We start from the raw sequence: 57,671 nt of genomic DNA, 5'->3' as shown, positions 1-57,671 counted from the left end.
TAACGGTTGAGTACGTGTTATTGGATCATGTGAATGATGATATGGACCACGCACGTGAACTTGCTGAGCTAATGAAAGAGACGCCTTGTAAGATCAACTTGATTCCATTCAACCCTTACCCGGGGTCGCCTTATAAGAAGCCAAGCAACTCTCGTATTGATCGCTTCCAAAAAACGCTGATGGAATACAACTACACAGTAACCGTTCGTAAGACTCGTGGTGATGATATTGATGCCGCGTGTGGTCAGTTAGTCGGTGATGTGATTGATAGAACCAAGCGTACTAAAATGCTTAAAGCAGCCTCTGAAGCGAACTTGATTGCCGGTGGTGTGATTGAAGTAAAAGCGGTATAAAACGCGATTAGAACCTAAACAAGCCAGAAGTCTTACTTCTGGCTTGTTGCTTTTCTGGGGTGCAGTTTTTGATTTTTTGGACTTCTTGCCCACGCTTTCTTACATTTTTCGTCAAATTTTGGACAAAACCATGAGCTGACGGTAAATTTTGTTTAAAGTGTTTTTGCCTTGTAATGGCATTAGCTTATGATTAACTAATCTTAAATTAATTTAAGTGCTCGCTTGCTACTGATCATCAATATGTCTATTTAGGTTGGCTACTTGATAAACTAGCTTCCTGAGAAGGTCATCCATAACAAATGAATGATGTTCGCCTTTAAGGGTTGATGATTTAGATAGCAGGAAAAATTCCACATAACGTGGGTTGTTAGATTGAGCTTAAACGACAATAAGAAAACGCTCTCCTCAACCTGCGATAATACTTTAGAAGTTCACTCTCTATGAACACAGAACAAGATACACAAACGCAAGAAACCGTAGCTCCAGCTTTGGAAGCGGGAACGCTGCTTAAGAACAAACGAGAATCTCTTGGTTTAACGCAAAAGCAGATTTCTGATCGCTTGAAACTTCGCGTTACTCTGATCCAACAAATTGAAGAAAACCAATTCGAGTCAGATCAAGTGGCGACGTTTATGCGTGGCTATATTCGTTCATACGCGAAATACGTCAATCTTGACGAAAAAGTCGTATTGAGTGCGCTGCATCATGCCGGTGATGCTCAGCATCAAGAGCAAGAAATGTTGAGCTTTTCTCGTAAGACCAAAACCGAGAAGCACAACAGCCGTATTATGATCCTGACTTGGAGTATTTTTGCGGTCATTGCGGGTATCTCCTCACTTTGGTGGTGGCAGAACCAACAACAAGACACCCTATCTCAATCTTTAGCGAATACCGAAAGCTCAGAAGAGCTCGCGGTAGAAGAATCACTTGCCCCTGAATTCACCTCTTTAGAAGTGATTGAAGCTGAACAAAATGAAGCGGGTGCTTCTGTTGTTGAAGATACTGAAGGCCTTGCTGCGATAAGCGATGCGGAAGATACTTCAGATGCTGTTACTCCAGCTGACGAAACTCCTGCACAACAAGCAACAGAGACAGAGCCAACTGCTGAAGCTGTTGCGAATGCAGAAACGGTTGAAGCTAGCACGGCTCCTGAAGCTGTGGCTAACGAACTAGTGATGCAGTTCACCGCTGATTGCTGGATCCAAGTAAAAGATGCAACGGGTAAAACCTTGTCGACTGGCATCAAAAAAGCAGGTCAGTCGTTAAATCTATCAGGAACTGCGCCATATAAAGTGATTCTAGGTGCGCCAGAAGGCGTATCAATGACATTTGCAAGTGAACCTGTCGACCTTTCTGGGTATACTTCAGGCAAAGTAGCTAGAATAACCTTACCTTAGAGTTAATATGCAACACGAATCTCCTATTATTCGTCGCAAATCAACCCGTATTTATGTGGGTGATGTGCCGATCGGTGATGGTGCACCAATTGCTGTGCAATCCATGACCAACACAAGAACAACAGATGTAGCCGCGACCGTTGCTCAAATTAGAGCTCTGGAAAAAGTTGGCGCTGATATCGTTCGCGTATCTGTACCGACTATGGATGCAGCTGAAGCCTTTAAGCTAATCAAGCAGCAGGTCTCTGTTCCTTTGGTTGCTGATATTCACTTCGACTACCGTATCGCACTTAAAGTGGCGGAATACGGCGTTGACTGTCTGCGTATTAACCCAGGCAACATCGGTAACGAAAGCCGTATCCGCTCAGTTGTTGATTGTGCACGTGATATGAATATTCCGATTCGTATTGGTGTTAACGGCGGTTCTCTTGAGAAAGAGATCCAAGAGAAATACACAGAACCTACAGCAGAAGCGCTTGTTGAATCAGCAATGCGTCACGTAGATATCCTAGACCGTCTGAACTTTGATCAATTCAAAGTCAGCGTTAAGGCGTCTGATGTATTCCTAGCAGTCGGTTCTTACCGTTTGCTGGCTAAGCAGATTGATCAACCTCTTCACCTTGGCATTACCGAAGCGGGTGGTGCGCGTGCTGGCTCTGTGAAGTCAGCGGTAGGTTTAGGTATGCTTCTTTCTGAAGGTATCGGCGATACGCTGCGTATCTCGCTAGCGGCTGATCCGGTTGAAGAGATCAAAGTTGGCTTTGATATTCTTAAATCTTTGCGCATTCGTTCGCGTGGCATCAACTTCATTGCGTGTCCGAGCTGTTCTCGTCAAGAGTTCGATGTTATTAACACCGTTAATGCCCTTGAAGAGCGCCTAGAAGACGTGATCACTCCAATGGACGTATCTATCATCGGTTGTGTGGTTAACGGCCCTGGTGAAGCTGAAGTGTCTCACTTAGGTTTAGCTGGTAGTGCACGTAAGAGTGCCTTCTACGAAGATGGTAAGCGTCAGAAAGAGCGCTTCGACAACGATGACCTTGTCGACAAACTTGAAGCTAAGATTCGTGCAAAAGCGTCAGTGCTTGATAAAGCAAATCGCATTGATGTAGAAAACTTAGAAGATTAATACAACGCGATGGGGTGTGATTGTCTATTCGCACTAACACCTGGTCGTGAGAAATTACGGAATAAATACTGTGGCTAAAAATATTCAAGCAATTCGAGGCATGAACGACTGCCTTCCAACTCAATCACCACTGTGGCAGAAAGTAGAAAGCGCAGTTAAAAACGTGGTGAGTGCATACGGTTACAACGAAGTACGTATGCCTATCGTTGAAGAAACAAACCTATTTAGCCGTGCAGTTGGTGAAGAGACAGACGTTGTTTCTAAAGAGATGTACACCTTTGACGACCGCAATGGCGATAGCCTAACGCTGCGTCCAGAAGGCACAGCAGGTTGTGTTCGTTCATGTATTCAAAATAGCCTTATCAACCGTGATGAACAGCGCCTATGGTACATGGGCCCTATGTTCCGTCACGAGCGTCCTCAAAAAGGTCGTTACCGTCAATTCCACCAATGTGGTGTTGAAGTGTTTGGTCTAGACGGTCCAGACGTTGACGCAGAACTTATCATGATGACAGCACGTCTATGGCGTGAGCTAGGTATCGATAAGCACGTTCGCCTAGAGCTGAACTCAATCGGTTCTCAAGAAGATCGCGTAAGCTACCGCACTGCGTTAGTGGCTTTCCTTGAGCAACATATTGATGTGCTTGACGAAGACTGCAAACGTCGCATGCACACTAACCCTCTACGTGTACTTGATACTAAGAACCCTGATGTTCAAGCTATCTTAGGTGACGCACCTCGACTATCTGAATATCTAGGTGAAGAATCGAAGCAACATTTTGCTGGTTTGTGTGAACTTCTTGACGCTGTTGGTATCGAATACCAAGTTAATGAGCGTCTAGTACGTGGCCTAGATTACTACAACCGCACCGTATTTGAGTGGATCACAGATAGCCTTGGTGCTCAAGGTACAGTATGTGGCGGCGGTCGTTACGATGGTCTTGTTGAGCAACTAGGCGGCAAAGCAACAAATGCAGTTGGCTTTGCAATGGGTCTAGAGCGTCTGGTTCTGATGATGGAAACGCTAGAGCTAACAGAAGTTCGTCGTAGCGTTGATGTATACGTAGTTGCTGCTGGCGAAGGTACTATGATCGCGGGCATGCAGTTAGCGAATCAGTTACGCGACACCGTTGAAGGCGTGCGTGTAATGAACCACTTCGGTGGTGGTAACTTCAAGAAGCAATTCAAACGTGCTGACAAAGTAGGTGCTGTTGTGGCGCTGGTACTTGGTGAGAACGAAGTTGCTGACAATACAGTTGTGTTAAAAGATCTGGTTGGCGGCGAGCAAGAAACCGTGTCTCAAACGGAAGTTGCAGAGAAAGTTGCTGCGCTAATCTAATTAGCCATTGAGCAAACGCTCATAATGAATACTAACGTCAGCACTATGCTGGCGTTTAAAGAATTAAAGAGGACAGGAAGTGGAACTTTACGATAGCGAAGAGCAACAAGTTGAAGCCATTAAAGATTGGTGGAAAGAGAACGGTAAAGCCGTAATCTTTGGTGCGGTTATTGGTTTAGGTGGTCTATTTGGCTGGCGCTATTACCAAGATTCAGTAGTTGAAGCGCGTGAAGCAGCTTCAGAAAGCTACACCTCTGTAATTTCAGCTCTTGATGTTAAGGGTGTTGATGCTCAATCTGATATTCAAGCTTTCATCGACGCAAACAAAGATGCTGAGTACTCAGTACTTGCTGCTATGCAACTAGCAAAAGTACAAGTACAAGCAGGCGATCTAGCGGCGGCACTTGAACAGCTCGAGTGGGCAAAATCGGCAACTAAGGACGCGGCACTTGCGCCACTACTTACTTACCGTGTTGCACGTATTAAAGCTGAGCAAGGTGAATTTGACGCAGCACTGACTGATCTTGCTGCTATGACAGATGAATCTTGGAAAGGCCGTGTTGCTGAACTGCGTGGTGATATCTCACTTCGTAAAGGCGACACAGACGCAGCATACAGTGCTTACACAGAAGCACAGCAAGCTGTTGACGCTAGCCAAACGCTTCAAATCAAACTTGACGACCTAGCTAAATAAGGCGCTTTGAATGAAGAAGATGTTTCCAAAAGCGGCGTTGTGTGCGATTGCTCTTGGCCTACTAGCTGGCTGTGCGGGTGAAGAAGACACCGTAATCATGGCTCCAGTCCCAACGGTAAACAGCGAGTTCACTCCTAGTCAGGAATGGTCTACGTCGGTTGGTGATGGTGTTGGTCACTACTTTTCAAAACTAACGCCAGAATTGGCTTACGACAAAGTGTTTGTTGCAAGCCGTGAAGGTATGGTTAAAGCGCTTGATCCTGATACAGGTAAAGCGCTGTGGAAAGTCGATCTTGAGAAAGACGTATTGGCTCGTTTATCGGGTGGCTTAACGGCGGCTTACGGTAAAGTTTTTGTTGGTTCTGAAAATGGCGAAGTGATCGCACTGGAAGAATCGACCGGTGAAGAGCTGTGGCGTGTATCAGTCAATGGTGAGGTGCTTGCATCCCCAGCAACTGATAGCAACATGGTCATTGTTCATACCAGTCGCGGTATGTTGATCGCGTTAGATCAAGCAAGCGGTGAACAAAAATGGACCATCAGTACGGAAGTACCAAGCCTAACACTGCGTGGCGATAGCTCGCCTGTTGCAGTTTCTGGTGGTGTATTCTGGGGTACAGCAAATGGTCGTCTAGCTGCGGCTATCGTTGATCGTGGTCAGCTTATTTGGCAACAGCCAGTAGGCACACCAAAAGGTGCAACGGAAATTGATCGTTTGGTTGATGTTGATGCATCTCCAATTGTTCTTGGTGGCACCCTGTATACCGTAGGTATCAATGGTCAGCTGATTGCTATCGACCTTCGTTCTGGTAAGCCAATTTGGAAACGTAACTACTCATCAGCGATTGATTTAGCAAGTGATGGTAGCCGTTTGTTCGTTGTTACCGACAAAGACCATGTGGTTGCGGTTGATGCGCGTAGTGGTACTGAACTGTGGAGCACTCCATTGTTAGAAAACCGCTTACTGACAGCACCTGCTATTATTAATGGTTATGTAGTCGTGGGTGATACTGAAGGTTATCTGCACTGGTTGGATCGTTCATCGGGTGAGTTTGTTGCTCAACAGCTTGTCGATGATAGCGGCTTTGCGGTTGCACCAATTGAACTGCCTGAAGGCTACTTAGTGACGACTCGCAATGGCGATGTAAAGAAACTAACGATTAGCCAATAAAAGCGTGATATAATTCACAGTCGGCTCCTGGTTGGTAACAGCCAGGAGCCGTTTTGTTGTTAAAAATTAATAAACCGTGTGGTTATAGGTAAGAGTTTAAACTTGCGAACAAGTGCTTACCTATAACTACATTTAGAGAAGAAATTGTAGAGGTTGTTATGGTACCTGTTGTTGCTCTAGTAGGGCGTCCGAACGTAGGTAAATCTACGTTATTTAACCGATTGACTCGAACTCGTGATGCATTGGTTGCGGATTTCCCTGGCTTAACGCGTGACCGTAAATACGGTCATGCTCATTTTAGCGAGCATGACTTTATTGTTATTGACACTGGCGGTATCGACGGTACTGAAGAAGGTGTTGAAACTAAAATGGCTGAACAGTCGCTAGCGGCGATTGATGAAGCTGATGTCGTTCTATTTATGGTAGATGGCCGTGCGGGTCTAACACCTTCAGACGTGGCGATTGCTAAGCACCTACGTCAACTAGAAAAGCCTTCAATGCTAGTAGTAAACAAGGTTGATGGTATCGACCCTGATGCTGCAAGTGCTGACTTCTGGCAACTAGGTGTAGAAGACATGTACCAAATCGCTGCGGCGCATGGTCGTGGTGTTACTGCACTTATTGACCTTGCTCTTAACCCATTCGCAGAAGCGCTAAAAGCTGAGAATGGCGAAGTAAGCGACTTAACTGAGTTTGAAGACGAAGAAGAAGAGCAGGTTGAATTTACAGAAGAAGAAGCTGAAGCAGAATTCAAGCGTCTTCAAGATCAACCGATCAAACTAGCGATCATTGGCCGTCCTAACGTAGGTAAATCAACGCTAACGAACCGTATTCTTGGTGAAGAGCGTGTGGTTGTTTACGATATGCCAGGTACGACTCGTGACTCTATCTACATCCCAATGCAGCGTGACGAGCGTGAATACGTTCTAATCGATACTGCGGGTGTTCGTCGTCGTAAAAACATCAACGAAACGGTAGAGAAGTTCTCAGTGGTTAAAACACTGAAAGCGATTGAAGATGCTAACGTTGTATTGCTGCTTATCGATGCTCGCGAAAACATCTCTGATCAAGATCTAAGCTTGCTAGGCTTTGCGTTGAACGCTGGTCGTTCAATTGTTATTGCCGTAAACAAGTGGGATGGCCTAGATAACGACGTTAAAGAACGCGTTAAGAAAGAGCTAGACCGTCGCTTAGGCTTCGTTGATTTCGCACGTATTCACTTTATCTCTGCACTTCACGGTACAGGTGTTGGTCACTTGTTTGAGTCTGTACAAGAAGCTTACAAGTCAGCGACTACTCGTGTTGGTACTTCTGTGCTAACTCGTATCATGAAGATGGCGACTGATGATCACCAACCGCCTATGGTTCGTGGCCGTCGTGTGAAACTGAAATACGCGCACGCTGGTGGCTACAACCCACCGATTATCGTTATCCACGGCAACCAAGTTCGTAACTTGCCAGATTCATACAAACGATTCTTGATGAACTACTACCGTCGTTCACTAGAAATCATGGGTACACCTATTCGCATTCAATTCCAGAACAGCGAGAACCCATTTGAAGCTAAGACTAACAAGCTGACAATTTCTCAAGAACGTAAACGTAAACGTATGATGAGCATGGTTAAAGGTCGTAAGTAAACCTTTCCAATAGATTTGATACCCGAGCCTGTCTCGGGTATTTTTTTAAGCAAAATTCACGTTAAGCCATAACAATACGTTTTTATCATCATGGCTCAACGAATCAGACTAGATTCCAGAAGAAGAACGATATGACTACTAGCGATTTGATTACACCTGTGTCAGCAATCACACCAACCATCACTCAATTTTGTCATCAGGCTTGGCAGCTCAATGCTAAAGCGCAGTACGTTGAAAGCGACGACAGCAAAACTTACCTGATCACCGACGTGACACCCTTCCACCCAGTGAGTCACATTTGGCCAGATCACCCTGCAGACCAAGGCTTTGTGAGTGTTGGTGACGTGCTATATCCAGTTGAAGACTGCCTTGTTGGTGCTATAGAACAATCTACTGGAAAGCTTCATATCGCAGCAGATATCCCTGTTAAGCGTGATACGGAAGGGTGGGCGTTTGTTGTTGTCCACCAGCTACCTACATCTGCTTCTATGATTAAGGTTAACGACGAAGTCGTGTTGTCGGTTGATAAAGAGTACCAAGCCAGTTTGAGCCGTGGTCACAGTGCTGGCCACATCGCTTTCCTAGCTTTGAATAAAGTATTGGCTGAGCGCTACTGGCGTAAAGATGCGGATAGAAAAGATCCGCTTGGCAGTTACGACTTCAATAGCTACGCACAAGTGACGAGCTTTGTGACTCCAGAGCTGTGTTCCGATAAGTATCGCTTAGGCAAAACCCTGAAGAAGCGTGGTTTGAACGTTGCAGATATGCTAGCAAGTCTTGATGACATCGAAGCTGATATCAACCAAATGATTGCGGGCTGGTTTGCAGAGCCGACGCCAGTTGTAATGCGACTGGAAGGCGAAGCATTAACAGACTCTCGCTATTGGGAATGGCAGTTGGATGCCGACACTTTAGTGTCTATTCCGTGTGGTGGTACTCACATTGAGAACACCTCAGAACTTAAGGCATTATCCGTTAAGTTAACCCAGTTAGATGACCAGCATATTGAAATGCTGACGCATGTAATTCGATGATCTAGACTACAGATCGAAATGGCTTGTGCTGTTTGTTTTGTTTTTGCATGTAACTTTTAATATAAATTACTGTTTAAAATTGAAATGCAGCACATGTAACTTATGCTTTCGGTGTGTGGTGATATAAATATTCTTTTTGGGGTAGATCGCTGATCAAAATAGATAAAGCGAAAGATCAACCTATGATCTTCGATTGTGTGTCGTACTAATTTAGTGTGCTATTATTAACCAATAACAAGCTTGCATAGGAACAAGCTGTACCCGATTACACAATTGAAAGCCTTAGTGAATGGAACAACAATTTTTATTAGAAGGTCATCGAGCCGTCAATAGTTTGCTGCGGAAGCTTGCGCTTGGGATGGATCGCAAAGATTTAAATCACAAGATTATTCAGCTTACCGAGCAGCGCATGGCTTCAATTTTACTGCTCAACTCAGAGTCTAAACGTTACACCTTGAGTATGCCCCAAACCTGCCTGATTTTTACAATCAACAGATTGAAGGGATAGGAATTGGTGCGGGGATAGGCTCTTGTGGCGAGGCAGCTGCGCTTAAGAAAGCAGTGATGGTCTCCAACATAAATGCACACCCAAACTGGGCACCTTTTCTGGTCTTAACCAATCAAGCGAATTTACATGCCTGTTGGTCGGTCCCCATTATCTCGTCGCGCGGTAATGTGTTGGTTACCTTCGCTATTTATAGCCAGTACATCTCTGAACCACATGAATTTGAGCTCGAGATCTTAGAGCTACTGGCTTCCCTGTATTCGGTAGCACTAGAGAAGTTTGAGCTGGAGAACCAGCTAAACTTTTTCGCTAATCGAGATTCTTTAACCCATTGCTTGAATCGTCGCGCATTGTTTAATGAAGCGGAGAAAGTGTTGGCCAAGCGATGCTTTTCTGAAAAGGTGATGGCGTGTTTGTTTGTTGATGTCGATAAGTTCAAATCAATAAATGATACCTATGACCATAGTTTCGGTGACGATGTGTTGCTGGCGGTTGCCGAAGTTCTTGATGAGGCAACCACAGCATGTGCCAAGATAGGGCGTTATGGTGGTGATGAGTTTGTGGTGTTCTCATGTTTTGATGATCAAGAAAGCGTTGTTAGCTTCTACCACAGCTTAGAGAAAGCACTGCAACAAGCGCTTTATATCAATGATGTGCAATTCTCGGTGAGTGTCGGGCTTTCTTGTGACAAAGATCCTCAAGGATTAGACCAGTTGATCGCACAAGCTGATAAGAACATGTATCAAATCAAGCAAGCCAAGTCTCAACAGTAGTAGATTGTAAAAATAGTAGTAAATTAGGAAATGCTAATGAGTGAAAATATCTGCCCTAAATGCCAGTCTGAGCTAGCTTGGGATGGCAAGTATCACTGTGAAAGTTGTCAGGCTCACTTTACTAAAGTTGGGTTTTGTCCTGAGTGCAGCAGCCAACTTGAGAAGCTTCAAGCCTGTGGTGCGGCGAGCTATTTTTGCAACGGTGATTGCAACGAGTTGAAATCTAAGTCGAGAGTAAAATTCGAATTTAAACCAGCGGAATAGCCTTAAACTCATGGTTTGAACGACCATCGGTGATGTTATACCAGAGACTCAATACTAAAGTGTTGGGTCTTTTTTGTATCTGAAGAACAGGAATGTGTCATCTTGGTTCATTCCCACCGTCACTGCACCAGTATGAAACATAGTTACATGATTGCTATGCACTCTATTGGTGTGAGTTTCTTTTAAATTCTATTAATACAATTGCTTATAAATAATTTCATTGGTTTATAAGTTTGGCACTCTTCTTGTAACTCTGTAATTGAATAACAAAAATACAATTATGGAGTAATATCATGAACAAGGTGTTCAATTTATCGCTAGCTGCACTGTGTACAACACTTTCATTTTCTTCTGCAACAGTGTTTGCTGCTGATGAGACCATCAAGGTCGGTGTTCTACACTCACTCTCTGGCACCATGGCGATCAGTGAGACAACGCTAAAAGATACCGTGCTAATGCTCATCGAAGAGCAGAACAAAAAGGGCGGTTTGCTTGGCAAGAAGCTAGAGCCTGTCGTGGTTGACCCTGCGTCAAACTGGCCGCTATTTGCAGAAAAAGCACGTGAGCTTATCGAAAAAGAGAAAGTGGATGTGGTGTTCGGTGGTTGGACATCGGTATCACGTAAATCCATGCTGCCTGTTTTTGAAGAACTCAACAGCATCCTTTTCTACCCAGTACAGTATGAAGGCGAAGAGTCTTCTAAAAACGTTTTCTACACCGGTGCCGCGCCAAACCAACAAGCGATCCCTGCAGTGGATTACTTGATGGAAGAGCTTGAAGTTGAGCGTTGGGTACTTGCAGGTACCGATTACGTTTATCCACGTACTACCAATAAGATCCTTGAAGCCTACCTAAAAGATAAAGGTGTCGCAGAAGAAGACATCATGATCAACTACACGCCATTTGGTCACTCTGATTGGCAATCTATCGTTTCTGATATCAAAAAGTTCGGCGAAGCAGGCAAGAAAACCGCTGTGGTTTCTACTGTGAACGGCGATGCGAACGTACCTTTCTATAAAGAGCTAGGCGCTCAAGGCATTTCATCTGAAGACATCCCAGTTATTGCATTCTCTGTTGGTGAAGAAGAACTGTCAGGCATGGACACAGAACCATTGGTTGGTCATCTAGCGGCATGGAACTACTTCATGAGTGTTGATACTGAAGCTAATGAAGAGTTCGTTGAAACGTGGCAGTCGTTCATCAAGAGTGAAAAGCGTGTCACCAATGACCCAATGGAAGCGCACTATGTTGGCTTCAATATGTGGGCTCAAGCGGTCACTAATGCGGGCACAACCGATCCTGAATCTGTGCAAGATGCCTTGATTGGCGTGTCTGTACCTAACCTTTCTGGCGGCTACTCTACCATGCTGCCAAACCACCACATTACTAAACCAGTCCTGATCGGTGAAATCCAAGACGATGGTCAATTCGATATCGTTTGGGAAACCACTGGACTAGTGGCGGGTGATGCTTGGTCGAGTTACTTACCTGAATCGGCAAAACTGTTCTCTAGCTGGTCGAAGCCATTCTCATGTGGTGCGTTTAACGTCGAAACGAAGAAGTGTTCTGGCGGTAACTAGATCGTCAATTCAGGAATATTGAGCCTTCCGGTTTGGGAAGAACGCGTCTGTTTAACGGGCGAAGCGAACGGAAGGCTCATCGTTTCAGGTAACAACCACTATCCACACATCCTCCAAGTAAAAATAACAATATCTAACTTGGTTGGTTAAGGAAGCAGGGATGAAAAACGTATTAAACGTATTTAAAGCGCTGTTGCTCATGGCAGTCAGTGCTCAGTTGGCTTTTGCTGGAATAACGGATGAAGCTAGCTTTACCAAGGCGCTAGTTGGTAAGAAAACATCGGATAAAGAATTAGCTATCGATTGGGTGATTGAGACGCAAACGGAAGATGTGTCGAAAGCTATTTTAGATGGCTGGTTAAACGGAAACCTTTACTACTTCAATGAGAAACAGAGCGAGCAGTACAAACAGCTCTACCTCATTCAAAGTATCAAAACAGCGACGTCAGCTCAGTCAGTATGGGATGATTCAACGCTTAATATCGAGAATGCGAGACAGTTTAAAAAGGTTCGTGTGAATAACAAACTTCGCGGGATATTACGCGGGGAAATAGCCTCGATTGGACTGAACAGCGGCAACCCTGATGTGCGTTATAAGGCGGTTTTGGATTTGTTAGGAACCAAAGACGCTGACATTATCGAACGACTAACTGAACTCAGAGCCAATGAATCAGATGGCAAAGTAGCTGAGCTAATGGATTTGTCGTTAGCGATTGCCACTTCTCTTAATAACAGTGCCACCATTGAAGATCGTGTGGCTTCAATTGAACGAGTTGGCGACTTCAAACACTCGGTCGTTCTGAAAACACTGAACCAACTACTGAACAGTGAGCAAGATCCAAGCATTACCGCTGCAGCAGAACGTGCGATGGATAGCTATCAACAAAGCCAAGCACTCTATTCGGGTGTAGAAACAGTATTCTTCGGTTTGAGTTTAGGCTCGGTATTGGTACTGGCAGGCATTGGCTTAGCGATTACCTTTGGTGTGATGGGCGTTATCAACATGGCTCATGGCGAGCTGATCATGATTGGCGCTTACACCACCTACGTATTGCAGTTGTTGATGCCGAATCATATTGGCCTAGCGCTGATACTTTCCATTCCAGCGGCATTCATTGTTTCTGGCTTAGTGGGCATTGCGATTGAGCGAAGTGTGATTCGTCATCTTTATGGTCGCCCATTGGAAACCTTACTCGCGACCTTTGGTATTAGCTTAATCTTGCAGCAGGCTGTTCGTTCTATTTTCTCTCCTTTGAACCGCTCAGTGAGCACGCCTGAATGGATGTCTGGAGCACTTCAATTAAACCCAATGTTGTCCCTGACCTACAACCGCCTTTACATCATTCTCTTCTGTGGTTTGGTGTTTATGGGCTTATTAATGGTTCTGAAAAAGACACCACTAGGTTTGCAGGTTCGTGCGGTTTCTCAAAACCGTGGCATGGCTCGTGCGATGGGTATTCGTTCAGAGCGAGTTGATGCGATGACCTTCGGTTTAGGCTCTGGCGTTGCGGGTGTTGCAGGCGTGGCACTGTCTCAACTGACCAACGTTGGCCCTAATATGGGACAGGCGTACATCATCGACTCATTCATGGTGGTGGTATTCGGCGGTGTTGGCAACCTATGGGGCACGCTAGTCGCAGGCTTAAGCCTTGGTCTGTTCAATAAAATTTTAGAACCATGGGCTGGTGCGGTTCTCGCCAAGATTCTGGTACTGGTTTTCATCATTCTATTTATTCAAAAACGCCCACGCGGACTCTTCCCGCAACGTGGTCGTGCGGCTGAAGGTTAAGGACAACATCATGCAGTCAAAATCATTTGTACTTTCGGCAATGCGTGGTGACAAAGGTGGCCAACTGACCATCCTTGCCATTCTAGCGGCCGTTATTCTTATCCCACTGGCTAACACCATGTTACCAAGTGGGCACCCGCTCCATGTAGAGACTTTTACTATCTCGCTGATGGGCAAATATCTGAGCTACGCAATGTTGGCGTTGGCGCTCGATCTGGTGTGGGGCTATCTCGGAATCTTGAGCCTTGGCCACGGTGCTTTCTTTGCGCTTGGTGGTTATGCGATGGGCATGTACTTGATGCGTCAGATTGGTGACCGTGGGGTTTATGGTGATCCAGTCTTACCAGATTTCATGGTGTTCCTTGATTGGTCTGCGTTGCCGTGGTTCTGGCAGGGCTTTGACCAGTTCTGGTTTGCTTGCCTGATGGTGGTGCTAGTGCCGGGCGCATTGGCTTACTTGTTCGGTTATTTAGCTTTCCGCTCTCGTGTGTCCGGGGTGTATCTTTCTATCATGACTCAGGCATTAACTTACGCATTGATGCTGGCATTTTTCCGCAACGAAATGGGCTTTGGTGGCAACAACGGACTGACGGATTTCAAAGACATCATCGGTCTGAGTTTGCAGAGTGATGCGGTCAAGATAGGTCTGTTTGTCGCGACTGGTATTGCGCTTATTCTCAGCTACATAGCTTGTCGCATGGTGGTGACCAGTCGACTAGGTCGTGTGGCATTAGCGATTCGTGATACGGAATCACGCACTCGCTTTATGGGCTATGACGTCGATGGCATCAAGCTGTGGGTCTTCGTTCTTTCTGCGGTTATCGCCGGTATTGCCGGGGCTTTATATGTCCCTCAAGTGGGTATTATCAATCCGGGAGAATTTGCTCCTCTTAACTCGATTGAGATTGTGGTTTGGGTAGCCTTAGGCGGTCGTGCCACTCTGTTTGGTGCCATTGTCGGTGCATTGATCATCAACTACGCCAAGAGTTGGTTTACGGTTGAGTTCCCGGAGGTGTGGCTGTTTGCTCTGGGTGGACTATTCGTACTCTCAACCATGTACTTCCCACAAGGTGTGATTGGCTTTGTCAGTGAAAAGTGGCAGCAGCTGCGCAAGGCATCAAATGGGAAAAACCAAGATAAAGATAAGGATGATCAGCACAAGGCCAAGGAGGTGATCGCATGACCACATTTAATAGCGTAAAGGAATCGGTTCAGGCGTTCACTCGTCGAGACGAAGTCTTTGATTACCTCAAACCCGATATTCATCCTGCCATCGATACTCGACATAACGTGCTGTTGTATGTCGAAGGCGTCAACAAAAGCTTCGATGGTTTCCAAGCGATAAACGACCTCAACCTCTACATCAAAGAGGGAGAGCTACGCTGTATCATAGGTCCTAATGGCGCAGGTAAAACCACCATGATGGACATTATCACAGGTAAAACTAAGCCAGACACCGGCGAGGTGTGGTTGGGTTCGAACATCAACTTATTGAAGATGAACGAAGCCGAAATCGCCAATGCAGGCGTTGGGCGTAAATTCCAAAAACCGACCGTGATTGAGTGTTTAACTGTGTGGCAGAACCTTGAATTAGCCATGGCCGGTGACCGCTCAGTGTGGGCGACGTTCACCGCTGTGATGTCTGGTGAACAGAAAGACAAATTGACCTCGGTACTTGAGCTGATTCATTTAAAAGACGAAGCGGCGAATTTGGCAGGTAACCTGTCTCACGGACAAAAGCAGTGGTTAGAGATCGGCATGCTATTGATGCAAAACCCTAAGCTGTTGCTGGTGGATGAACCCGTGGCAGGTATGACTCACCAAGAAATGGATCGCACCTCTGAGTTACTTAACTCACTGGCAGGTAAGCACTCGGTTGTGGTCGTTGAACACGATATGGATTTCGTTCGTTCTATCGCCAGCCATGTCACCGTGCTTCATCAAGGTCATGTGTTGGCTGAAGGCACCATGGATCAAGTGCAGGCTCACCCTGAAGTTAAACAAGTTTATCTCGGAGAATAGGATGCTAGAGGTTAAATCAGTTAATCAATATTACGGTGAGAGCCACACGCTGTGGGATTTGGATATGCAGATCCCAGAAGGTAAATGCACGGTGCTAATGGGGCGAAATGGTGTCGGTAAAACCACCTTACTGCAATGCATTATGGGGTTGGTGAAGGTTGAAAGCGGTGACATCTCCTTATCGGGTGAGTCACTTTTGAAAACCGATGCCGAGGACCGTCCACGCCAAGGGATCGGCTATGTACCGCAAGGTCGCCAGATCTTCCCAATGCTCACTGTTCAAGAAAATCTAGAGGTCGGTTTACCGATTCGTAAAAAGGGTGACCGCAAGATCCCTGAATTCATCTTCGATATTTTCCCAGTGTTAAAAGAGATGCTACATCGTCGCGGTGGTGATTTATCGGGTGGCCAGCAGCAACAGCTAGCGATTGGGCGTGCGCTGGTGGTTAATCCAAAGCTATTGATCTTGGATGAGCCGACGGAGGGTATTCAACCCAATATTGTGCAAGAGATTGGCGACATCATTCGCATGCTCAACGAGAAAATGGGGCTCACGGTTCTGTTGGTTGAACAGAAGCTGCCGTTTGCAAGAAAGGTCGGTGACCGTTTTTGCATTATCGACCGTGGACGCCAAGTGGCAGAAGGTGAAATGACAGGGCTCGATGAGTCCTTGATAAAGGAGTACCTAACCGTATGAATTCTCTCTTTTCTCCGAATGAAGTAAGCAAGGCTTCTTTAGTAGAAGCTTTATCTTTGAATGAGACCATCGAACAAGATATTCGTGATGGTTGGCAAGCGAGTTTAAACCTCACCTTTGTCGATCGAGGTGATAAAACCGTATTAAAGAATCGTCAGCAGTCTGGTCCGCTTGCGGTGCAACGCCCCCTGTATCCTGATGGGGAAACGTGTCACACCTACTTACTCCATCCCCCCGGCGGAGTGGTAGGTGGTGACACTCTCAATATTAACGTGAATCTTGAGCACGGTGCTCACGCGTTGATTACCACACCCGGTGCGACCAAGTTTTATCGCTCAAACAACAAGTACGCCAAGCAGAAGCAGACCCTACGAGTGAAGAAAGATGCACGCTTGGAATGGATGCCGCAAGAGAACATCTTTTTCCCCAATGCACACGTTCGTTTAGATACTGAAATTCGCCTAGAAAAGGGTGCACAGTTTTGGGGTTGGGAGATGCACTGTTTTGGACGCCCTGCACAGAATGAGGGATTCGAGCATGGTCATCTCGTTGGGAAAACAGAAATCTATCTTGATAATCAAAGGCTTCTGACTGAAGGCTTTAATTTTCATGGTGGCGATAAGTTAATGATAAATATGGGGTTACTTGATTATTCAATGATGGGAACCTTTTATATCACCTCAAATGAGAAGCAAGATCTAGAGTTGGTACAGAGCTTGCTCATATCTATTACACAGCAAGCTTCACAGCAATCAGTTACATCAAAAACGTCGAGTGAACCCACATTAATATTGGGTGCTACTCAGATAGAAGGATTGATTGTGGTGCGAGCCTTGGGTAATTGGAGTGAAGATATCCTCCAAGCCTTTGGTCAGATTTGGCAAGCAACTCGCTCTCATTTATGTGGTACGACTCCTGATTTACCAAGGATTTGGGCGACTTAGCGATTAGCCCTTTTTGTACCTAGGGTGACTTCCGACCCTAGGTACATTTTTTCAAGCTTGCTGTGATTGAATCCCACTTACTGCTCATGCGTTTTTGAGCAATAAGAAAACAACACTAACAGCGGGCGGCTAAATGGAATTAACACCAAGAGAAAAAGATAAGCTACTTATCTTCTGCGCAGGAATGCTGGCACAGCAGCGCAAACAAAAAGGCTTAAAGCTCAACTACCCAGAATCTATCGCACTGATCAGCAGTGCCATTCTCGAAGGTGCCCGCGAGGGTAAAACCGTTTCAGAATTAATGGATTTTGGACGCACACTTCTTACTGTCGATGACGTTATGGAGGGGATCCCTTCCATGATCCCTGATGTACAAGTCGAAGCCACTTTTCCTGATGGCACCAAGCTGGTGACCGTTCATGAACCTATCGTGTAGGGAGAAGTAATATGGCTGGTTCCACAAAACAATACTCAGGATTCGTTCCCGGAAAAGTAGAAACCGCACCGGGTGACATCACTCTCAATGAAGGCCGAGACACAACGTCCGTTAAGGTACAAAACATTGGCGATCGTCCTGTTCAAATTGGCTCTCATTACCACTTCTATGAAGCAAACCCTTCGCTGATCTTTGACCGAGAAGCCACTAAAGGTTTTCGACTCAATATTCCTGCGGGCACCGCAACCCGCTTTGAGCCGGGTCAGTCGCGTAGCGTCGAGTTAGTGCGTTACGCCGGTAAGTTAGAGATCTATGGCTTCCAAGGAAAGGTGATGGGCAAGCTCTAAGCGCTCCCACGGAATAATGAAAATAACAAAGGATTGAACATGGCGACGATATCCAGACAGGCTTATGCCGAAATGTTTGGGCCAACAGTCGGTGACCGAGTGCGTCTTGCTGACACTGATTTATGGCTAGAAGTTGAAAAAGATTACACCGTATACGGCGACGAAGTGAAATTCGGCGGCGGCAAAGTTATCCGTGATGGACAAGGGCAAAGCCAACGTCCAAGTGCCGAAACTCCAGATTTGGTGATCACTAACGCGATTGTGTTGGATTACTGGGGCATCGTAAAAGCCGATGTCGCAGTCAAAGATGGTCGAGTTCAGGCATTGGGCAAAGCGGGCAACCCAGATGTTCAACCGGGCGTTGATATTGTGATTGGCCCGGGCACGGAAATTTTAGCAGGCGAAGGTTCAATCTTGACTGCTGGTGGTATTGATTCACACATTCATTTTATTTGCCCACAACAGATTGAAGAAGCACTGGCGTCAGGTGTGACAACCATGATCGGCGGTGGCACTGGACCAAACACAGGTACTAACGCGACCACATGCACACCGGGGCCTTGGAACATGCACCGCATGCTAGAGTCACTCGATCAATTCCCGATGAACTTTGGTTTGTTAGGCAAAGGCAATGCCAGTCAGCCAGAAGCACTACGTGAGCAAGTAGCGGCAGGCGCGGTGGGTTTGAAGTTACACGAAGACTGGGGAACCACTCCCGCTTCAATCGATACCTGTTTGAGTGTGGCTGACGAGATGGACGTACAAGTAGCGATTCATACCGACACTCTGAATGAATCTGGTTTTGTTGAATCGACACTTGGCGCAATCGGCGACCGCGTGATTCATACCTATCACACCGAAGGTGCGGGCGGTGGTCATGCTCCCGATATTATTCGTGCTGCAGGTGAGCCGAACGTTTTGCCTTCCTCAACCAATCCAACACGCCCTTACACCATCAATACCGTCGATGAGCACTTAGACATGTTGATGGTCTGTCATCACTTGTCACCATCGATTGCTGAAGATGTCGCGTTTGCTGAATCTCGTATCCGCCGTGAAACCATTGCCGCAGAAGACATTCTTCATGACTTAGGTGCCTTTTCGATGATCGCTTCGGACTCACAAGCAATGGGACGTGTAGGCGAGGTGATCACTCGAACTTGGCAAACTGCGCACAAGATGAAAGTTCAGCGCGGCAGCCTAAAAGAAGATTCAGACTACAGCGATAACTTCCGATTAAGACGCTATGTCGCTAAGTACACCATCAACCCAGCGATCACTCATGGTATGTCTCATGAAATCGGTTCTATCGAAGCAGGGAAATTAGCAGACTTAGTGTTGTGGAAGCCCGCTTTCTTTGGTGTGAAACCTAGTGTGATTTTGAAAGGCGGCATGATCGCCATGGCGCCGATGGGTGACCCAAATGCTTCAATCCCAACACCTCAGCCAGTCCATTACCGTTCAATGTTTGGTAGCTACGGCAAGGCATGTCAAAACACATCAATGTTGTTTGTTTCTAAGGAAGCCAAGGCGCAGAACATTGATAAGCAATTGGGTTTGCAGAGCTTGATTGGTGTTGTGAGCAACTGCCGAAATATCAGCAAAGCCGACATGAAGCTCAACGATTGGATGCCAAAAATTGAGGTCGACTCTCAGACGTATCAAGTACGCGCCGATGGTGAATTGCTAACTTGTGAGCCTGCTGAAGAACTACCAATGGCACAACGGTATTTTCTATTTTAAGAGCTCGGCTGAAGGCTTTTATTTTAGCGCTGAGCTGAAGGCTCTTGTTCTAGCTCTTAGCTAAGGGCTTTTAGGCTGAAGGCTCCTAATTTAAACGTTATAAATCTCACAAGGAGATTGAGGTAATAGCATGATTGAACTGACTCAACTGAATACTCAAATACAAAATGCACCGGACGGCTACTTAAGCCTGCCGATCGATAGCCGCATTAAGAGCCGTCTTAAGGTGATGCTCGATGACGGGCGCAATGCCGGACTGTTTCTACCACGAGGTCATATCTTGCGTGGTGGCGAACAACTCTCAAGTAAATGCGGTTTAGTCGTAGAAGTGAAAGCGGCACCAGAAACCGTTTCGACTGTTTACTGTGAAGACTTGCTCCTGTTAACGCGAGTGGCGTATCACCTTGGTAACCGTCATGTTCCGCTGCAAGTGGAAGCGGGTTGGGTTCGTTATCAACACGACCATGTTTTAGATGAAATGGTTGAAGGCTTAGGCGCGAAAGTGACCACTGAGAAACAACCGTTTGAACCAGAAGGCGGTGCTTATGGCGGTCGCTCTGGTGGACATCATCACCATCATTAATCGAGTCATTTGAGACCCACCCATTTATAGATACAACCACGATATTAATAATTATAAACGCAAGGAACTCGCGATGAACTTTAAAACAGCTGCAGGCTTATGTACTTTCACACTGGCTTCTCTAACAACATCAACGATGGCTTTCGCTCACCCAGGACATGGGGCGCATTCAGTTCATGAGTCTCACTCATTTATGTCTGGCTTAACTCACCCTGTGACAGGTATGGATCACCTGATCATGTTGATCGCTTTTGGTCTGTTAATTGGCGCACTTTTATTCTCCACCAAGACAAAAGCCGCTCTGATTGGCGGCGGATTGGTGTCTTTGGTGGTAGGGCTTATCGCAGGCCAAGCCCTAGGCTTCTCTGTGATTGTTGAACCTGCAATCATCGCTTCTCTATTCGTTGTCAGCTTATGTTTATGGCACGTGTTCTCACCATCGACTAAGCGAGTGAACAGTGTATTAGCGGCTTCGATTGGCATGTTGTTTTTCCATGGTTATGCGCATGGCGTTGAAGCGGCAAGTAACCTAACTCAGTTTGCAACTGGCATGAGCATCACTGCTTTGGCTTTGATGGTTATCGGTGCTTTTGTTGGCCGCGCGGTTTACTCAAAATGGATGTCGGTTGGTGTGGCTTCAGCAAGCGCACTATTACTGTTAGGCGCGTAAGCTCTCGAACTTATTTGATTCTAGAAGACTGAGGGCACGGTTATGACCACAACAGAAAATGTCGCCATCTATCGCCTGTTTCAATTGATCAGTCCGTCATTGCCGATTGGTGGGTTCACTTACTCGCAGGGTTTAGAGTTAGCGGTTGAAGCGGGTTGGGTGACCGATCGCAACAGCATGGAACAGTGGCTCAACACCATCGTCAACTCCAGTGTCGCGACCTTGGAATTGCCTATATTAGAGCGTCTTTACCACGCTCTAGAAAAGGGGGAACTCGATGAGATTGAGCACTGGTGTAATTACCTGTACTCAAGCCGTGAAACCAGTGAATTGCGAGCGGAAGAGAAACAGCGTGGGCAAGCATTGAATACTTTGTTGAAGCGCTTAGATATCGATATTTCACAGGTGGACTCTGTTGATAGTCACCCAAACCAATTGTTGGGCATGTGTATGGCGGCTCAGCATTGGGGCATTGATTTAGAAAGCCTCAAGCAAGGTTACTTATGGAGCTGGCTTGAAAATATCGTTACCGCAGGCGTGAAACTGGTGCCTTTAGGTCAAACCGACGGGCAGTTGGCATTGATTAATATCACCAACACCTTTCCTGAGGTGATCGAAAAGGCCCACGCGATAGAAGATTGGATGGTAGGCAGTTTTTCGCCATCAATGGCATTAGCAAGCTCACTGCACGAAACACAATACACGAGACTATTTCGTTCGTAGCGGTCAGCGCGAACGAGGTAGCAAGAAAAGAATATAAGGAAGTAGACAATGGAAAGTTATAAGCAACCCCTTCGAATTGGTATTGGCGGCCCGGTAGGGTCTGGTAAAACAGCGTTGTTAGAGGTGCTGTGTAAAGCAATTCGAGACAAGCTGAATATTGCAGTCGTAACCAATGACATCTACACCCAAGAAGATGCAAAGATCCTCACTCGCGCTGAAGCTTTAGAACCTGACCGTATCATCGGTGTTGAAACGGGCGGTTGCCCGCATACTGCGATTCGTGAAGATGCGTCGATGAACCTAGCGGCCGTTGAAGAGCTGGCTAAGCTGCACAAAAACCTCGATGTGGTATTCGTCGAAAGCGGTGGTGATAACTTGAGTGCGACGTTCAGCCCTGAATTAGCCGATCTTACCATCTACGTGATTGATGTAGCGGAGGGGGAGAAGATCCCACGTAAAGGTGGTCCGGGTATTACACGATCCGATCTGTTAGTCATCAACAAGATCGATTTAGCACCGTATGTTGGCGCGTCACTTGAAGTGATGGAGCAAGACACTCAACGCATGCGACCAACTAAGCCATACGTGTTCACCAACCTCAAAGAGAGCCAAGGTTTAGATTTCATCATCAACTTTATTGTGACGGAAGGGATGCTGACCATGAAGGAGCCTTCTACGACGGAGTCGTGAGTAAGGTTTGAATCAGGTTGTTTTCTTTTACAGCCAGTAGATATACAAAAGCCCTGTCGATTATCGATAGGGCTTTCTGGTTTTAAATGATTTTCAACGTTCTAGTCGAACCTAAAGCCCACTCTTAGCGACTCTTGTTGTCACTTGCGATTCAATCACACCGTCTTCAACTTGAGTGGTGATCACTTCACCGACTTCGACATCGTTAATTGATGATACTGTCTTGCTCGATGCGGAATGAGTAATGCTGTAGCCACGCTTTAGGGTTGCCAGTGGACTAACGGTTTCTAGCTTCTCTGCAGCCATGGCTAGCTGATGGCGAGTGGTTAGCAGTGTTTTATCCATCGCATCTAATAGCTTTTGCTCTGAACGTTGCAGATGCAGTTTTTGTTCACCAAGGCGCTTCACTGGTGAGTTCAACTGAAGTTGGTGCTGTTTACGTTCAACACGCTGTGCATGTTGTTTTAGGTATTGAGTCATACCACGACGCAAACGCATGTCTAGGTCATCAAGCTGCTGACTCTGCTTTTGCAGTTGGTAGCTCGGGTGCTGTTTCTCCAAGCGGTATTTTAACGTTTGAGTGGATTGTGCTTGTTTGATTAACACATGACGAATCGCACTCACCAAGCGAGCACGTTTAGAGGCATAAGCTTGCTCTTTATGACTGTTGTCACGGCTAACCAATTCTGCAGCAGCTGACGGCGTTGGAGCACGCATATCTGCGACGAAATCGGCGATAGTGACGTCAACTTCGTGGCCAACTGCGCTGATAATCGGGATCTGGCTTGCTGCAATTGTGCGAGCAACGATCTCGTTATTGAAGCACCATAAGTCTTCTAATGAACCGCCGCCACGACCCACGATCAACACATCACACTCATTGCGTTCGTTAGCTCGTCCAATCGCTTGAGCAATCTGAATTGCCGCCTCTTCGCCTTGAACCATGGTCGGGTAAACCACAACAGGCAATGAAGGATCGCGCCTTTTTAGTACATCAAGAATATCAAACAGCGCTGCACCGGTTTTAGATGTGATAACGCCAACACGTTTTGGGTGTTCAGGAAGAGCTTGCTTACTTGATTGAGCAAACAGTCCTTCTGCGGCAAGGTTCATCTTCAGTTTTTCAAACTCTTGCTGAAGCTTGCCGTCACCCTCTGGCTGCATGCTTTCGATGATCAGTTGATAATCACCACGTGGCTCATAAAGAGACAGGCGAGCTTTGACTAGAACTTGATTACCATTCTGGGGCTTAAAGGTGACACGGCGGTTATTGCCACGAAACATGGCGCACTTAACTTGAGCGCGAGAGTCTTTAAGCGTGAGGTACCAGTGACCAGATACAGGTGCAGAGAAGTTTGAGATTTCACCAACGAGCCAGACTATTCCCATTTCGTTTTCTAATAGGAGACGAACCTCTGAGTTGAGGCGAGAAACAGTAAAGATGTTTGGATTAGTCATAGAAGCACTATCTTTCCTTGAAGGAAGGTCTTTCTTGGAATCTCACAGGGCGTGAGTATGGAAGATAGCGGCAATATAATACATAGCAAGGGGGTAAATGCAAATTAAAAGTACAAAAATGTGTAGCCAAGCGATTTCGCCGTGCGTATAATCCGTCTGCAATATCAAATCCAAATCACTTTATTATGCGAAACGATAAAGTTGGGTTTACTCCTTTTAACACCTTTGTTGTGAGATATTGCAAATGCTACGAATCGCAAAAGAAGCTTTAACTTTTGATGACGTTTTACTCGTCCCAGCACACTCAACCGTTCTTCCGAACACAGCTGATCTTCGCACTCAGTTAACGAAAAACATTTCTTTAAACATCCCAATGATCTCTGCATCGATGGATACTGTTACGGAAGCACGCCTAGCAATTGCCCTTGCGCAAGAAGGTGGTATTGGCTTTATTCATAAGAATATGTCAATCGAGCAGCAAGCTGAAATGGTTCGCCAGGTTAAAATTTACGAAGCTGGTGTGGTTTCTCACCCAGTAACTGTAAGCCCTGACGCGACAATCGCTGATGTTGTAGCCCTTACTCAAAAACACGGCTTCGCCGGTTTCCCTGTTGTTACTGAAACAAACGAATTGGTTGGTATCATTACTGGCCGTGACGTTCGCTTTGTTACTGACCTTTCTAAGAAAGTTGATGTAGTAATGACGCCTAAAGCTCGCCTTGCTTCTGTTAAAGAAGGTGCAACTCGTGAAGAAGTTCAAGAGAAAATGCACGAAGCGCGTGTTGAAAAAGTTCTTGTTGTAAATGATGACTTCCAACTGACTGGAATGATCACTGCAAAAGATTTCCACAAAGCAGAACGTAAACCAAACGCATGTAAAGATGAGCGCGGCAGCCTACGTGTAGGTGCAGCTGTTGGTGCTGGTGCTGGTAACGAAGAGCGTGTTGCTGCTCTAGTTGAAGCTGGCGTAGACGTTCTACTTATCGACTCTTCACACGGTCACTCTGAAGGCGTACTTAACCGTATCCGCGAAACTCGCGCTGCATACCCTGATCTACAAATCATCGGTGGTAACGTAGCAACTGGTGCTGGCGCACGTGCTCTTATCGAAGCGGGTGTTAGTGCAGTTAAAGTTGGTATCGGCCCAGGTTCAATCTGTACGACTCGTATCGTTACTGGTGTTGGTGTTCCTCAAGTAACAGCAATCGCAGACGCAGCGGAAGTTGCAAACGAATACGGTATTCCAGTAATCGCAGATGGCGGTATCCGCTTCTCTGGCGATATCTGTAAAGCTATCGTTGCTGGCGCATCTTGTGTGATGGTTGGTTCAATGTTCGCGGGTACTGAAGAAGCACCGGGTGAAGTTATTCTTTACAACGGTCGTTCTTACAAGTCTTACCGTGGTATGGGTTCTCTTGGCGCTATGTCTCAAGGCTCTTCTGACCGTTACTTCCAATCTGACAACGCTGCAGACAAGCTTGTTCCAGAAGGTATTGAAGGTCGTATCGCATACAAAGGTCGTCTAAAAGAGATCGTTCACCAACAGATGGGCGGTCTACGCTCAAGCATGGGCCTAACGGGTTCTGCAACTGTTGAAGACATGCGTACTAAAGCTGAGTTTGTTCGTATCTCTGGTGCGGGCATGAAAGAATCTCACGTACACGATGTTCAAATCACGAAAGAAGCACCTAACTACCGTTTAGGTTAATAATACGTCCAAACGTTTGAATAATGTGCTGATTTAGTCGGCACATTAATATACCAATCGTAGTAAATAACTGGTCATCCTAGCTTGTTAAAAACCTCGATAACTTCGTTAGAATTTTTGATTGTAGAATAACTACTTATCAGAACTCTTTGTCGAATAGAGCAGCCTCGTTCTCAGGCTTTTTTCCTACGCTATTCCTGAACACTTACTTACTGTGATTGGTATTATATCTACCGCCTGTTTTGTTAAAAGTCCGATTGTCTCAAAACACGTGGTTAAAGATATCTAACGAAAACGTTTGCTTTATTTCTTGAAGAGTTAATCAGAGGTGAGTAAACTCACCTCCGTTTTATCACATAGCCAATAAGACTGCTTACAATGACTAAAAATATTCATGACCAACGTATTCTAATTCTAGACTTCGGTTCTCAATACACACAGCTAGTAGCTCGTCGTATTCGTGAGATCGGTGTTTACTGTGAACTTTGGAGCTGGGACGTAGAAGAAGCGGATATTCGTGAATTCAATCCAGACGGCATCATCCTATCTGGTGGTCCTGAAAGTGTAACGGAGGAGAACTCTCCACGTGCACCTCAGTACGTATTTGATTCAGGTGTTCCTGTATTCGGTATCTGCTACGGCATGCAAACTATGGCTGAGCAACTTGGCGGTAAAGTAGCAACGTCTACTGAGCGCGAGTTCGGCTACGCAGCGGTACAAGTGACTGGCGAATCTGCACTTTTCGCTGACCTTGAGTCTACTCAAGATGTTTGGATGAGCCACGGCGACAAAGTAGTTGAGATTCCAGCTGATTTCACAAAGATCGCTGAAACAGACACTTGCCCATACGCTGCAATGGCAAACGAAGAGAAGAAGTACTTCGGTGTTCAATTCCACCCAGAAGTAACACACACTAAAAACGGCCTGAAAATGCTTGAGAACTTCGTTCTTAACGTATGTGGTTGTGAAGGTCTGTGGACTTCAGCTTCAATCATTGAAGATGCAGTTGCACGTATTAAAGAACAAGTAGGTGACGACGAAGTTATCCTTGGTCTTTCTGGTGGTGTTGATTCATCTGTAGTTGCGATGCTTGCTCACCGCGCTATCGGCGACAAACTAACATGTGTATTTGTTGATAACGGCCTTCTTCGTCTAAACGAAGCTGAGCAAGTTATGGATATGTTTGGTGACCAGTTCGGCCTAAACATCATCAAAGTCGATGCAGAAGATCGTTTCCTTAAAGCTCTGGAAGGCGAAGCTGAACCAGAAGCTAAGCGTAAAATCATCGGTCACGTATTCGTAGATATCTTCGATGAAGAGTCTAAGAAACTATCTAATGCTAAATGGCTTGCTCAGGGTACTATCTACCCAGACGTAATCGAGTCTGCAGCATCTAAGACAGGTAAAGCACACGTAATCAAATCTCACCACAACGTTGGTGGCCTTCCTGATGATATGGAAATGGGTCTTGTTGAACCTCTACGTGAGCTGTTTAAAGATGAAGTACGTAAGATCGGCCTTGAGCTTGGTCTTCCATACAACATGCTTTACCGCCACCCATTCCCGGGTCCTGGTCTAGGTGTTCGTGTTCTTGGCGAAATCAAGAAAGAGTACTGTGATCTACTGCGTCGCGCAGATGCTATTTTCATTGAAGAGCTTCACGCTGCTGACCTTTACCACAAAGTATCTCAAGCATTCACGGTATTCCTACCAGTACGTTCAGTTGGCGTAATGGGCGATGGCCGTAAGTACGATTGGGTTGTATCTCTACGTGCCGTAGAAACTATCGACTTCATGACTGCTCACTGGGCACACCTACCATACGACTTCCTAGGTAAGGTTTCTAACCGTATTATCAACGAAGTTAACGGCATTTCACGTGTTGTTTACGATATTTCTGGTAAGCCACCAGCAACTATCGAGTGGGAATAATCTCTTAGAGATTTAACCAGCTTTGATTAAGATCTTAAGCCTCGAACTCAGTTCGGGGCTTTTTTCTTTTCGATTGATTATATTGATTCATTACATTAAAGGCTTATGAGCAATACCTCGAAATCAAATGAACAATAACTAGAAACCAAATGAGTTGGAAACTAGATATCAGCTCAAGAAACCATGAGACGCTTTGTTGTGCTGAGCCATGTATCAAAAAGATCACTCGCACTTTTTATAAATTCACACAGCTACAGCTAGGCCATTCCACATGTGAAGCATACTCTTTGATGGACTTATTAAGGACAGATAAGAGAATCCATCATGTTAAAAATCAAATATTTGGCGACAGTACTGGGCTGCACATTAGCAGCGCAAAGTCATGCGTCTTTGAACATTCAACCTGATCCGCAAAACCCGAATGGTTACCTTGTTGAAAAGTCGGCTCTACAAGCTGCTGAACAAGCGAAAACATCCGATCCTATGTATGCGATCTGGTCACAGGCCCTTCAAACTCGCCCGAATACAATCGTTGAAGCGATTGAACCCGGTTCCCCCTCGAATCCTGAAAACATAAAGCGTGTAGAGCGCGTGTTCCCTCAATCTGAATGGGACTTCCTCACTCAGATGGCAGCGCCAGAATACACCTACACTCGCTTCTTACGTGCGATCGGTAAATTCCCAGCGTTCTGTGGAGAGTACACCGATGGCCGTGACTCCGACGCCATCTGTAAAAAATCCATCATTACAGCCTTTGCTCATTTCTCACAAGAGACGGGTGGGCACATCGCGATAGGCAACACCTCTGATAATCCATTAGCTCTAGAAGAGTGGCAGCAAGCGCTGGTGCATGTTCGCGAAATGGGTTGGTCTGAAGGCCAAGAAGGTTACACCACAGGTTGTGGTCAGAATGATTGGCAGAATGCCCGTTGGCCATGTGCTGCGGGGCAGGGTTACTTCGGACGTGGTGCTAAACAGCTTTCTTACCATTTTAATTACGGCGCGTTCTCTGAAGTGATGTTCGATGGCGATGCGACGGTGCTTCTCAACAATCCGGGCTTAGTGGCGGATTCTTGGTTGAACTTAGCGTCTGCTATCTGGTTCTTTTTAACACCACAAGCGCCTAAACCGGCAATGCTGCATGTAATTGACCGAACATGGACACCATCTCAACGTGAATTGGATGCGGGTATTGGCTATGGCTTTGGTACCACAATCAACGTGATCAATGGTGGTATTGAATGTGGCGAGCAGAACAAAGACAAAGGCCAACCCGTTAACCGTATTCGTTACTGGGAAGGGTTAGCCGCGCACTATGAAATTCCTGTAGAAGCCGATGAAGCCAATACATGTTGGCAGCAAACGCCTTACGGAAGCTTGAATCTCAACGGAGCAACGGATGTGTTGTACACCAACTGGGATGGTAACTGGAAATACTACGCAGACCGCCCAGAAGGGTATTCATTTGAGTGTGAGCTAGTGGGCTTTCAAACTGCTTATTCCGCACTGGTGGCTGGCGATTACGAGAAGTGTGTGACCAACTTTTATGGTTCTCATGCGAGTTGGCCTGAAGTGAAAGTTGTCGATAAGCTGGATCCGGTAGATCCTGGTACTGATCCGGGTGGTAATGGTTGGAGTGCGACCAAGGTTTACAACGCGGGTGACCAAGTGACTCACAACGGTGCAACCTATGAAGCGAAATGGTGGACACAAGGGGATGACCCTACCAATGGCGGCCCTTGGAAATTGATTGCTGGAGAGCCAACACCACCGGTAGTGACAGATCCATCGCCTGTTGATCCTGCTCCGGTAGACCCAACACCAGTTGAACCGCCAGTTACCGAGTCACCTGTCGTTGTTGACCCATCTGTGTTTATCACGTGGCAAGCGGGCGTTAGCCAAGTGAGTAATGGCGATAAAGTGACGCATAACGGCAAGTGCTTCGTGGCTAAAAACGGCCCGGGCGTATGGGAAAGCCCAGTTCAATCGAATTGGTTCTGGGATGAAATTAGTTGTAATTGATCGTCTGAATACTGAAAAGCGGTCTAACCGACGAGTTCAGTAGTACGACCATAATGATATAAATAATCAAAAGCCGAAAGTGTCTACTTTCGGCTTTTTTTCGTTTCGAACTTGGCTATCTAAGGAGGGCTATTGGTCTATTTGGCTATGTTGAAGCGCATTTAAAGACTAATTATCCAGTTAGAGGATAAAGTTCTGTACAAACGATGGGTGTGAATTTATATTCAAATTTAAATTATATTTATTCTTTTTTATTTTAGGGTTAAGGTGTACCTATGGAACAGACAGATATCACGTCACTCATCCCCATTGTGATTACTTTGGTGTTGTCGTTGGCGACAAGGAATGTGGTGATTGGCCTTTTTGCTGGCGTGCTGAGTGGTGTTGCGATGCTGACTGGCATGTTTAGCGAACTTAACCCGCTTGATACGTTTGGTACCATGGTGAAAGGTTACCTAGTCCCTCAACTTACCGACAGCTATAACGCTGGTGTGATCATGCTGTTGGTATTCATCGGTGGCTTTGTCGCATTGATGGAAAAGTCCGGTGGTGGCGTCGCGTTTGCAAAGCGAGTGACTCAGTGGGTAAGCAATAAATGCCAAGCTCAATTGTCAGCATGGTTGGGTGGAATCGTTATATTTTTCTCTGACTTAGGTACTCCGTTGATTGTTGGTCCTGTCTTTCGCCCTCTTTTCGATAAACTGAAACTTTCTAGACAGAAGTTGGCATTCATCATCGACTCTACATCATCACCCGTCGCGATCCTTATCCCTTTTATCGGGTGGGGCGTGTATATCATGAGCCTGATTCAAAAAGAGTTTACGGCGTTGAATGTCAATATGTCTGATTGGGATGCGTTCATCGGTGCGATTCCTTTTCAGTTCTACGCATTCCTCGCGATTTTCATCGTTCCGCTCGTGTCCGTTAAAGGTTTAGATTTTGGGCCAATGGCAAAAGCTGAGCGTGATTGCCAGGCGGGAATTAACTCTGGCGTGAATAACGAATCACTAAATCCGTTCTCGCATAAAAATGCAAAGGCATCTTTTGTCTGGGCACCATTGTTAGTGATGCTGGTGGTGTTGTGTGCCATGCTGGTACCACAAGGTTTCCCGTTCCAAAAGGTCGCAGGTTCATCATTTAGAGCGGCGTTATCATCGGCTTATTTCTTTGCGGCGATTACATTAATTTCGTTAATGGCTTACTACGGTGTAAGAAAGTTGTCTGATGGTGTTTCTGTGTACTTAAAAGGCATGGGAAACATGATGCCAGTCGCGATCATCTTGGTATTGGCTTGGGCATTAAGCACCGTTGGTAAAGAGTTGGGTGCGGCAGCTTATATTGCTGAGCAAGCACAGAGCGGCTTTCCATATTGGTTAGTACCTGCGGTCGCGTTTTTATTATCGGCTATCATTTCATTCGCAACGGGATCGTCGTGGGGAACCTTCGCGATAATGATGCCATTGGTTATTCCAACCGCGATTGTGATAGATGCTCCGCTTCTCGTCGCAATTGGCGCTGTGTTGTCTGGTGGCTTGTTTGGTGACCATTGCTCACCGATTTCTGAAACCACGATTCTTTCTTCAACCGGGGCTGGGTGTGATCAGTTTGAACACTTTAAGACGCAGCTTCCTTACGCATTGATGAACGGCTCTATTGCTCTGATTAGTTTTGTAGTCGCAGGCTTTACGGGAAGTGCATTGGTTGTGTTAGGCGCTCTTGTTGCTCAGTTGATTGTCGTGACGTTGTTAGCCAAGCGCGATGCGAGTAAAAACGCTTCTTCAGACGTTCAATCTCAAGTGTCTGAGTCTAAAGCTCAACAAGCATAATTTAAGATAACGGGTGAGTGAGTAGATACGGGATGCGAGTAAACGAGTAACGAAAAGCTCGCTCTCTTGTTCTTCATTTCACTTACTTGCATCTAAGCAAACTTCCGTCATTCCCTACAGTGAGGAACGAACGTGATAGGGAATCTCTTTAGTGCGCCAAACGTGCTTATATCGAAGAGGAGATTCCAGATATCTCGTCCCTCGATTCTAGAGTGACGTAGCACCAGGCTTTGTCTCATTGCCTCAACACTTACCTCACTCGTCATTCCTTACAGTGAGGAACGAACGTGATAGGGAATCTGTTTATTGATAGTTTCGGTGAATTGAATAGGTTCATTATGAAACCTATTTTCCATAAGATCATTTGTACAATCTTAGTTTTCGATAACTGGATTACCTAGTTGTACGGTTTATAGATTAAAATTTTCTGATAGTTTTTATCGCTTTTTTTTAATCAACCACTTTAATAAGGTAAATTCGTAATGTCGACCAAACTAGCTAACCCAGCGCCACTAGGCTTAATGGGTTTCGGTATGACCACCATTCTTCTTAATATCCACAACGCAGGTTTCTTCCCAATCGATTCTATGATTCTTGCAATGGGTATTTTTTACGGTGGTTTGAGCCAAGTTATCGTGGGCACTATGTGTTTCAAACGTGGTGACACGTTCGGTACAACTGCGTTTACTTCTTACGGCCTATTCTGGTTGTCTTTGGTTGGTTTGATTGTAATGCCTTACATGGGCCTTCCAGCAAGCCCTGCTGCATTCATGGGTTGGTACCTATTACTATGGGGTATCTTCACAGGCTTCATGTTCATCGGTTCTCTATGTTACCCAGTTGCGAAGCAAGTAGTATTCGGTTCACTAACTATTTTGTTCTTCTTGCTAGCCGCTCGTGATTTCACTGGCAGCGAACTAATCGGCACTATCGCTGGTTTTGAAGGTATCTTCTGTGGCGCTTCAGCTATCTACTTTGCAATGGCACAAGTAATCAACAACGAATACGGCCGCACAGTACTGCCTATCGGTGAGAAGAAAGCGCCTCAAATGGCAACACAAGAAATCGCTGCTTAATACTCTAACTCGGGAACAGTTAGTTTGTTATAAGCCATTTATTGGTTATGAATAAAACAAAAGGGGTTAGCCGAAATAGCTAACCCCTTTTTTATGCGTTATTAATAGCACTATTTGTTAAAGCGATCTATTTGCTAAGGAAAGCTTAAGCTGAAGGTTGCTCTACAGGTTTAGTGTCTGCAGCTTCTGCTTCTGGAGACTTGCCTGTTTTACGCTTGTACTTCTCTTCCCAGTAAGTTGCACCTTTAATGCCTAGTTTTACAGGGTTGAATGTGTACTCAGTTACGCCTTGTTTCTGCTGTTCTTCGTAGTCAGCTAGAGCTTTAAGCGCAGGCTTAGACATGAAGAAGATGATCAGAATACCAACGATGTTTAACCATGCCATCAAGCCAACACCAACATCACCCATTGCCCATGCAAGGTTCGCTGTTTTAACTGTGCCATAGAAAACGGCAGTGATAAGAACAAGCTTAAGTACGAACATCATGCCAGGGATCTTGATGGTACGACGTAGGTAAGCAATATTCGTTTCTGCGATGTAGTAGTAAGCAAGAATCGTTGTAAATGCGAAGAAGAACAGAGCAAATGCGATGAATGGCTTACCAATGCCTGGTAGTGCACTTTCAATAGCAAGCTGTGTAAATACAGGACCATTCGCACCGATGTTTGCTGCTAGGTTCTGAACAAGGAACACACCCTCAGCGCCGCCGTGAACGTTGTAAGCACCAGTGATGATGATCATGAACGCTGTAGCAGAACATACTAGAAGAGTATCGATGTAGATAGAGAAAGCTTGTACCAAACCTTGCTGAGCTGGGTGATCAACACTTGCAGCCGCAGCCGCGTGAGGACCTGTACCTTGACCCGCTTCGTTTGAGTAAACACCACGCTTAACACCCCAACCAATTGCAGCACCGAAGCCTGCCATAGGTGTGAATGCATCACCAACAATCATTGCGAAAACAGTTGGCACTTGGCTGATGTTTAGCAGAATGATAACGAACGCGATGATGATGTAAGCCAATGCCATGAAAGGAACAACGATCTGTGTGAAGTTCGCAATACGTTTAACACCACCAAAGATGATGAAAGCAAGGATGATAGCAACAACAGTACCGGTGAAAATTTTAGCGAAACTGAATGTACCGACAGCTGTTTCAATCATGTCACCTGAACCAAATGCAGCTTCTACAGCATTACCAATACTGTTTGACTGAACACCTGGAAGCAAAATACCACATGCAAAAATAGTCGCGATTGCGAAGATCCATGCGTACCACTTCTGACCCATTGCTTTTTCAATGTAGTAAGCCGGACCACCACGGAACTGGCCTTCGTCTTCTTCTTTGTAGATTTGCGCTAGCGTAGATTCTGCATAAGCAGTCGCGGCGCCAAAGAAGGCTACAACCCACATCCAGAATACTGCACCTGGGCCACCGAAACCGATAGCGGCAGCAACACCAGCAATGTTACCTGTACCTACACGGCCAGATAGCGAAACGGCTAGAGCTTGGAAAGACGAGATGCCTTTTGATGAGCTTTTACCCGATAGTAGCAAGCGCCACATTTCAAAGAAGTGACGGATTTGAACAAATCGAGTCATGATGGAGTAGAACAAACCTGCACCTAAACATAGGTAGATAAGTACTGGACTCCAGATTATTCCATTCAAAAAATCAACGAATGACTGCATGAGTATTTTCCCTGTTAGTTTTGCTTATGATTGTTTTTCGAACAACACAATACTTCACTTGTAACCCGAGTGTTAAATTATTTAACTGCCTATTAGGATTACTGTGACATAAAGCATGTTACAGGGGGTGTTTGTTAACGCTTAGTGCTAATTCGATAATCGTTTTATTTAACTTGATATGCAACTGGTTGTTTTTTTTGTTGTGTTTTGCAAAGTGAATAAATAGTGATTAATACAGAAAGGAGAATTTTAGGTACGCATAAGAAATGAAATCGCGCAAAACAGCGGTTAAAGCCGCTTAGCATAAACGGCTGATATAGGAATGGTGGAATAAGTAGCTTGGAATATATCACCTGCATCGGGTGAGCTAGCAGGTCTAAGAGACTATGGCTTTTGAAGGTTTGATAATTGAGGCTTTAATATCTACCTAGTAAAAGTGGCTAATTTGATGCCTGTTTCAAACAATCACGAACCCTCGTGTCTGTAATTCTTTAGCGAACTCAGACTGAGTGTTTGGATCTCCGTGAATCAAATGTACCTCTTTGGGTGGCACGGTTATTTCTTCTATAAATCGGTAGAGATCTTCTTTATCAGCATGGGCAGAATAGCCAGACATGCCATGAATTTGAGCGTTAACCTCAACGTCTTTGTTATCAATAAAAACCTGCATTTCGCCTTGTTGCAGCTCTCGTCCGAGCGTCCCGTGCGCTTGATAGCCAGCTAAAATCACATCGGTTCGTTTATCGGGAAGCAAGGCTGATAAGTAGTTCATTATCCTGCCGCCCTGACACATTCCAGAAGCTGCGACCACAATCGCGGGTTCACCTGTCGACTTGAGGCGATTCACGATTTTCTTGTGCATTCTATGTCCATCGACGGTAATGCACTGCTCAAAAGCGAGTGGGTGGCGTTCCAGTTCAAGACGCTGCTTTGCTTCTTGTCCCCACAACTCTTTAAAGCGTCGGTATGAACGTGTCACTTTCTGAGCCATCGGAGAATCGAGAATAATAGGAATATCGCTACTGAGTTGATGCTCAAAGATCAGGTGCTCGATATCAAACAGCAGTTCCTGAGTTCTGCCGATACTGAAGGCCGGAATTAGAATAACGCCACCGTCGAGCAGTGAACGATCAATTATTGCTTTGAGGCGCTCAGCTCGCGTAGCGATATCATCATGAGTACTGGTGCCATAAGTGGATTCGATAAACAGATAGTCGGCTTGTCGTGGTGGCTTAGGATCGGGCAGTAGTGGTGTGTTACTTGGGCCCAAATCGCCAGAGAAGACTACCACCTCTTGGTTGGGTAATTTAATCTCGATATAGGCAGAACCTAAGATGTGCCCCGCAGGTTGAAAGCGAGCATATAGAGTATTTGGCCTATCATGATCCTTTCCGTTGTTTTGCTGTTTAGACGTGATTGGAAACCATTCCCCGTAAGGCTTGGGAGCAATTAACGAATGAATCTTTTTGAGTATCAGCTTCGACTGTTTATTGCTGAGTCCTTGCAGCTTTAAGCCATCCTCAATCATTAAAGGGGCAAGTTCAGCGGTGGCTTGCGTGCAATAAATCGGTTGGTTAAACCCACTGGCGAGTAACCAAGGTAATCGGCCAATATGATCAATGTGAGTATGGGTCAGCAGCAGAGCGTTGAGGTGGGACGTTTCAAATTCAATATCAAGAGGGTGTGCGTCTTCCCCTTGAAGCTTTTTACCTTGAAGATCCAAACCTTGAAAAAGGCCACAATCGATGAGCACCGCTTGGCCTGAATCTCTTAGCTCGTGACAAGATCCTGTGACAGTATGTTTGCCACCATGGTGAATCACTTCCATCGTTTGCTCCCATTGCTCTATAAAGCCGTTAACGCCTGTTTTTATTTTGCGGATAAGCGCCAGCAAGTAAAACAAGAACAATGAGAGTTGCGATCGTTGAGTGTCTTTTTAAGTAACTGAGCGATGACTCAGTGGTTTCGTTGCGAGTTAGTTCGTAGAAGAACGATCTGAATCCAACTCTGTTTTTTGCTGCGCCTCTAAACGAGCCACTTCGGCATCAAGCTCTGCTATTTTCTCTGCCATGAGTGCGTGACAGCGATTGGCCAACTCTCTCGCATCGCTAAGCTTGTATCCGGATACATCGATAGGTTCCAACATCTCGGTGATCACAATGCCATTATTGGCACGATTAAAGTCGATCTTATTGTGCGTGGTGCTAGTACACATCGGGGTGATAGGCACACCAGCTTCAATTGCCATTCGGAAAGCGCCTGTTTTGAATGGCAGTAGTCCACGCCCTTTACTACGGGTTCCTTCCGGGTAAACCCAAACAGACAGATCTCTCTGATGAATCGCTTCCGCCACTTGCTTGATGGTATCGCGTGCTTTGGATTTGTCTTCGCGGTTAATCATGATGTTACCGGTGATCCAATACAGCAGGCCAAAGAAAGGCACGTACAACAAATCGCGTTTGCCCAATGAAACAGTGCGTGGTCTTAGCATTCCTGGATCGGTCACAAAATCCAATATGCTTTGGTGGTTAGAGATGTAGACGCTGTTTTCTGGTGTCGGGGCATTGTCTAGGCCGCGTTGCACCAGTTTTACACCGATGATCTTTTGGAGTTGGTTGAACCAACGACAGAAAACGTACACATGCTTGGGGTTCTTGGGGCTAAACAAGCAGTAAACAAAAGCACATAGAGTGGTGAAAATAATAAACACCGTAGCCAAAATAATACGAAGAACAGCAAGCACAATTCACTCCTTACTCACCGCAGATGGCAGTGATTAAATAGTTTTAGATGCTTGAAGTTTTCACTCTATTTAACCGAATTGCAACAATTAACTGTTATAGGGTTCTGTTTTTAGATCTTTATATAAAACAAGGACTAACAATGGGTGTTTGACACGATTATCGAGCTTACACGTGTTCACCAGTAGCGAGGCATGTTCACCAATACTGTTTATTTGGATCCAACTCTTCTACCCATTCAGGATCTTGACGCGACTCTAAATAGAGTTGTAGGCCGTTATAGGACATGAAAGCTGCAGGGCCGCCGAGGTGCTCGAAATAGTCAAAATACTCATCTTCGAGAGCACAAAGGTGGGCTAAATCTTTAACCTTGTTAGCCAGCGCCCACTGAATGGCAAATACAGGCGCTATTGAGCCTGAAATATTCACCTCTTCGACGTTTGGGTTAAACATTGAATTAGCTTGCTCAAGCAGTATCTCTTCTTGTTCAGACTCCTGTTGCAGCACCTCTTCGACGATCTCCGAGCGCTTGGTATTAGAGACATTCTTGTTCAGCTTGGTGATTCGCAGTGCGTAGCTAAACCTTTCTGATGAAACGATGTCGACAAGCTGCGACAACAGCTCTTTGTCTACGCCTGCTGCCTTGGTGAAATAGTCGATACATGAATTGATTGAGGCATAACGAGTACCGTCAAACTCAAAGCCACTGGTTTCGTCGTTGGCCTCAATGGCGATGTTATCAAGCGACAAAGGCCAACCTTGATAATCGACTCGTTGCTTGGCTATTTGATACATCTTCCAAGCGCTGCGCCCAAACCCACCGAGCGTCGAACCCGAGAAATCAGAATCAATAAGCTCTTGCTCCGTCCAGTTCTCACCGATGCCAAGGTGCTTAGCGTACTTGTCTATCAGAGTGTGTTTTATCTGATCGCGCACAGACCAAATTGAGGTCAGATTCTTTGAATAGTTAATTCTCGCACACTCATTACAAGCCGGCAGTGCGATCGGTGAATGGCCTATCTTGGCAACTGCCTGCGCTGTCTTAGGAAATTCAACAACGTTACTTGAAGGTTCACCACAAAACCAACAGGTGTGGCGCAGGTTGAATGGGGTATCTATGTGTGAGTATGTGTTAACTGTCAATTTTGAACCATTTCTGAGTTATCGAGATAAAGGTAGTGAGTATTTACCTATGGGGAATGTCTTGCTATACCACTATAGCAACCAGCGTTTTATATTCTTTGGATTCGCTAGGGTTAATTGGTACTTTTTTGGAGCTGAAGAGAGCTTCTTAGTATCTACGCAGACATCCAAACGTTTGAGCAAATACTTAATCAATGCTCGTCGACAGTCAATTGTAAATGGCGCATCATGCATCCCGTAGTCGACTTTCACTATTTGCTGTTGTGCGGGTGAAAGATGTGGATTTGGGATGATTTCGATTATCTCTTCTGTTGCCCAATCTTCATCGTCTTCGATGTTAATCTCCGATTGGTTGAGCAGCTCAGGCTCACCTCTAAATCGGCTCAATACAAAGTCTAAGAACATCTTTCTTTCTTCGCAATATGCTCTCACGTGCCAGCGAAATCCATCAAATACGATAGTGTGCGGAACAATATTTCTGCCTCGCCCTTCAGGGTTATCCATTGATACATACTCTATATCAACTCTGCGTCTTTCTCGTGCCGCTTGAAGAAGTCTACGAACGATTATAGGGGCTATCTGCCTGTCTGGGACTGAAAGGACAATAGAGTCTGCGAAACCCAGATCTTTTAAATTAAAGCCGTCTACATGGTCACTGTTGTATTTGTGCAGTAGCGACAAATACTCGTTAGGAGTGCCTTTTGTAAACTTTGGCGCAAAATGATCAGTAAGTCGGTAGCCTTTAATACTACGATCATGAACAAGTGGTGAAGTAGAAAAGTGCTCTTGATAAGCTTTGATGTCTCTAGAGGCTTGCTGTCGCTTAATGTTGAAAGAGTTACATAGGTGATTAGTCGTAACGCGACCCTCCCACAATGCAACAACTTCGATTAATTTGAAGCGCAGTAACTGATCCCACTTTATTGTCATAACAATTATCTAATGCCTGAAAATGATACATGTTGATGTGTACAGAATATACGTACATTTTTTATATGGGTATAGTACACACTCAACGGTTAAAATTGCGGAGTGTTACGTAACGCAATGTAAGCTAAATCATACTTTTCTAATACTAAACACAATATTTGTTTGTAAAGCGAGTAAGATAAACAATTTGCATATGGTGATGTTAACTCATCCACTCATTCCATTTTTTTATGGTTACAAGTACCGTTACTTTTCCGTGTTTGATACTATTTATCTCCACAAAAAAAGTCCGTTTAATCAAATTTTGAAGAGATTCCTTTGAACTTAGAAAAAGCCCTCAGCATACTTTCTAAATCATCGCCCTACGCGGTAAGTACAGAAAGAGAGCAAAATCAAGATCTTCTGGCTGATTATAAAAGCCATGTGTACATCACTACAGATATCGAAGTGGACTTTAAAAAGTCTCTGCTGTCCTCTAAGAAAAGTGACATCATATTTTTGTGTGGCAGTAGTGGTGATGGTAAATCTGAGATTCTGACTCAGTATAGCCAGAAGCATAAAGCGACACATGAATTCCATCTGGATGCGACACACAGCTTTAACCCAAATCAGACGGCAATCAATGCGTTGGATGAGCGATTCTCACAGTTCAAAGGAAATGATAAGCCACTTGTTGTTGGCATTAATATCGGAATGTTAGGCAACTATGCTGAGGAAGGTGCTGAACAACACGACGATATTAAAGCTTCGATAAAAGCGTTCTTGGAAAACAAAACGGACGATATTCCAGCGAACCACATTTTCTTAGATTTCGAGCAGTACCCGAAATTTACGCTTGGCCACGAAGTTAGCACATCCGACTTTGCTGCTAAGTTTCTCGCACGCTTAACGGAACCAACGTTGGACAACCCGTTTTACGCCCTGTATGACAGCGAAGTACAAAAGTTAGGCCACAGTAAACTCACGGCAAACTATGCGTTGTTAGGGTTAGAATCTGTACAAAAGAATATTATTTCTTTGTTGCTAAAGGCTCGTTTAATCAAAGACCAGTTCTTAACGGCTCGAGCGTTACTGGACTTTGTGTACCAGATCTTAGCGAGCGATGGATACTTGTTTGATAATTTGTATTCAGGCTCTGATAACGAGTTACTTGAACATATTCAAAGCTTTGACCCAAGCAATATTCACACTCGCAAAGTGGATGAGTTCGTTCTTCAGTTTGGTTTAGGGATCGAAGATAAAGGTTTCGCACAACTTAAAGATCAAGTGAAAGCGCTCGGTGTATTTGATGTGCTCACTGCTGCTTCATACTTGCGCATGGTTTATCTGTTGAAAGACGAAGAGCAATTTGCGAATAGTTATATCAATGAGCTGAAAGCAGACTTTGATAACTCTTTGGTTGAGCAATACGCAAACATCTGGCTACTTCATAGCGAGTTTTCTGGAAAGCAGAAAAAAGAACTGAATAAGTTTTATAAAGACACTCTCATTGCAGCTGTACATCGCTATTGTAACCGCAATTCGCCATCACTCGATAAAGACCAATTCTTTGTCTCTGAATACAATGGCTTCAAAACAGCAGCTGAACTTGAAGTGAAACCTGATTTTTCATCGATTAAAACACAAGCGGTGGGCAAGATAGGCTCATTTAACGCTCATATTCGAGTTGATGACCATTCACTTCTGCCAATGCCGATAAGTATTAACTTGTTGGATTTGTTGGAAAAAATCAACCAAGGGTACCGACCGAATAAGCATGACAAAAATGCGGTGCTTTTGTTGGATGAAGTAATAGAGCAGATCATCACGGTAGCGAACGAAAAGAATACTCTGTTTATTCTGAAAAACGACAAACGCTACAAGATCGTGAATGAAGATGATGAATATTTCGAAGTGAGTGGCTTATAAAATGACAATGGATAATTACACCCTACCATTTAATCAATCGTTGCCACAAACTGCGGAAGGCGTGCCGAATAAAAACAGCCTAAGCAGCTATTTACCTATTCGAACCAAGGGTAATGACTTTGATTTTGATGCGGTCATCGGTTTAGTTTTGCGTGGGCTTCTGCGTAAAAAAGTAGAAGGTTATAGCTACGAACAGTTTGTGGCCGATTGCCAAAGTGCGTTTGAAGAAAAGCTTGGTGAAGAAGAGTTTTGGCAAGTGCTAAAAGAGATGTATTTTGAAAACAAAGACATCTTTACTGTGAGCCCTGAACTCCTTCTGTTCCGTGCTCAAAAAGGTGAATTTGCAGCAGGTGATTCACGTGTTGCTTCTATGTACACCAATTTACTTCAGAACATGCGTGTAGAAGAGTTTGATGCCAAATTAAACTTTATTGAACGTGAAATGCTTTCTACGCTTCGTGGAAAAATGAAGTCTGACTCGTCATTGCAAGCGAGTGAGAAACCATACCTACCTTATCTTTCGAAAGCATTCCGTGACGATCTGAAATTCTTGGCAAGTCGCCCTAAGTATCTGCTTAGTGAAATAGAGTCGTTCCTGTCTTTTTATGGTTTTGCATACTCTGCGCAGTTGAGTCTAGCGCTAACAGATTGGCGTAGTGGTCAAGAGCCAGTGGCTAAGCCTCTCTATTTCATTATGGATCATGAGCGTGCCAGTAATGAGCGTACTCATATTAAGAATCATGGCTATAAGTTGTTTAATGAGTCAGCCACTCGACTATTCCCTATGCTGACGATGCTTGAGCTACTTCAGCCGGGTGTTGGAGATAAGAACGCGATAAAAGTACCCCTGTGGGAAATATCGAAGGGCATTCAAGAGTCGAAGTCGACGCACCTAAAAGAACAACTAGAAAAGTTTGCCAGAGCGTTTAAGTCACAGCGTAATCTAGACACGGCTCTAGATGAATCAGAACTGGCACTCGACTGGCTCGGTAACATAATGAAGCTCGCATCCGCACAGTTTAGCGTCGGCGAACGTTTCAATATCAACAAGAAGTATGTGTCAGAAGTCGAGAAGTACTTAGCGTCTCACTTTATTCAAAGTCGAGGTCGCAGCGGTCGAGTATTAGTGCTCAACCAAGACTACATCATCTTATTGACCAACCTTGTTGTTGGAGAAAAGGACAAACTCCGTTTCCACGAACTGATCACAGCCTTTGAGCAACGTGGCATTTTCGTTGATAAACAAACAGAACAAGAACTAATTAAATTCTATGAGCGCATTGGTAACGTAGAGCGCATGAGTGATAGTGGAGACGCAGTTTATGTCCGTAAAACAATTTGAGACCTTTCTAGTAGAGCAGTTTTTAGCGGATGCTGAAACACACATCAAGGCAGGTTTCCGTTATCAGTTTAAGTCGCCAGATAATGAAAATAGCATGCGCTTGTATCAGGCGATGACGGCTCATTCTGAAAACAGCATTGATGCGACTAACGATATCAAGTTGCCATTCATTGAACTTTCAGGCTGCAAAATCGTACCTGTGATTCATAGCGAAAACCCAGCGGAATTCGAGGGCTTTACTGAAAACTACATCTCTCATCTACGTGATGAAGTGGCGAGCCAATCTGGTTACTTAAAAGGTTGCGCTCTAGTTGTGATCCATAACAGCTTGCTTGATACCTTGATAAACTCTGCAGAAGACTTGGCTCAAGTGGGACAAGTTTGGAGCGCATCAAAGATCAAAGCGGCAATGAAAGGGTTAATCGATCAGCAAGACAAAGGGCGCGATGTGTCGAACTGTCTGCTTGATGATCAATTCGATGCCATTTTAGAAGATGGCGCAACCATGTTTGGCTTCGAGTCTCTATACAAAGCCGTTGAAGACGGAGACTTACGCTTCAATGAGTTGGGCATGTTTGAAGATCCGCTTGTAGCTGAAATGAGCGGCAATCCTAAGCAAATTAAAAAACGCCTAGAAGACAACCGTGCGCTTTATGAAGAGCTATCTTTTGAAGTTGAGCACTTTGGTGGTCAGCTTCAAGACCGCTTGAAATCATTCGGCGAGAAATTTATTAAAGAGAACTTCTCAGAAACAGATGCATGGAAAGACGTTGAGCTCGAAGCATTCCTACAAGAGAAAAAGCGCAATGCTCAGCAGCAACTTGTTCTTGAAGAGGAGCAAGCTAGCGATGGCATGGCAATCACTGCACGTAACCGTGCAGAAACCAAAGCGGGCATGCGTGACCGCCACTTAATCATCGAGTTAGATGAAGATGTAAATGAGTTTGAACTGAAGCTTCTCTTCCAAGGTGCGAGCAATCTTGATAAAAGCCAATTCAAAATTCAGCCAGCTAAAGCGCTTAATAACGAAGAAGTAATTGAAACACGTAACAGTTTTAAAACGACACGAGCTAGCTTGAAAGGTACGTATAAGCATGAGCCACTGTTTTTTAACTTAGCTCTAAAGCGTGAGAACAAATCTGAGGTTTATAACTTCCGTTGTTTAGTGGTTCGTAAAGGCGAGTTCTATATTGAGCCATTCAAAAACATCTTCTTGGTAGAGCCTGCACCAGCGAAGCAGCGCTTAACCTTGAACATGGAAGAGAACAAACTGCAAATTAGAGCTAATGAAGGCAGCGCATGTTCACTGCTTGATGCTAAGCAGGTTGTTGATGCAGCAGATTACGCCGTAGTGGATTTTGAAGCCTTAGCTAATGAAGCTGACGAAATAGATTTTGCAGTAAAATCTGGCGATAACCAGCTTAAGTTTAATGTGGAAGGTGCAGTAGCCACCGATTCATTGAGCTTACCTTTATTGATTAATAGAGGTCGTTATCACAAGCTTTTCAAAGATGAATATAACGGCGAATTTTATTCTCAAAAAGGCAAAGTGGGTATCGATAATAGTGAGTTCGTTGTACCAGGTGTTCGTTTAAAGCTGCTTCGTTGGGAAGAAGAATTCATCAACCAAAAAGTTGTTTCTATTGCTGATTCAGGTGCGATTAAGCTCGATGACCTGCAAGCGATTGATGAGGCTATTCACTCTTCTTACGTTGAGCTTTTTGATTACCTAGAACAACGCCGCAGTACGCCTTCATTAGCATCTTGGGGCGATGAGTTTACAACACTTGTCCAAAATACAGTTGATGCTTGCTTAGCGTATTTTGAAGCGATCCCAACGGGTAGCATGCTGACCAAAGAGCAAAAATCAGCGCTGAAAATCGGTTTGGTACAATCTGAAGGTGAAGAGTACTACTCACCTTTCCACCCGCTGATTTTGGCGTATTACCTCAACCTAAGAAATTCGGTTCGTAATGACAAGAGCTTTGCTCAGCTTCCTGATGTTACGTTTGAACGCTTGTCGCCAAAAGGTTTACTGCCATACGTTTACCATCCAAAACATGAGTTCTCTTATAACCAACAGGTCAAAGAGAACGCGTTCTGGATCAAGAGTGTACCTCAAGAGAAAAGCTCTCTTACGTTCGTTCGCAAGTTAGTAAAAGAGAAAATCGACGAGTTCCAAACGGCATTCAGCCAATTGTTCACAGGCTCTGAGAAGAGCATTATCGTTAATGCGGTGAACCAAGACAGCGCTGAAGAGTTATTCATGGGGCTGGTGGATTATGTCCGCAGTAACCAAGATCAGGCTGCGTCGATTCATATTAATCTGTATGACGACAAGTTAGCGTTTAATGCGTTTGACCGATTTGCAGAAACAGCCAATTACGATGAATTGAAAGAGTGGTTAGAGCTGAACAAGGGTAAAGTGCGTGAAGTTGCCGATACTATTATCGATATTCTTCGCACGCGCCTAACTTACAGCAAGTTCACGAATGCCCAAGCCGAAAAAGATGGTCAGTCTTATGCGCATCTTTCCTTTTTCCGTAATAACGACAAAGTCGATTGCTCAGACATTGCGATAGAAGACATGGCATCAGGCATTGCATGTGATGGTCTACTAACGGGTGACGCTTCTGAAAGTAAATCTGGCTCGTACTTTACGGGTTTTGGCTTGAAGGGAACGGATTACCAAGACTACCCGCATTTGATGATGGCTAAATACGTCGGTGCTCTGTTAAAACCTGCGCTCAAGCCGAATACTCAATATCACGGTGCAAATGCAGTTGCCTTAGCAGTCAGTGAGGACTTTAAAGGCTTACTGGAGCGTTCGTACGAGAGTTCTATCTGGACGACTATCATTGATCCGAAAGTGACGTTGGACTTCTTCCACAGCAATGAAGATGTAGTATTGATTCACTATTCAGATCAGTACACCAGCTCTTCTAGCTACGATGCAATCACTGTTACTGCACAGCGCGGTTTGTTTGAGAAAGTCATCAAGCAAGGTGATGGTGGCCAAATCAATGAGTTCAACGCGTTCAACGGTGATTGGCTGTTGAAAATGATGACTTGCGCGCCAACCATCAATAAAGAGCGCAAAGGCGTGATTGGTGCCTACAAGTTTGTGACTAGCCTAGTGCATGATTCAGACATTACATGGGTGCCTCTGTCCGTTGCCGAGATGATTCGCGTATCGGGTAATATTGGCCTGAAAATGTCTGACAGTGAATTTTCTCGTAATGTTCAAGGTTACAAGAAAGGCGAAATTTCTGACGATGTGTTGCTGGTTGGCTTCAAAGACCAAGACATGTATTTGTTACCTGTTGAAGTGAAAACGGGCTCGGTGCCGAATTACAACAAAGCCGTTAAACAGTCGAAAGAGCTACTACGTTATTTAAGCCAAGACTTACTAGGAAATGATGACCTAGCAAGCAAGCTTTACCGTGGCCTATTTATGCGCCAAGTATTGATGCAAGTTGACAAGTATCGCCTATACAAGGTGTTTGCTGATGATTACTTCGATACTTTACTGGCAAACAAAGAAGAGTGGTTAAGAGGCGACTATTCACTTGGTCAAATTGCAGACTACCCAGAGGGCTTTGTGGTTAGCCACCTTGAAGGGGCTGGCTGTTTACAACCCGACTACCAAATGATGGAAGGGGTGTTAAAAGTCGACCTGCCGATGGGGCTACTTCCTGGCTTAGTGGAAACTCCGCTGCAAGAAGTGTTGAACGAATTAGATGTAGTGAAACTTTGCCATGTACCAAGTGAGTATGTGCTGAATGGTAAAACTCGATTAGAAAAACTCCCTGAAGCTGGATCACAGCCAACAGTGGTGGTATCTGATGAGATTGAAACTACAGAATTAGTGCAGCCTGAACAGCCTGTTGTTGAAGAGCAAGTATCGCCAGTCGTTGAACCTATGAAGGTTGAGTCTAACAGCAACTTAAACGTGTTGTTTGGTCATAATGCGCTAACACAAGCACCACTGAACTGGGAGCCAACAAATACCGCCAAATTCATGAATACCAATACTGGTATTATCGGCACCATGGGGACGGGTAAAACGCAGTTTACCAAGTCGGTGATCACTCAGCTTTACCGCAATCAAGTAGACAACGTAAACGGTGCGCCAATTGGCATGCTTATTTTCGACTACAAATCCGATTATGTAGACGACAAGTTCCAACAAGCAACTGCAGGTAAGAAGTTCAACCTTCATAAACTGCCATACAACCCACTGAGTTTGTTTGGTGATACGCCAATGCTCCCAGTACACACTGCGCGCGGTTTCTCTGAAACTATGGGGAAAGCGTTTGGCTTAGGTCAAAAGCAGCAACTGCGTTTACGTAAGCTAGTGGGTGAAGCGTATGAGTTAGCAGGTATCCGCAAAGCGGATCCAAGCACTTGGTCAAAAGCAGCGCCGACAATCTCACAGGTGTGGGACTTGTTCATTGAAACAGAGCCAGATGAAGATTCATTATATGCGGCACTTGAAAGCTTATATGAGCTAGAGATCTTTGAAGACGACAACACTAAGTGCATGAGCCTTTATGACTTGGTTGATGGCATCACTGTCGTAGAGCTAGCAGGTTACCCAGCAGAGATTCAGAACCTTGTTGTTGCGCTTACGTTAGATCTCTTTTACTCACAGATGCAGAAGAAGGGTAAGCCAGAAGTGCAGGGCGACTTCCGCCAAATCACTAAGATGATTTTGGTAGATGAAGCGGATAATTTCATGTCTCAGAACTTCCCAAGCTTACGTAAGATCTTGAAGGAAGGACGTGAGTACGGTGTTGGTGTGATTCTTTCTACACAAGATATTACCCATTTCCAAACCGGTGAGAATGATTACTCAAGCTACGTGCTTACATGGGTTATTCACCGTGTAGCGAAGATTCGCCCGCAAGAGCTAAAAGCCATGTTTGGTGTAAACGAAAAAGCAGAACAAGAGAAGCTCATGGAAACCATCAACAAGCTAGAGAAGCACTATAGCTTATACATCGATGGTTCGAAGAAGATACTTCCTATGAGAGATAAAGCATTTTGGGAGTTATTAAATGATTAAAGATAAGGTGCTTAGCCGGAAATCGCCTGAGGTATTGGAAAAACTAAAAGAAGTTGAAATAGCGAAGCGAAATGCAGAAGTTGTGACACTCCGTGAGTGGTACGACTCAACTCCTGTTCACAGTCAAGAAATCATCATATATATGAAAGAATATAAGCAACTAGGAAGGCTAGGAAAAGAACTGCATATTAGAGAAATTCCAAGAGTTACAGAGCGGTTTGGTGATGGTATTCGTACCTTGGTTGAGGCGACATACAAACGCGGTGAACTTGATTATGTAGCTCCACTATGCGCTTTAGCTATAACTAAAAATAAAAAGAGAAATTATGAATAGTTTTAAAGATACAGTGGCATCTAAGTTCTTCTTTATACCATTAAATCAGAGAGGATATAGCTGGGGTAAGAATAATATAAAAGACATGTTGAGTGATTTAAAAATTGCCGACAAGAAGTCTCACTACATGGGGACTATTATATTTACTCGTGATAAGTCAGGTGATATTCATTGTGACGACTATCAACCAGCAAATAAGAGTATTCTAGAGGACGGTCAACAGCGTATTACATCAGTATTTATCTTGTTAAGTGCTTTAAGAAATAGATTGTGTGAACTTGGTGTTGAGGAAAATAAGCAGTACATCCAAGATATTGAGAGTGTTCTTTTTTATAAGAAAGATGGCAAAAAAATTCGCTTACAAAATGAGAACTTAGAGCTAAACTCCTGTTTAGATTATATAATTTCAGGGGAAGGCATAAAGCCAGAGTCGGACTCATTGCCAAAAACCGCTATGCTTGACGCTGCTGAATACGCGCAAACTAGGTTTAATAAACTTGACTTAGATGAATGTTTAATGTGGAAAACTAGATTAACTATGCAAGCTCAGTTTGTAATGGTCGATTTAGAGGATAAAAATCTAGATCGCTACCTTACATTTGATGCAATAAACTCTCGAGGCCTCCCATTAGGAGAGTTTGATAAAATCAAGAACTTTGCCATTTTGATAGATCAAACATGTGGACTTGCGCTATCGCCTGAAAAATGTTGGTTTGAGGCAATAAAAGAACTAAATAAATATGGTGTTAGTTCTAGAGCGTTTGAAGAGTCATATATTACTGAGCTTTTTAACATACATCATGATCTAAAGGTGTCTCAAGGTGTGGTTCATCAGAGTTTTGTTGAAAAATATCGTCCACTTTTAGATGGAGAACCATCAAAAGCACTAATTAATGACTTTATAGGTTTTATTAATACATGGGTCAACTACGCGAAAGGCTTTGGTGTTATATCTACAAAGAATAAAGATAATATCAAATCGATAGTTTCTTATAGTGCTTTTAAGTCATTAACTCGAATTGACAACTTAGACCTCGTCACAATAATGAGACCGTTGCTTGCTACTTGTTTTAGTAATATGGATGAGAATGACTTTGAAGATGTTGCCGAAACTTGTGAAAAATACATATTTCGTGTCCATTGTGTTATAAATAAAAGAAAGGACTTTAATTCAAAAAATATTATTTCTCTAGCTAACTCGGTATTGAAAAATAGCAAGGATAAAAGTTATGTTCTTAGGCATCTATATTTAGACATAATTGAGACAGCCCCTATGGAAGATGTTGTTAAAAAGCTTTCCAATGGAGAGGTTAAGTATAATTATGACCCAAGAGTTAGTGGGTGGCTATATCTATATTATTTCCTTTATGAGTATGAGCTGTATCTGTCACCGCAAGGAGTTTCTCCGTTACCATGGGCAACCAGCAAGACGGAAAAGATAAACACCATAGAACATATATTGCCTCAACAGCATAGGGATGGTGGATTTTGGGAGGCTCATTGGGCGAGTGTGCACTTAGCAGATAACTTTAAACATCGACTCGGAAACCTTGTTCTTACACCTGAAAATGCGAAGTTAGGACGCAAGTCTATCTCAGAAAAAATTAAAGGTGACGGCTATTGCTATACTAGCAACAATGCTACTAATGCAGAGAAACAGATCTTAGAGTATTCTACTTGTGATGGTAAAGAGTGGGTTAAGGACAACATAATTAAGCGAGAGTTCGACTTGCTTAAATTTGCAGCGGAAAGGTGGGCAATTCCTTCAGTAAAAGATAAAACTACCGTGTATCTTACGGAAGAGTTCAAGCAAAGTGGGTTGCCAGAAATTAAAGCTATTATAAATGATGCCTTTGATGAGGACCTAGAGGAAGAGTTGGAAAATTAGCTCTAATTTCCGATAGCATGAAAGGGGCTCCCTAACTCGTAGGGAGTCTTTATTTTATTAAATGGCAAGTGATAAGTCAGATAAGGAACGGTGATTCCTTAGTGAAGCAATCCCATCTTCAACATGTGCTGCCCAAGCTTGTTGATACTCTTTACTATCAAGTGCTGGGTAGTACATTTTCAACATCAACTCCGTCACATCACCAGTTTCACCAAGCCACGTGTACTTGTCTAAGACGAGTGAGCCGTCTAGCTTAGCTTCTTGGCCTTGGTATCGAAAGTCACTTTCAATAGAGCGGAAGAAAGCAATACGTGCCGAAACATTTGGAGTAATTCCAGTATAGCCCTTCAACTTTTTAAGCTGTTCTTCAGTAGAGCGAGTTAAGTTCATACGGTTAGGTAGCATTACACAGCCTCCTTAATCGATTCTTTCCAGAAGTAACCTTCTTTCAATGTTGAAGCCTTGGTTGTGCCGTCGAAACAGATTTCGTAAGTGCGAGCAAGATCGTCTTGGATGAGACTTGTGTAGTTTCTATCGATTTCTGTGTCTGTCGATAAAATCACAACTTGGTGACTTGCTGTTGGGAAGTAATTCTCAACCAACTTATCACGGTGGTGTGAATCTAATCGACCTAGTGGTGTGTCAATGATGATTGGCAACTTACGGCCAGATGTACGACCAAGTGCCTCTAGAATCGAGATTGCGTAGATCTGCTTCTCACCAGCAGACATCGCTTTGCGGTTGATCTTAATACCGTGCTCATCTACTAACTCAACATCGAACGTAGCTGGGTTGATAGAAGCTGTTAGTTGTAAGTCTTCCTTACGGGCGAGCTTTTTGTATGACTGAACGAACTCATTTTCTAATTGGTTTACACGCGCTTTAGTTAACTGTTCACCAAACTTCTCTAACAACAAAATAGAGTTTTGGGCGTTGCTAACGCTTTGATCTTTGTTGGATTGATCTTTGTGCTTGTCGTGTAGTTTTTGGATTTGACGAGCTGTTTCCAGTGCTAGTCGAAGCTCACGCTTAGCTTTTTCAAGTAAATCATGGTACTCGATAATTAGCTTTTCTTTCTTCTTATCTAATGCTCGAACATCCGTAAACAACTCTTGTACCTGCTCTTGTTCGGGAGCTCGCGCGATATTGTTCGAAGCATTGTCGATCTCGTCTTCAACTTTTTGAAGACGTCTTCGTGCCTTATCAAAGCGAGAAAAAGAATCTTGCGAAAGGTTTGATAACTGGTAATCGATGGTGTTCGACTGACGGTCTGAAATATCTAAAAGTAGATCTGTAGAATCAAATTCACCTACATGAGCTTTAAAGCTGTCTGCGATTGCATTTTGCGCCATCTCAGTATCAAAGCTTGGGTATTTTGAGCATAGAGTCTCTAGGAAGGAATCTAGCTCATTACCAAAGTTTTGTTTCTTCTTAACCTGCTGCTCTTGCTTGATTTGAGTTTGCAGTCTTTGCATTGCCTTTGGAGCAAGTGAAAATGGAAGGTTGGTTTCCATCTCCATACGTATCTGTTTCTCAAGTTCCACTTTTTCTTTCAACAAGCTTTCAACTTTTTGTTGCTCATCTTCTCTGGTTTTTGCCCATGCGCCACCATTTTGAGAAAGCTTATTTTCCAGACTAAGGATGTCGCGTGACACTAGTTCGATTTGAGCATCAACTATGTCGGCTTCACCACGTAGCTTTTCAGCTTTACGCTCATGAATAATGCGTTGCTCGTCTAGTGAATTCATCTCTTCTTTTAGGGACTGACTTAAAGCGCCTACTCCCTGTTTTTTTAAGAAGATGTTCAGATCGCTCTTAAGCTTAGCTATGACATCTAACCCTAGTAGTCGGCGAACTGCGGTTTTTAAAACTGTTCCAGATTCGTCTTCAGCTAGCTCTGCGATTTTCTCACCGTCAAAGAAGAATAAGTCAGCGATGCCTGTTGGAATCAGCTCATTAAGAAAACCTTGGCACTGTTCGTAATTGAGCTCTGGAATTTGGATACCATCTTTCTCAAGGCAAAGGTTGTCTTTCTTGCCTCGTTTCCAGCCGCGAATCACTTTATAGGTGTTTTCTTCGCCGTTCTGGCTGTATTTAAACTCAAGCTCGATCGATGCATTATCTTGAACACCACCATGGCCGACACCTTTGTGAATCAGTTCCGATAAAGCGTCAACGTAGTCACCATTTGAAAGTAATTGGCTAAATGATTGACGTCCGAAAAGCGCTAAGCGAACGGCTGTCAGTATTGACGTTTTACCGGCACCATTTAAGCCGCCAAACAAAATAATAGGTCGTTCGGTCCCTTCGATAGGACCACTTTTACTTAAACGAGCTGGGGCAGGGCGCAAGTCAATTTCATGCACACCGCGAAACACGCGAAAGTTGTTTAAAGTTAGTTTTGTAATCAACATTTCAGTATTTAAAACTCTTTTTGAAGCTGTTTATCTAGGTCAGCAAGCTGTTCGTTATAGCGCTCAATTTCTTGTTGGTGAATATCAAACTCGGCTTTGCTTTGCAGTGAAGCATGCTTTTGTTTGATCTCTTCCAAGCTTCCCCAGTCTCGTTTCAATAGCGATGCGATCTTGTTCGAGATACCACTACGACGGCTCAGACCTTCCATAGAGACCTCTAGCTCGATGAGCTTCATGATCATTTCAGGTTCGACATCGAAATTATTGCAAAGCTCATGGATCAGCTGTGCGTCATCTTTACCAAAACTTGCGTTATCGTCATATACCCAATCAAGGTCGTAGTCATAAACGTCTTTAAAAATAGTTGGTAGAGAGTCATCCCAATCCGGTTCGTTTGGATCGTGGATCCACTCTTGGCGAATAGCATGCAGCTCTGGCACTGTGATTAACTCAATCTCTCGGCCTTCGGCTTTATATTTCTTATCTAGCTCTAGCAATTCACGGAGCCATTGACGGCGGTATTTAAGCCAGTAAGGACCTGGGACGTGTTTACGCTCGCTAGCAATATCTTCGCCTTCTTTCGCGTATTGGTAGCTTACGCGACCGGTACGACGTTTATGGTTTCTGAATTCTGCTTTGTTAGCTGGGTCTGTCGTCATTGCTAACTTATTACGGAACTCAAGAAGAGGCGCCATCCACTCTTCGCCATTTTGGATAAGGCTTTCCATCGCACGGTCTTTAGTTACTACGGTACATGTCCAGCAACCGAAACGAGAGTTACCACAAGAGGGGGTAGTTTCGTCAATCACCATTGGGCATTCACCTTGGCCTGAAGAGTCTTTATATAGATTCCAAAGCACTAGGTTTTTACCGCCCCATGGGTTTTCCCATTCTAGGTCATAGTCATCTTTCCAGATGTTTCTAGTACCTAGTGGCGTTTCTTTTGTCTCTAGGTGACATAAACGCAAGATCTTCCAAACATCATCAACAGCCCATGTATCAATAGGGGTGTAAATGAATGCATTGGCTAGCGTTGTATGGCGAGCTAGGCGAGAGCCATCAATTTTGTGTTTAGCGATAACCTGAGCACGCGAGGCACTTTCTTGGCTACGTGAGCCCAATACAACAATCACCTCATCAAATTGAGATACTTTGCTTTTAATGAAGTCACTAACCGGGTCGATCTTCATTCGCTCTGTACACCAGCGAAATGAACGTGTCGGTGCTGGGTAGCCTTTACCAAGAAGACTTGACCAAAACGTTTGGTCTGACTCAGGTACCACTTTGTGACAGCTGATTGGCAAGTCGTCGCGCTTGGCTCCTTTTTGTATCGCAGCTAAGGAGTCTTTAATGTGGTTAACAACAACAGGTGTCTCAACCAGTGTGTCTGATGAAACGACAAATACGGGTTTGTGGCGTTGTTCTTTTTCTAGGCCAAGTAGTGCCATATAGATTAAAGACATGATAGCGGAGGAGTCTTTACCACCACTGTAGCCAATTACCCATGGGCGGTTGTCTGCACAATAGACGCGTTGAACGTCAGCAACATAGTAGCTGAGTTTATTATTTGCGAACTCTTCAGCGTTGATGAATTCTTGGTATTCTTCGGCGAGATCTTCTGCCAATTTTAGCTCGTGTATCATGATAACTGCTTCTCTAGAGCTTTTTCTTCTGGGGTTAGTGGTAACCCAAGTTCAATTTTAAGTGCGTTTGCCGTGAGCTGAATGTTGATGTTTGATTTACTCAACTTGCCGTGGTTCATGCTACGCTTTATCCATTCAGGATTGGTTTTCAACCAATTAACTTTCCCTAGTAACTGGAGCTTTTCTTTCCATTGTTTTGGTTCTTGGCACAACAGGTGTTTACCCAAGACGCCAATCGCATGCAGCCCGACACCATGTGCGTGGATGTATTCTTGGCGAAGCTGTGCAGGGGATACTTGTTTGTCGATCACCATTTGCCAATCTTTAATATGGCGGGTGACCTCTTCCCAAAACTCAGACGCTAACAGCTTCTCTTCTTCAGTGAAACCATCTTTAGGGCCTTTACTTAAAAGTGCTCGTGTTGATTGTTTAATACTGCTTAAAGTAAAGAGTTTGTTCGACTTTGGACTGATGTTGGATTTTTCCATTTCAGTCATTCCGATAAATGGCTTCACTTTAGCTGCTAATTCACGCGCTAATTCAGAGCTTTCGTCTCGATGATCGTAGAGAGTGCCAAGAGATGGACTGGGTTTTACTGCGTATTTGTTTAAGTCAGCAAACATTTGTTGGCTTCTACCTAAACCTTCATCGATGAAAAACAATACTGGAATGTTGTCTTGCCCAAGGTCTGGATTCTCTCTTAGTGCTTCTTCTATCGCTTTACGGCGGTGTTGCCCATCGTTAATTAGAATCTGCGCATCCATTGGGATTTGAAGTGTACCTAAATTAGGCGCACCTTCATGATCGTGGAAAGATATATCAACTCCAACCGATGCTGTTAATGCTGAGAATACGTATTCTTTAGGGTTGTCGAGTAGGTATCTGACCATTTCAGGTATGCGAGTCTTGTTTAATGTTCTTTGAGCTCTAAGCTCTGGTGGAACATCATCTTCGTTATAACTGAAAATCTTCGGGATGATTCGAAGAGGGCATGTCGCAATGTAAAATGGACGTCCTGCTTGAATACCTCTGACAGCTGGAAATGAATAGCAATAGCCTGAATCTTGATTTTGCATAGTGAACTCTAAGTTATGTTATTTGCCTATGACATAAACCATAGTTGGTATGTCATATTTTGACAAACTAAGCTTTTAGTTTGTTATGCTTTAGTCTTATCTATGCGAATTATTACATAGGTATGCCAAAATAGGCTGAATATTTTACAGGTATGTAGGTCAGAATTCTATGGTAACGATAGGTTTTTATCGTACTAAAAAATCGCTATTTTGAACTTATTGTAAACCCTTTGATTTCTTTGTGTTCCTTCCCTAAAAGCACCTCAAATTCTGTTCTTATCATTTGCGTTTCTTCACTTGATTCAAATTCCATGAGCTTCGCCAATCGCTTGTCGAAGCTCTGTTGTTTCTTGTAGTTCTCATGTTCGGTTGGGATGTAAAGGTGCTTATTCAGCAGTGGCGGCCTGCGCTCTTCATTAACGTAGTCAAAGAAATCTATGTCTTGTTCTGCCATCTTTATCTTTATGCGTTCTACTAAGAAGGGAACCGATTTATCGAAATCATCATAGGCAGTCAGGGTTAGCTTACCGGATGTGATATGAATTTTGATAAGATCTATCTCTTCATCTAGCTCACCATACATTTGTAGCCCCGCGCCGACGTAGACTCGCAGCAGCAATGGCAAATCATCAATAAAGTCTCGGTGTAGAATCAATGAATGTCCTTCATTGAGAAGGCTGGCTGGTAACTGGTGATGTGCTTTCTCGCACTGCTGCTGGATTAAGTCGGTGTCTGCAATCGCAAACAGCAACTCGGCTGACAGGTTAATGGCCGTTTTGTAGTCATCAAATAGCGCTTTTATATCGCGCTTTAGTGGCTCTGGCTGCTGCGTGTAGGGCTTTCTTTTCTCAAACAGTCCCATCGCAAAGTACAGCAACAAGTCTTCTTTTCTACTCTTTTCCGCTTGCTCAAACTCTTGGGTATCGAACATTTCTTGCAGCAAGTTGAACACTTTTTTGTGTGAGCCGATGAGCTCTCGGATTTTGTCGGAGTGTTCAAATTCATCGTTGGCAGGAATACGCCCTAACTCTAAGCAGGTGTTCCAAAAGTCATTAAACAAGTCTTGATGTTGGGTAATAAGCAGTTTTGCTTTGTCTTTGGCTTCAATAGGTTCTGGCGAAGTCAGTTGCTGCCATTTATGGTGGCGTTTGTATTTACTCTGCAGGTACTGTTGCTCTTCTAATTTGTCTTTGAAAATATAGAAAATACCAGGCGCGACGGTAATGGCGTCTTCTTGTAGGCTTCTCTCTATGTACGCTTTGATCTCTGATTGCGCATAGTATTTTTGGAAAGTGTTACGAGAGGTAATCACCCCATCCTTATAAGGCTTGAACTGAGCAATGTAGTTTTCGTTGGCCAGCATGACAGAAACCACCAGAAATTTATCTGCTAGCTCCCATGCGCCTAGTAGGGCATCGAGTCTTTCATCTTGATCTTCTATTACGTTAAGAACAAACCCTATGTTTACGATATCAGAATTGGATTTGTCGTTGTCGGGTTGAAAGTTCGGATCCCAACCTAGAGCGTCGAGGCCATGTGCTTCAAGCTCCCTTAAATCGTCTCCGCGGCCGCAGCCGTAATCGAAAATTGAGTGCTCGCCTTTTAAGTAACCATGTTTAACGAGAGTCTTCATTGGTGCAGAGAGTTCATGACGCACTATGGCCGTTCTGTGCCTATCAATTCCAGCCTCTTCTTGCGTTGTCACAGAGGAACATCGGAATAGTCGACCATCGACAAGCTCGTAACCATGGCGTGCTATTAGGTTTTCCCAAGAACGTTTAAAACCAATCAAACGGCTGTTTTCGTACAGGCCTGCATTCTCGCCTTCTTGTGTGAGTGAAACGAAGTGTTCGTAATATTCACTTGTTGGCAAAACCATGGTTTCTTTTCGATGTAAGATCGGCGGGTTTTCAGATTCGCGATAACCTGTAATTTTGTGGCTTAGCTTAGAGAGGTCGACATTGAGGCTTTGTTTTAATGCTGGATAGGAATCAGTATAAAAATCAGGGTAATGAAGAAGAGATAAACGGAACTCTTTTTTAAACAGCTTAACGAGGTTCCAGTCTTCTTCACCTAAGTTAACGGCTTTTGCTACGGCAGGAATGAACTGTGTTAACACTTTAGGCAATGCGCTGAATGCGTCTTTATGAAGATAAATGGCATCGGGAAGTTGTTTTCCAACTTTTATTTGAGAGGTAAGTTCAGCAAATAGCTCTTCGTTCATTCCTATTCCTTAGGTGTTTTTGAAGATTATAAATCATCAAACAATGCCTGTGTGGCGCTGCCTTTTGCACTTTTTGTGTTTACGCGAAGCCCATCACTTCGGCGTTGTCGGATAAGGGCATATTTTGAATTATCTGTCCCAACGCTAATATGCAGCGGTTTATCTTTGCCATAAAAATAGAGGCGGTCGAATTCTAAATGTGTACAGATAAATCGAGCGACCTCATCCATACGTTGCTCATACCCTTCAACATAAATATCACACGCAGCTCCATTTCGCTTACAGATACGGCTATCCCGGGAGTTGAGTTCCATAGAGGCATGTTGGTCAATATCTGGCGCCATATCTCCAGGGCTATTTTTCAATACCCACCTCAAAAGAGGATGGCTTGTATAACCATAGGTCACCGTTACTTCTCCCAGTGAGCGTTCGATAGGTTGTAAAACTTGAACCGTTAAACACTGAAGCTCAGTGGCAGAAAGTTTATTAACCTTGTTGTCTCCTAAGTAATTAGGGTGCCGAGACTTATGCCAATCAATAAGCTTGTGGTGCATATTCTGTCCTTAGGATTCTTGCTTCCTACTATATTTAACGAACGACGACAGCAAAATCAATGCAATTCGGGGGTTATGTATGCTGTTCATTCTCGCTTTACTCTGCATCTTCTTGTTGGGGTATCTTGCCCAAACTACGGGCCTTTGTATGGTTAGAGGAGTGAAAGA

The 57,671-nt window shown here is 44.4% G+C and carries 44 protein-coding genes and 1 pseudogene (1 of these 45 cut by a window edge); 33 read left to right on the top strand and 12 right to left on the bottom strand.

Features of this window, described 5'->3' with window-relative positions:
• The 23 genes and pseudogenes from AB4482_RS07160 to ureG form a co-directional block, all read left to right on the top strand.
• Nucleotides 1-353 carry the 3' portion of a bifunctional tRNA (adenosine(37)-C2)-methyltransferase TrmG/ribosomal RNA large subunit methyltransferase RlmN gene (locus tag AB4482_RS07160; RefSeq protein ID WP_017062516.1) on the top strand. 790 nt of this gene lie to the left of the window's left edge, so 353 of the gene's 1,143 nt are visible here — the last part of the coding sequence; its start codon lies off the left edge, out of view; the stop codon is at nucleotides 351-353.
• A 440-nt stretch (nucleotides 354-793) separates the two neighbouring features.
• Nucleotides 794-1,750: a cytoskeleton protein RodZ gene (rodZ, locus tag AB4482_RS07155; RefSeq protein ID WP_372131465.1), complete on the top strand. Its 957-nt coding sequence runs from the start codon at nucleotides 794-796 to the stop codon at nucleotides 1,748-1,750.
• Between the two features lie 7 nt (nucleotides 1,751-1,757).
• Complete coding sequence (ispG, locus tag AB4482_RS07150; RefSeq protein ID WP_009848294.1) at nucleotides 1,758-2,879, top strand: flavodoxin-dependent (E)-4-hydroxy-3-methylbut-2-enyl-diphosphate synthase; 1,122 nt, start codon at nucleotides 1,758-1,760, stop codon at nucleotides 2,877-2,879.
• 70 nt (nucleotides 2,880-2,949) lie between these two features.
• Nucleotides 2,950-4,218, top strand: a complete 1,269-nt coding sequence (gene hisS / locus AB4482_RS07145; protein ID WP_017062514.1) for a histidine--tRNA ligase — start codon at nucleotides 2,950-2,952, stop codon at nucleotides 4,216-4,218.
• Between the two features lie 79 nt (nucleotides 4,219-4,297).
• Nucleotides 4,298-4,912, top strand: a complete 615-nt coding sequence (locus AB4482_RS07140; protein WP_017062513.1) for a YfgM family protein — start codon at nucleotides 4,298-4,300, stop codon at nucleotides 4,910-4,912.
• Between the two features lie 10 nt (nucleotides 4,913-4,922).
• Nucleotides 4,923-6,083: an outer membrane protein assembly factor BamB gene (bamB, locus tag AB4482_RS07135; protein WP_017062512.1), complete on the top strand. Its 1,161-nt coding sequence runs from the start codon at nucleotides 4,923-4,925 to the stop codon at nucleotides 6,081-6,083.
• 158 nt (nucleotides 6,084-6,241) lie between these two features.
• Nucleotides 6,242-7,723: a ribosome biogenesis GTPase Der gene (der, locus tag AB4482_RS07130; RefSeq protein ID WP_017062511.1), complete on the top strand. Its 1,482-nt coding sequence runs from the start codon at nucleotides 6,242-6,244 to the stop codon at nucleotides 7,721-7,723.
• Nucleotides 7,724-7,854: 131 nt separating this feature from the next.
• On the top strand, nucleotides 7,855-8,757 hold the full coding sequence (locus AB4482_RS07125) for an alanyl-tRNA editing protein (RefSeq protein WP_372131463.1): 903 nt from the start codon (nucleotides 7,855-7,857) through the stop codon (nucleotides 8,755-8,757).
• 289 nt (nucleotides 8,758-9,046) lie between these two features.
• Nucleotides 9,047-10,035: pseudogene (locus AB4482_RS07120) on the top strand (sensor domain-containing diguanylate cyclase).
• A gap of 36 nt (nucleotides 10,036-10,071) precedes the next feature.
• On the top strand, nucleotides 10,072-10,299 hold the full coding sequence (locus AB4482_RS07115; protein ID WP_017062829.1) for a zinc ribbon domain-containing protein: 228 nt from the start codon (nucleotides 10,072-10,074) through the stop codon (nucleotides 10,297-10,299).
• A 293-nt stretch (nucleotides 10,300-10,592) separates the two neighbouring features.
• Nucleotides 10,593-11,879, top strand: a complete 1,287-nt coding sequence (gene urtA / locus AB4482_RS07110; RefSeq protein ID WP_004735113.1) for an urea ABC transporter substrate-binding protein — start codon at nucleotides 10,593-10,595, stop codon at nucleotides 11,877-11,879.
• A gap of 160 nt (nucleotides 11,880-12,039) precedes the next feature.
• Nucleotides 12,040-13,668: an urea ABC transporter permease subunit UrtB gene (gene urtB / locus AB4482_RS07105; protein ID WP_372055855.1), complete on the top strand. Its 1,629-nt coding sequence runs from the start codon at nucleotides 12,040-12,042 to the stop codon at nucleotides 13,666-13,668.
• Between the two features lie 10 nt (nucleotides 13,669-13,678).
• On the top strand, nucleotides 13,679-14,851 hold the full coding sequence (gene urtC, locus AB4482_RS07100; protein ID WP_017062507.1) for an urea ABC transporter permease subunit UrtC: 1,173 nt from the start codon (nucleotides 13,679-13,681) through the stop codon (nucleotides 14,849-14,851).
• On the top strand, nucleotides 14,848-15,690 hold the full coding sequence (gene urtD / locus AB4482_RS07095) for an urea ABC transporter ATP-binding protein UrtD (RefSeq protein ID WP_017062506.1): 843 nt from the start codon (nucleotides 14,848-14,850) through the stop codon (nucleotides 15,688-15,690). The genes urtC and urtD overlap by 4 nt, the downstream gene beginning before the upstream one ends.
• Before the next feature lies 1 nt (nucleotide 15,691).
• Nucleotides 15,692-16,387: an urea ABC transporter ATP-binding subunit UrtE gene (gene urtE / locus AB4482_RS07090; RefSeq protein ID WP_017062505.1), complete on the top strand. Its 696-nt coding sequence runs from the start codon at nucleotides 15,692-15,694 to the stop codon at nucleotides 16,385-16,387.
• A complete protein-coding gene (locus AB4482_RS07085; protein WP_017062504.1) occupies nucleotides 16,384-17,331 on the top strand; it encodes an urease accessory protein UreD in 948 nt (315 codons plus the stop codon). Before urtE ends, AB4482_RS07085 begins: the two co-directional genes overlap by 4 nt.
• 133 nt (nucleotides 17,332-17,464) lie before the next feature.
• Entirely contained in the window at nucleotides 17,465-17,767 is a 303-nt protein-coding gene (ureA, locus tag AB4482_RS07080) for an urease subunit gamma (RefSeq protein WP_004735119.1), read from the top strand.
• 11 nt (nucleotides 17,768-17,778) lie between these two features.
• Nucleotides 17,779-18,114 carry an urease subunit beta gene (locus tag AB4482_RS07075; protein WP_004735120.1) on the top strand — a complete coding sequence of 112 codons (336 nt, stop codon included), beginning with the start codon at nucleotides 17,779-17,781 and terminating at the stop codon, nucleotides 18,112-18,114.
• Between the two features lie 39 nt (nucleotides 18,115-18,153).
• Complete coding sequence (gene ureC / locus AB4482_RS07070; RefSeq protein ID WP_017084416.1) at nucleotides 18,154-19,857, top strand: urease subunit alpha; 1,704 nt, start codon at nucleotides 18,154-18,156, stop codon at nucleotides 19,855-19,857.
• Between the two features lie 130 nt (nucleotides 19,858-19,987).
• Nucleotides 19,988-20,440 carry an urease accessory protein UreE gene (gene ureE, locus AB4482_RS07065; RefSeq protein WP_017062501.1) on the top strand — a complete coding sequence of 151 codons (453 nt, stop codon included), beginning with the start codon at nucleotides 19,988-19,990 and terminating at the stop codon, nucleotides 20,438-20,440.
• A gap of 73 nt (nucleotides 20,441-20,513) precedes the next feature.
• Nucleotides 20,514-21,110: a HupE/UreJ family protein gene (locus tag AB4482_RS07060; protein WP_372180753.1), complete on the top strand. Its 597-nt coding sequence runs from the start codon at nucleotides 20,514-20,516 to the stop codon at nucleotides 21,108-21,110.
• A 42-nt stretch (nucleotides 21,111-21,152) separates the two neighbouring features.
• Entirely contained in the window at nucleotides 21,153-21,833 is a 681-nt protein-coding gene (locus AB4482_RS07055) for an urease accessory protein UreF (RefSeq protein ID WP_017067584.1), read from the top strand.
• Nucleotides 21,834-21,881: 48 nt separating this feature from the next.
• Entirely contained in the window at nucleotides 21,882-22,523 is a 642-nt protein-coding gene (ureG, locus tag AB4482_RS07050; RefSeq protein WP_004735125.1) for an urease accessory protein UreG, read from the top strand.
• 111 nt (nucleotides 22,524-22,634) lie between these two features.
• Here the strand turns inward: ureG and xseA are convergent, their stop codons facing one another.
• Nucleotides 22,635-23,981, bottom strand: coding sequence for an exodeoxyribonuclease VII large subunit (gene xseA / locus AB4482_RS07045; RefSeq protein WP_372131459.1), 1,347 nt, complete (start codon nucleotides 23,979-23,981; stop codon nucleotides 22,635-22,637).
• Between the two features lie 244 nt (nucleotides 23,982-24,225).
• Here xseA and guaB point away from each other — a divergent pair, with 244 nt between their 5' ends.
• The 5 genes from guaB to AB4482_RS07020 all read left to right on the top strand — a co-directional run bounded on the left by guaB (nucleotide 24,226) and on the right by AB4482_RS07020 (nucleotide 32,545).
• Nucleotides 24,226-25,689, top strand: coding sequence for an IMP dehydrogenase (guaB, locus tag AB4482_RS07040; RefSeq protein ID WP_017062496.1), 1,464 nt, complete (start codon nucleotides 24,226-24,228; stop codon nucleotides 25,687-25,689).
• Between the two features lie 378 nt (nucleotides 25,690-26,067).
• Entirely contained in the window at nucleotides 26,068-27,621 is a 1,554-nt protein-coding gene (gene guaA / locus AB4482_RS07035; protein ID WP_017059729.1) for a glutamine-hydrolyzing GMP synthase, read from the top strand.
• 324 nt (nucleotides 27,622-27,945) lie between these two features.
• Nucleotides 27,946-29,643 (top strand): glycoside hydrolase family 19 protein, encoded by a 1,698-nt coding sequence (locus AB4482_RS07030; RefSeq protein WP_372180752.1) that lies wholly within the window; start codon nucleotides 27,946-27,948, stop codon nucleotides 29,641-29,643.
• A gap of 275 nt (nucleotides 29,644-29,918) precedes the next feature.
• Entirely contained in the window at nucleotides 29,919-31,469 is a 1,551-nt protein-coding gene (locus AB4482_RS07025) for a Na+/H+ antiporter NhaC family protein (RefSeq protein WP_372180751.1), read from the top strand.
• A gap of 482 nt (nucleotides 31,470-31,951) precedes the next feature.
• Nucleotides 31,952-32,545: an acetate uptake transporter gene (locus AB4482_RS07020; RefSeq protein WP_010440610.1), complete on the top strand. Its 594-nt coding sequence runs from the start codon at nucleotides 31,952-31,954 to the stop codon at nucleotides 32,543-32,545.
• A 145-nt stretch (nucleotides 32,546-32,690) separates the two neighbouring features.
• Here the strand turns inward: AB4482_RS07020 and AB4482_RS07015 are convergent, their stop codons facing one another.
• From AB4482_RS07015 to AB4482_RS06995, 5 genes are all read right to left on the bottom strand, one after another.
• Nucleotides 32,691-34,238, bottom strand: a complete 1,548-nt coding sequence (locus tag AB4482_RS07015) for a sodium:alanine symporter family protein (RefSeq protein WP_017069529.1) — start codon at nucleotides 34,236-34,238, stop codon at nucleotides 32,691-32,693.
• Between the two features lie 457 nt (nucleotides 34,239-34,695).
• Nucleotides 34,696-36,066: an MBL fold metallo-hydrolase gene (locus AB4482_RS07010; protein WP_372180749.1), complete on the bottom strand. Its 1,371-nt coding sequence runs from the start codon at nucleotides 36,064-36,066 to the stop codon at nucleotides 34,696-34,698.
• 147 nt (nucleotides 36,067-36,213) lie between these two features.
• Nucleotides 36,214-36,981, bottom strand: a complete 768-nt coding sequence (locus tag AB4482_RS07005; protein WP_065584647.1) for a 1-acylglycerol-3-phosphate O-acyltransferase — start codon at nucleotides 36,979-36,981, stop codon at nucleotides 36,214-36,216.
• A 196-nt stretch (nucleotides 36,982-37,177) separates the two neighbouring features.
• On the bottom strand, nucleotides 37,178-38,122 hold the full coding sequence (locus AB4482_RS07000; protein ID WP_372180748.1) for a hypothetical protein: 945 nt from the start codon (nucleotides 38,120-38,122) through the stop codon (nucleotides 37,178-37,180).
• Between the two features lie 72 nt (nucleotides 38,123-38,194).
• The gene (locus AB4482_RS06995; protein WP_102266013.1) at nucleotides 38,195-39,052 is read right to left on the bottom strand and encodes a YafY family protein; all 858 of its coding nucleotides are present in this window, start codon (nucleotides 39,050-39,052) and stop codon (nucleotides 38,195-38,197) included.
• Between the two features lie 318 nt (nucleotides 39,053-39,370).
• Here AB4482_RS06995 and dptF point away from each other — a divergent pair, with 318 nt between their 5' ends.
• The 5 genes from dptF to AB4482_RS06970 are packed head-to-tail and all read left to right on the top strand — an operon-like array spanning nucleotide 39,371 to nucleotide 49,592.
• A complete protein-coding gene (dptF, locus tag AB4482_RS06990) occupies nucleotides 39,371-40,960 on the top strand; it encodes a DNA phosphorothioation-dependent restriction protein DptF (RefSeq protein WP_372154798.1) in 1,590 nt (529 codons plus the stop codon).
• A 1-nt stretch (nucleotide 40,961) separates the two neighbouring features.
• Nucleotides 40,962-42,302 (top strand): DNA phosphorothioation-dependent restriction protein DptG, encoded by a 1,341-nt coding sequence (gene dptG / locus AB4482_RS06985; protein WP_372180747.1) that lies wholly within the window; start codon nucleotides 40,962-40,964, stop codon nucleotides 42,300-42,302.
• Nucleotides 42,283-47,370 carry a DNA phosphorothioation-dependent restriction protein DptH gene (gene dptH / locus AB4482_RS06980; RefSeq protein WP_372180746.1) on the top strand — a complete coding sequence of 1,696 codons (5,088 nt, stop codon included), beginning with the start codon at nucleotides 42,283-42,285 and terminating at the stop codon, nucleotides 47,368-47,370. Before dptG ends, dptH begins: the two co-directional genes overlap by 20 nt.
• Nucleotides 47,363-47,704, top strand: coding sequence for a hypothetical protein (locus AB4482_RS06975; protein ID WP_372180745.1), 342 nt, complete (start codon nucleotides 47,363-47,365; stop codon nucleotides 47,702-47,704). The genes dptH and AB4482_RS06975 overlap by 8 nt, the downstream gene beginning before the upstream one ends.
• Entirely contained in the window at nucleotides 47,697-49,592 is a 1,896-nt protein-coding gene (locus tag AB4482_RS06970; RefSeq protein ID WP_372180743.1) for a DUF262 domain-containing protein, read from the top strand. Before AB4482_RS06975 ends, AB4482_RS06970 begins: the two co-directional genes overlap by 8 nt.
• 57 nt (nucleotides 49,593-49,649) lie before the next feature.
• Here the strand turns inward: AB4482_RS06970 and dndE are convergent, their stop codons facing one another.
• The 6 genes from dndE to AB4482_RS06940 form a co-directional block, all read right to left on the bottom strand.
• Nucleotides 49,650-49,997, bottom strand: coding sequence for a DNA sulfur modification protein DndE (dndE, locus tag AB4482_RS06965; RefSeq protein ID WP_372180742.1), 348 nt, complete (start codon nucleotides 49,995-49,997; stop codon nucleotides 49,650-49,652).
• Nucleotides 49,997-52,006, bottom strand: a complete 2,010-nt coding sequence (gene dndD, locus AB4482_RS06960) for a DNA sulfur modification protein DndD (protein ID WP_372180740.1) — start codon at nucleotides 52,004-52,006, stop codon at nucleotides 49,997-49,999. Before dndD ends, dndE begins: the two co-directional genes overlap by 1 nt.
• 8 nt (nucleotides 52,007-52,014) lie before the next feature.
• Nucleotides 52,015-53,649 carry a DNA phosphorothioation system sulfurtransferase DndC gene (locus AB4482_RS06955; RefSeq protein ID WP_372180738.1) on the bottom strand — a complete coding sequence of 545 codons (1,635 nt, stop codon included), beginning with the start codon at nucleotides 53,647-53,649 and terminating at the stop codon, nucleotides 52,015-52,017.
• Nucleotides 53,646-54,725 (bottom strand): DNA sulfur modification protein DndB, encoded by a 1,080-nt coding sequence (gene dndB, locus AB4482_RS06950; protein WP_017065615.1) that lies wholly within the window; start codon nucleotides 54,723-54,725, stop codon nucleotides 53,646-53,648. Before dndB ends, AB4482_RS06955 begins: the two co-directional genes overlap by 4 nt.
• Before the next feature lie 205 nt (nucleotides 54,726-54,930).
• Entirely contained in the window at nucleotides 54,931-56,949 is a 2,019-nt protein-coding gene (locus tag AB4482_RS06945) for a DNA phosphorothioation-associated putative methyltransferase (RefSeq protein WP_372180736.1), read from the bottom strand.
• 26 nt (nucleotides 56,950-56,975) lie between these two features.
• Nucleotides 56,976-57,503: a hypothetical protein gene (locus tag AB4482_RS06940; RefSeq protein WP_372180735.1), complete on the bottom strand. Its 528-nt coding sequence runs from the start codon at nucleotides 57,501-57,503 to the stop codon at nucleotides 56,976-56,978.
• Nucleotides 57,504-57,671 lie beyond the last annotated feature (168 nt).

It is taken from the genome of Vibrio sp. 10N.222.55.C7 (genome assembly GCF_041473335.1).
Classification (GTDB): Bacteria; Pseudomonadota; Gammaproteobacteria; order Enterobacterales; family Vibrionaceae; genus Vibrio; species Vibrio crassostreae_C.
This window is presented reverse-complemented; position numbering and strand designations above follow the sequence as displayed.

What these genes read in the sequence shown, in the direction of transcription:
- rodZ (WP_372131465.1), top strand. Translation starts at nt 794, where the DNA reads ATGAACACAGAACAAGATACACAAACGCAAGAAACCGTAGCTCCAGCT.
- ispG (WP_009848294.1), top strand. Translation starts at nt 1,758, where the DNA reads ATGCAACACGAATCTCCTATTATTCGTCGCAAATCAACCCGTATTTAT.
- bamB (WP_017062512.1), top strand. Translation starts at nt 4,923, where the DNA reads ATGAAGAAGATGTTTCCAAAAGCGGCGTTGTGTGCGATTGCTCTTGGC.
- der (WP_017062511.1), top strand. Translation starts at nt 6,242, where the DNA reads ATGGTACCTGTTGTTGCTCTAGTAGGGCGTCCGAACGTAGGTAAATCT.
- AB4482_RS07125 (WP_372131463.1), top strand. Translation starts at nt 7,855, where the DNA reads ATGACTACTAGCGATTTGATTACACCTGTGTCAGCAATCACACCAACC.
- AB4482_RS07115 (WP_017062829.1), top strand. Translation starts at nt 10,072, where the DNA reads ATGAGTGAAAATATCTGCCCTAAATGCCAGTCTGAGCTAGCTTGGGAT.
- urtA (WP_004735113.1), top strand. Translation starts at nt 10,593, where the DNA reads ATGAACAAGGTGTTCAATTTATCGCTAGCTGCACTGTGTACAACACTT.
- urtB (WP_372055855.1), top strand. Translation starts at nt 12,040, where the DNA reads ATGAAAAACGTATTAAACGTATTTAAAGCGCTGTTGCTCATGGCAGTC.
- urtC (WP_017062507.1), top strand. Translation starts at nt 13,679, where the DNA reads ATGCAGTCAAAATCATTTGTACTTTCGGCAATGCGTGGTGACAAAGGT.
- urtD (WP_017062506.1), top strand. Translation starts at nt 14,848, where the DNA reads ATGACCACATTTAATAGCGTAAAGGAATCGGTTCAGGCGTTCACTCGT.
- urtE (WP_017062505.1), top strand. Translation starts at nt 15,692, where the DNA reads ATGCTAGAGGTTAAATCAGTTAATCAATATTACGGTGAGAGCCACACG.
- AB4482_RS07085 (WP_017062504.1), top strand. Translation starts at nt 16,384, where the DNA reads ATGAATTCTCTCTTTTCTCCGAATGAAGTAAGCAAGGCTTCTTTAGTA.
- ureA (WP_004735119.1), top strand. Translation starts at nt 17,465, where the DNA reads ATGGAATTAACACCAAGAGAAAAAGATAAGCTACTTATCTTCTGCGCA.
- AB4482_RS07075 (WP_004735120.1), top strand. Translation starts at nt 17,779, where the DNA reads ATGGCTGGTTCCACAAAACAATACTCAGGATTCGTTCCCGGAAAAGTA.
- ureC (WP_017084416.1), top strand. Translation starts at nt 18,154, where the DNA reads ATGGCGACGATATCCAGACAGGCTTATGCCGAAATGTTTGGGCCAACA.
- ureE (WP_017062501.1), top strand. Translation starts at nt 19,988, where the DNA reads ATGATTGAACTGACTCAACTGAATACTCAAATACAAAATGCACCGGAC.
- AB4482_RS07060 (WP_372180753.1), top strand. Translation starts at nt 20,514, where the DNA reads ATGAACTTTAAAACAGCTGCAGGCTTATGTACTTTCACACTGGCTTCT.
- AB4482_RS07055 (WP_017067584.1), top strand. Translation starts at nt 21,153, where the DNA reads ATGACCACAACAGAAAATGTCGCCATCTATCGCCTGTTTCAATTGATC.
- ureG (WP_004735125.1), top strand. Translation starts at nt 21,882, where the DNA reads ATGGAAAGTTATAAGCAACCCCTTCGAATTGGTATTGGCGGCCCGGTA.
- xseA (WP_372131459.1), bottom strand. Translation starts at nt 23,981, where the DNA reads ATGACTAATCCAAACATCTTTACTGTTTCTCGCCTCAACTCAGAGGTT.
- guaB (WP_017062496.1), top strand. Translation starts at nt 24,226, where the DNA reads ATGCTACGAATCGCAAAAGAAGCTTTAACTTTTGATGACGTTTTACTC.
- guaA (WP_017059729.1), top strand. Translation starts at nt 26,068, where the DNA reads ATGACTAAAAATATTCATGACCAACGTATTCTAATTCTAGACTTCGGT.
- AB4482_RS07030 (WP_372180752.1), top strand. Translation starts at nt 27,946, where the DNA reads ATGTTAAAAATCAAATATTTGGCGACAGTACTGGGCTGCACATTAGCA.
- AB4482_RS07025 (WP_372180751.1), top strand. Translation starts at nt 29,919, where the DNA reads ATGGAACAGACAGATATCACGTCACTCATCCCCATTGTGATTACTTTG.
- AB4482_RS07020 (WP_010440610.1), top strand. Translation starts at nt 31,952, where the DNA reads ATGTCGACCAAACTAGCTAACCCAGCGCCACTAGGCTTAATGGGTTTC.
- AB4482_RS07015 (WP_017069529.1), bottom strand. Translation starts at nt 34,238, where the DNA reads ATGCAGTCATTCGTTGATTTTTTGAATGGAATAATCTGGAGTCCAGTA.
- AB4482_RS07010 (WP_372180749.1), bottom strand. Translation starts at nt 36,066, where the DNA reads ATGGAAGTGATTCACCATGGTGGCAAACATACTGTCACAGGATCTTGT.
- AB4482_RS06995 (WP_102266013.1), bottom strand. Translation starts at nt 39,052, where the DNA reads ATGACAATAAAGTGGGATCAGTTACTGCGCTTCAAATTAATCGAAGTT.
- dptG (WP_372180747.1), top strand. Translation starts at nt 40,962, where the DNA reads ATGACAATGGATAATTACACCCTACCATTTAATCAATCGTTGCCACAA.
- dptH (WP_372180746.1), top strand. Translation starts at nt 42,283, where the DNA reads ATGTCCGTAAAACAATTTGAGACCTTTCTAGTAGAGCAGTTTTTAGCG.
- AB4482_RS06975 (WP_372180745.1), top strand. Translation starts at nt 47,363, where the DNA reads ATGATTAAAGATAAGGTGCTTAGCCGGAAATCGCCTGAGGTATTGGAA.
- AB4482_RS06970 (WP_372180743.1), top strand. Translation starts at nt 47,697, where the DNA reads ATGAATAGTTTTAAAGATACAGTGGCATCTAAGTTCTTCTTTATACCA.
- dndE (WP_372180742.1), bottom strand. Translation starts at nt 49,997, where the DNA reads ATGCTACCTAACCGTATGAACTTAACTCGCTCTACTGAAGAACAGCTT.
- dndD (WP_372180740.1), bottom strand. Translation starts at nt 52,006, where the DNA reads ATGTTGATTACAAAACTAACTTTAAACAACTTTCGCGTGTTTCGCGGT.
- AB4482_RS06955 (WP_372180738.1), bottom strand. Translation starts at nt 53,649, where the DNA reads ATGATACACGAGCTAAAATTGGCAGAAGATCTCGCCGAAGAATACCAA.
- dndB (WP_017065615.1), bottom strand. Translation starts at nt 54,725, where the DNA reads ATGCAAAATCAAGATTCAGGCTATTGCTATTCATTTCCAGCTGTCAGA.
- AB4482_RS06945 (WP_372180736.1), bottom strand. Translation starts at nt 56,949, where the DNA reads ATGAACGAAGAGCTATTTGCTGAACTTACCTCTCAAATAAAAGTTGGA.
- AB4482_RS06940 (WP_372180735.1), bottom strand. Translation starts at nt 57,503, where the DNA reads ATGCACCACAAGCTTATTGATTGGCATAAGTCTCGGCACCCTAATTAC.